Here is a 56,237-nt window from a genome sequence, read left to right as displayed (position 1 = left end):
GGCCATGAGCTGAGCGGCGAAGGCCAGGTACGGGTTGCTCGAGGCATCCGGAACGCGGAACTCGATGCGCTTCGCCTTCGGGTTGGATCCCGTGAGCGGGATGCGGATGGCGGCGGAGCGGTTGCCGGCCGAGTAGGCCAGGTTCACCGGAGCCTCGAAGCCCTTCACCAGGCGGTGGTAGCTGTTCAGCGACGGGTTCGTGAAGGCGAGAACGGCGTTGGCGTGCTTGAGCAGACCGCCGATGTACCAGCGGGCGATGTCGCTCAGCTGGCCATAGCCGGCCTCATCGTAGAACAGGGGCTTGCCCTCGCTCCACAGAGACTGGTGCGTGTGCATCCCCGAGCCGTTGTCGCCGTAGAGCGGCTTCGGCATGAAAGTGACGGTCTTGCCCCACTGCTCGGCCGTGTTCTTGATGATGTACTTGAACTTCAGGATGTCGTCGGCCGCGTGCACCATGGTGTCGAAGCGGTAGTTGATCTCCTGCTGACCACCCGTGCCGACCTCGTGGTGCGAGCGCTCGAGAGCGAAGCCCGCGTCGATGAGGTTGAGGGTCATGTCATCGCGGAGATCCGCGGTCTTGTCGACCGGGGCGACGGGGAAGTATCCGCCCTTGAACGGCGTCTTGTTGCCGAGGTTGCCGCCCTCCTCCTCGCGTGCCGTGTTCCATGCGCCCTCTTCGGAGTCGACGCTGTAGAAGCTCTGGTTCGCCGTGGTCGAGTAACGCACATCATCGAAGATGTAGAACTCCGCCTCGGGGGCGAAGAACGCGGTGTCGGCGATGCCGGTCGAGGCGAGGTACTTCTCCGCCTTCTTCGCGACCTGGCGCGGGTCCTTCGAATAGATCTCGCCCGTGCGCGGGTTGTAGATGTCGAAGATCATGACGAGCGTCGTGGCTTCGCGGAACTGATCGATGTAGGCGGTCGTCACATCGGGGATCAGCTGCATGTCCGACTCGTGGATGCTGGCGAACCCGCGGATGGAGGAGCCGTCGAACAGCTGCCCTTCCGTGAAGAAGTCCTCGTCGACCGTGGAAGCCGGGATGTTGAAGTGCTGCTGCACGCCGGGCAGATCGGTGAACCGGATGTCAAGGAACTTGACGTCGTTCTCCTTGATGTAGCTCAGCACTTCGGACGAATCGGTGAACATGTATCACTCCTGGATGATTCGGGATCGCGGCCTTGAGGCCTTCATGAAGACTAGGCACGCGGGATTACTCGGCCGTGTCCTCTTTGTTTCAGCCATGTTACAGAGCCTCGGTAGGATAGAGGCGTGACGGATGCTGAAAACTCATACCCTGGCGAACGTCTCGGTCTCCCCGAAACCGGCCCCGGAAGCATCGGCCGGGCCGGTCGTCGCATCGGCGCTCTGCTCATCGACTACGCCGCTGCGACCATCATCGCCACCGGATTCTTCGGCTACGACCAGTTCGCACTGCCGGGAGAAGCGGGCGCGTCGCTGTTCACGCCGATGCTCGTCTTCGCCGCACTTCAGATCATCTTCATCCCCACGATCGGCGGCAGCCCCGGGCACCGCATCCTCGGAATGCGCATCGTGCTGCTGAACGGCCGATGGGTGGGGCTGTGGCGGCCGATCATCCGCACGGCTCTGCTCGTCTTCGTCATTCCCGCGGTCATCTGGGACCCGGACCAGCGCGGTCTGCACGACAAGATCGTCGGCACCGTGCTCATCCGCGCCTGAGGGCCGGATCAGTCGCGTCCGCGGTTGCGCCGTCGCGCATCTTTCGGGGCTCGCCCGCCGAGGAAGGAGCGCGCCGGATCCACGATGAAGCCGCGTCGGAGCGCCTCACGGCCGATCAGCATGCGGAAGCCCATCTCATCGCGATTGCTCAGGGTGACCTCCGACACCACGAGGCGCCCGACGAGCCGGATCGCCAGCAGCACCACGATGCGCTCCTCGGAGTGGCCCGAGGAGCTGCGAATGCTGCGCCGGTCGTGCACCGGGCACTCGACGATGCGGGAATCAGCATCCGAGTTCTGCCAGGGATTGACTCGGAAACGGACCCAGTCCTCGCCCTCGCGCTCGAAGGCCTCGATGTCGAAGGCGTGCAGAGACGAAGTGCGCGCGCCCGTGTCGATCTTGGCCTTGATCCAATCGATACCGGCATCGGGCAGGGACACCCACTCACGCCACCCCGTAAGAGTGTTTGAATGAGATGTCATAACCACGAAATCCATTTTGGCAGGAGAATCCCGTGAAGCTCGCCGTGCTCTCCCGTGCGCCCCACGCCTACTCCACCCAGCGCCTCCGCGCCGCAGCCATCCAACGCGGCCACGACGTCAAAGTGCTCAATACGCTGAAGTTCGCCATCGACCTCACCGGTGATGAACCCGATCTGCACTTCCGGGGCAAGCAGTTGAGCGACTACGACGCGATCCTGCCTCGGATCGGCAGCTCGATCACCTACTTCGGCACGGCCGTGGTCCGCCAGTTCGAGCAGATGGACGTATACACGCCCAATACCGCCAACGGCATCTCCAGCGCGCGAGACAAGCTCCGGGCGAACCAGATCCTCTCGCGCCATAACATCGCGATGCCGCCCACCGCGTTCGTGCGCAACCGTGCCGACGTGCGCCCGGCCATCGAGCGCGTCGGCGGGGCACCCGTCGTCATCAAACTCCTCGAGGGCACGCAGGGGATCGGCGTGATCCTCGCCCCGCAGGTCAAAGTGGCCGAGGCCATCATCGAGACTCTGCACTCGACGAAGCAGAACGTGCTCATCCAGAAGTTCATCTCGGAGAGCCGAGGACGCGACATCCGCGCACTGGTCGTCGGAGACCGGGTCGTCGCAGCGATGCGCCGCTCCGCGGCCGGCGACGAATTCCGCTCCAACGTGCATCGCGGCGGCAGCGTCGAGGGCGTGCAACTGGACCCCGCCTATGAGCGAGCGGCTGTGCGGTCCGCTCAGATCATGGGCCTGCGCGTGGCCGGCGTCGACATGCTCGAAGGCGATGACGGCCCGCTCGTCATGGAGGTGAACTCCTCGCCGGGACTGCAGGGGATCGAGCAGGCGACCAATCTCGACGTCGCCGGCGCGATCATCGACTACATCGCCGGACAGGTCGGATTCCCGGAGATCGACGTGCGTCAACGCCTGACGGTGTCGACGGGATACGGCGTCGCTGAATTGCTCGTTCACAACGCGGCCGAGCTCGTCGGTCGGTCCCTGGGGGAGTCCGGGCTCTGGGAACGGGACATCACTGTGCTCACGCTGCACCGCGGCACGATGGTCATCCCCAACCCCCGTAAGCACGTCGTCCTCGAAGCGGATGACCGCCTGCTGTGCTTCGGCAAGCTGGAGGAGATGCGCTCGATGATCCCCGAACGCCGACGTCGACGCGCCAAGGTCCGCCGCCTCCCGAAGGAGCCGCTCAGCTGATGACGAAGGCCGGTCCCCGCGGGGGAACCGGCCTTCGTCTTTCGTGAGGCTTTCGATCAACGCGGTCGCTGTGCGCGCACGCGGTTCGGATCGATTCCCTTCGGGATCGGAAGCGAGGTGACGGACTGCGAGACGGAGTCCACACGGCGGATGACAGCGGCCATCGTCGTCTTGTCGATCGCCTTGGGAAGCTTCTTGATGGTCTTCGCGAGCTCGGAGATGTGGACCTCGTCGTCGCCGTGGCCGACGTAGTACACATTGACCGGAACGCCGTGGGCGACGCGCTGCGCCTTGGTGCGCTCCTCGTTGACCAGACGCGTGAGACGGCCCCGCGCGCCCTCGCCCACGATCACGATCCCGCCGCGGCCGATGGCGCGGTAGACGGCCTCCTGGGTCTTCGGGTTGATTCCGACGGGAGTGTCGGATGCCTGCCACGAGCGTCCGAGGCTGGAGCTCATGACGTGACCTGCGGCACCGGGCATGCCGTCGATCTTGATGTACATCGCGCGCGTCGACAGACGCGTCATGAGGAAGAGTGAGCCGAGCACGCCGACCATGAGACCCGTGATGCCCCAGAGGACCAGCGTCCATACCTGGAACGGCGGGATGAGATAGCCGATGATGAGCCCGATGAGGATCGCGCCGACGAGTATCGCGATCTGGGCCCAGGGCAACCAGGGGTACTGCTCACGCGTGAACCGGAACAGGGACTTGATCTGGGAGAAGAACCCCTGACGCTTTTCGGGTTCTGGAGCACGCTTAGCCATAGGTATAAGACTACCGAGTCGGAGAGGGGAGGATGTGCGCGTTCGCGTGGGGCGCACTCGCTCTGCACCGTCACCGCGTCGGCGTCGTTCGTCCCCAGCCGGCGGAAGAGCGTTCTCGGTGATATCGCGGATGACCTCAGATGGAGGACATGGCAGAATCGCAGACCGCATCGGAACGTGCAGCACTCGTGCCGGGGGCGCACCGTGTGATCAGGGCGCTGGAGGGCTCTGAAGGGCCATTTCGTGGGAGGCTCCTGACCTCCGGGGATGCTGTGGTCGTCGGCGTCGCCGCAGAGGAGCTCGAAGCGTGGCCGGGCTGGGAGTTCTCCGGCGAGGACCATGTGTGCGGCGTATCGGATGTGCTGCGCCGTCCAGATGGGCACGATGCGCTGGTGCCGTGGTGCGTACACCGGGTGGAGACGTTCCTCGGGAAGCGTCGCGTCGCCCAGTGCCTGCTCGCGCCGGGGGAGATGGGGACGCTCGTGGTCAGCCTGCTGCGCGGCCTCCGGGCGCTGGGGGCCGCGGATGCGACGGCCGTGGGGGACTGGTGGATCACGGCCGAGGGGCGTCCGGTTTTCGCCCATGGGGACGGAGCCGGGGCACGGATGCGCACGGGCCAGCTCATGGTGAAGATCGCGGAGCATACGACGGATCGTTCGAGTCAGCGGATCCTCGAGGAGATCATCACGGCGCTGGGCGGGAGCCGTCACCGCATCGATGACGATTCCCGCTGGGAATCCGAACTGTTCTCGACCGCGGCGCCGCGCCCGCTGCGCCTCGACGTCTTCGGCCCCGAACGAGCCGCGGATCTGGGGGTCCCCGGGTGGGGTGATCTCGTCGTCACGGACAACGCCCGGGCGTCACGGCAAGCTCTTCGGCAAGAGCGGTCCAGAGACGATGGGGCCAGGGGCTCGCGCGCCCTGTGGGCGGCTGCTCGAGGGCGTGCGATGGCGCTGACAGCAGTCCTGGCGCGTTCGCGCGACCAGCGCCGAGAGGCGCAGCCGAACCGCTCAGAACGCGCATCTGTGGGCCATGGCAGACGGCGTTCGTTGATTCTTGCGGGGGTTCTCGCCGTCGGAGTCCTGACGGTGGGGCTGGCGTGGCCGCAGGCTGACCCCGATGATCCGAATACGCGCATATCGGCACCGGAAAAGCTGCTCCCAGCCGTCGACGAGGACGAGTCCCTTGAGATCGGCGAGAGCGGCGCGCAGGAACAGGAGAAGAGCCCGGCACCCGTCGGGAAGCCGGGCGCGACGGAGGGACACGGAGAGCTCATGACGACACTGCCCGCTCTTCTCTCTGCGCTCCACGAGTGCCGGGAGACGGGGGAGACCTCATGTTCAGCGGCCATCGCGGAGGGCTCGACGATGCCGATGCAGGGACTCGCGACGCGGGGGCCGGCAGCGAGCAGCCCGAGTCTCGTCGACGATTACGGAGATGTCGCCGTCGTGCGGCTGACTCCCCTCGATCCGGGATCAGCGGAAACGGATGCCGTGGCGGAGGTGGCCGAACAGATGCTCGTTCTCGAGCGCAGAGACGAGAAATGGCTGGTGCGCGACGTCTATGACGTCGCGCACCAGCCAGAATGACTCGTCGGAGATCAGGCTCCGAGGTCGGCGGCGAAGTTCGCCGCCTCGAGACGAGCCTTGACCGCGCCCAGGAAGCGGGCGGCATCCGCACCATCGATGATGCGGTGGTCGTAGGACAGCGCCAGGTAGACGTACGAACGGACGGCGATCGCGTCCACGCCATCGACCTTGACCAGGCCCGGACGCTTGACGACCGTTCCTGTGCCGAGGATCGCGGACTGCGGCAGGAATACCACCGGCGTGTCGAACAGCGCGCCGCGCGAGCCGGTGTTCGTCAGCGTGAAGGTTCCGCCGGCGAGCTCGTCGGGCTTCAGCTTGTTGTCGCGGGTGCGGGCGGCGAGGTCGGCGATCTCGTGAGCGATCTCGGCGATGTTCTTCGATGCCGCGTCGCGCAGGACCGGTGTGAGAAGGCCGCGCTCGGTGTCAACCGCGATCGACACGTTCTCGGTGGCCGGGTAGACGATGTTCTCGCCCTCGACCGTCGAGTTGATGATCGGGAACGCGCGCAACGCCTCGGCCGCGGCCAGGGCGAAGAACGGCAGGAAGGACAGCTTGTCACCGGTCTTCTGCAGGAACTCTGCCTTGACGCTGTCGCGGTAGGCGGCGAGCGTCGTGACGTCGACCTCGACGACCGTCGTCAGCTGAGCGGTCTGCTGCATGGACTCGACCGCACGCTTGGCGAGGACCTTGCGCAGGCGCGACATCGGCTGGGTCGTGCCGCGCAGCGGCGAGACCTCGAGCGGAGCCGGCGCGGGAGCGGCCGCTGCGGCGGGTGCGGAGGCGCCTGCGGAGGCAGCGGCGAGGACGTCTTCCTTGCGGATGCGTCCCCCGACACCCGAGCCGTTCACCGTGGCGAGGTCGACGCCCTGCTGAGCAGCGAGGCGGCGCACGAGCGGGGTGACGTAGATGCTGTCGTTGCTCTCGGCGGCCTGAGCCTCAGCCGCGGCAGGTGCGGCCGGAGCGGGAGCCGGTGCAGCTGCGGGAGCCTGTGCCGGAGCCGGAGCCGGAGCCGGAGCGGCAGGAGCGGGAGCAGGAGCCGGAGCGGCAGGTGCCGGGGCTGCCGCGGGAGCGCCGGAGCCGACACGTGCGAGCACGCTGCCGACCTCGATGGTCTCGTCTTCAGCGGCCAGGATCTCCTGCAGAATGCCGGCGACCGGCGAGGGGATCTCGGTGTCGACCTTGTCGGTCGAGATCTCCAGGAGGGGCTCGTCGACGGCGATCTCGTCGCCGATGGCCTTCAGCCAGCGGGTGACGGTGCCCTCGGTCACGCTCTCGCCCAGCTCGGGGAGGACGATGTCGGTGGCGTCGCCGGCCGGCGCAGCGGCTGCGGGAGCAGCAGCGGGAGCCGGGGCAGCCTCAGGCGCGGCGGGCGCAGCTGCGGGCGCGGGGGCCGCAGCGGGCTCCTCCGCAGCGGGAGCGGCGGCGGAGCCGTCGCCGATCCGGGCCAGGAGAGCGCCGACCTCGACGGTCTCGTCCTCGGCGACCAGGATCTCTTCGATAACGCCGCTGACCGGCGAGGGGATCTCGGTATCGACCTTGTCGGTCGAGATCTCGAGCAGGCCCTCGTCCGCCTGAACGGTGTCTCCCACCTGCTTCAGCCAGCGGGTGACCGTACCCTCTGTGACGCTCTCACCGAGAGCGGGGAGGACCACGGATGTGCTCATGACGGAGTCTCCTTCAAGAATGTTTATGACTAGTTCAGCTTACTGACACTGACACCGGTTGGTGGTCAGAGTGCGTGCAATGGTTTTCCTGCAAGGGCGAGAAAAGCCTCGCCCAGCGCTTCGCTCTGCGTGGGATGCGCATGTATGAGCGGAGCGATGTCTTCCGGATGGGCTTCCCATGCCACGGCGAGTTGCCCCTCGGTGATGAGTTCACCGACGCGGTCGCCGAGGAGGTGCACCCCGATGATCGGACCGTTCTTGAGTCGCACGACCTTCACGACGCCGCTCGTTCCGATGATTTCGCTCTTGCCGTTGCCGGCGAGGCTGTACTCGTAGGAGTCGACCGCTTCAGCACCGTGCTCGGCGCGGGCTGCTTTCTCCGTGAGACCGACCGAGGCGACCTCCGGATTGGAGTACGTGATCTTGGGAATCTGCGATTCGGGCACCGGTACGGGGGAGAGCCCGGCGATTCTCTCGGCAACGGCGATTCCCTGAAGGAATCCCCGGTGGGCGAGCTGCAGCCCGGGGACGATGTCGCCGACGGCCCAGACGCCGGGGGCGCTCGTGCGCAACATGTCGTCGACAGCGACGAATCCTCGCTCGACGGCGACTCCGGCCTCTTCGAGGCCGAGATCCGCCGTCGCGGGGCCGCGTCCGACGGCGACGAGGAGGTAATCCCCCGTGTGAGTCGTGCCGTTCTCCAGCGTGACGGTTACGCTCGTGTCGTCCTGAACGGCGGTTTGGAAACGGGTTCCGAGCTCGTAGCGGATGCCGCGACGACGGAAAGCCCGCTCGAGGCCCTTGCTCAGGGTCTCATCCTCATTGGGGACGAGATGGTCGAGGCCTTCGATGATCGTGACCTCGGCGCCGAAGGAGCGCCAGACGCTGGCGAACTCGACGCCGATGACGCCTCCCCCCAGGATGAGGACGCGTTCGGGGATCTCGTCGAGCGCCAGGGCCTGTTCACTCGTGATGATCCGGCCGTTGATCTCCAGGTCGGGCAGCGAACGGCTGTATGACCCGGTCGCGAGGATGACGTCTGGTGCAGTGTACGTTTCGTTGCCGACCTGCACAGCGTGGTCGGCGGTGAGAGTTCCGCTGCCGCTGACCACAGTGATGCCTCGGGCCTTGATCAGGCCTTCGAGCCCCGCGAACTTCTTCGCGACGATCTTTTCGCGGTAGGTGCGAACCCCCGCAGCGTCCACGCCCTCCAGCGAGGCGAGGACCCCGACGGACGCGGCCGATCGCACGTGGTCTGCGACCTCCGCCGCATGCAGCAGAGCCTTCGTCGGGATGCAGCCTCGATGCAGGCATGTGCCGCCGAGTTTGTCCTTCTCGATTAGCGCGACCGACTTGCCGAGCTCGGCGGCGCGCAGCGCTGCGGCGTAGCCGCCGCTGCCGCCGCCGAGGATGACGATGTCGAACGTGTGCGCTGCCATCATGCGCCCGGGATGCTCGCCTCGGCGAGGGCGACCAGGGAGCGGACCGTCGCTCCGGTGGGCCCCTTGTCGGTGTAGCCGTACGGTGCGCTGCCGTGCTCGGCGGAGCCGGCGACGTCGAGGTGCACCCAGGGGATGCGCGGTGCGTCATCGCCATCGCCGGTGCGGCCGATGAAGCGCTGCAGGAACAGGCCCGCGTACATCGAGCCACCGGCGCGATCGCCCATATTGGCGTTCTGCATGTCGGCGATCGGCGAGTCGAGCGTGTCTTCCATGTACTCCGGGAGCGGGAGAGCCCAGGCCGGCTCGCCGGCGGTCCGTGCGGCCTCGAGATACTCGGCGACCGTTGCGTCGTCACCCATGACACCGGTGTGGCGGTGGCCGAGGGCGACGAGGATCGCACCCGTGAGAGTTGCGACATCGACGATCACATCGGGGTTCTCACGGCTCGCGGCGACCAGGCCATCCGCCAGGACGAGGCGGCCTTCGGCGTCGGTGTTGAGGACTTCCACGGTGGTGCCGTCGAGCATGCGCAGGACGTCGCCAGGGCGCGTGGCCTTGCCCGAGGGCATGTTGTCGGTGATGCACATCCACGCGGTCACGCGGACGGGCAACTGCAGCGCGGCGATCGCACGGATCGCGGCGAGCACGGTGGCCGAACCGGCCATGTCGAACTTCATGCCGACCATTGATGCCGCGGGCTTCAGGGAGAGCCCGCCGGTGTCGAACGTGATGCCCTTGCCCACGAGGGCGATGTGACGGCCGGATCCGGCCGGGGCGTATTCGAGACGCACCACGCGCGGTGCGCGGTCGGAGCCCTGTGCGACGCCGAGGACGCCGCCGAAGCCCTGCTCCGCGAGGTCCTTCTCATCCAGCACTTCGACGCTGATGTCTGTGCCGGACACGGCGTCCACGGCGCTCTGAGCGAGGTCTGCGGGGCTCTGCCACTCGGCGGGGGTGTTGACGAGGTCCTTGACGAGGGCGAGCGCATCGCCGAGCACGCGGGCGCGATCGGTCGCGGCATCCGTCAACGAATCGCTGTGAACGGTGACCTGCGCGGCGCGGGGCTTACCCGGCTTCGCCCGGTACCCCTCGAAGCGGTATCCGCCGAAGACGGCTCCTTCAGCAGCGGCCGCCGCGTGCTCGTCCAGGCCCGCGGCCAGCGCGAGGGAGACGTGCTCGAAGCCGGTCAGCGTGCGCAACGCCGTGCCGGCCGCTTCGCGGACAGCACCGGCATCCGGCGCGGAACCGACCCCGACGACGGCGAATGCTCCGGTCGCGACGGCGGGCAGATGCACGCGGGCGAACGCGGAGGCGGCGCCGGTGAAGCCGATGGAGTCGAGGATCTCCGCGAGTCCGGGATAGGCCTGGAGCGCCTCGGGGAACACGGTCGTGTCCGGAACGATGAGCACTGCTGCGTCGGCAGCGCTAGCGGGGAAGTTTTCAGTGCTGTGCGAGAGCGCGGGAAGCGTCATGCCTCCATCCTAGGTGCGTCGTGGCTCTCGCCGGCCCGTTGTGTTCGCTGTCAGCATGTCGGCGCCGCGTCCCCGACTGCCACAGGCTCGTAGCATGGATGTATGCCCGAACACGGAAATCTTCATGAGCGCGTCGCCAATGCACCCGACGTTCCCTCGGGGCTGCCGCTGGTCATTCTGTTGACCGGTTTCACTGACGCGGGCTCTGCGGTGTCCGGCCTGATCGAGCACTTGCGCGAGGTCACCGACCCCCAGCCGATCGTCGTGTTCGACAACGACCGGCTTCTGGACTACCGGGCGCGCCGTCCGATCTTCACCTTCGAGCACGATCATCTGAGCGAGTACCGCCCGGCCCGGCTGGAGCTGTCCCTCGCACACGACGCTCTCGGCCAGCAGTTCCTCCTGCTCTCCGGGTACGAGCCGGATTTCTCCTGGGAGGCCTTCACCGCCGCCGTCCTCGATCTTTCGACGGAGCTCGGCACATCCGGCGTCACCTGGGTCCATTCGATCGCGATGCCTGTCCCGCACACCCGCCCCATCAGCACCACGGTCAGCGGCAACCGCAAGGAGATCGCGGCATCCGTTTCGGTGTGGCGTCCGCGCACGCAGCTCCCGGCGACGGCCGGCCATCTCCTCGAGTACCGATTCTCCGAACGGGGCGATCGAGTGGTCGGGTTCGTCCTCCTCGTGCCGCATTATCTGGCCGAGACCGAGAATCCCGAGGCCGTCATCGCCGCAGCCGATCGGATCATGGGCTCTACGGGAATCGTCCTCGGTCTCGATGAATTGCGCGAACAGCGCTTGGAGTTCCTCGCGAAGGTGAATGAACAGGTCGACAGCAACGATGAGCTGCGTCAGATGATCCAGACGCTGGAAGGGCGATACGACGCCTATATGGCGGGGCGCGATCCGGACGCCGGTGATGATGGCGGCTTCGATGAGCGCGATCTGCCGAGCGCTGACGAGCTCGCAGCGGAGTTGGAGCGCTATCTCGCGACGCGTCCCCGGGGCGACGAGGACAAGCGTCCGCACTCATGACGTCACAGGATGCGCCCTTCCGGCCCATCCTGTGACATACTGGGTGTCTGACCCGTTGTCAATGACCCCGCCGCAAGGCTGGAGACTTGACAAGGGTCTTACTAGTGTCCGAAATGTCCCGGAGCGGCGTGCCGCTCCGTGAAAGGCGAAACGTGACTCCTGCCGCGACCAAGAACACCCGGACGACGAAGGCGAAAACCGACCCCGAGGCCGTAGAGACCGAGGCTGCTGACGCAGAGAAGCCCGCCGCGGCGAAGAAGCCTGCGGCGAAGAAGGCGACGACCGCGAAGAAGCCTGCTGCGAAGAAGGCTCCGGCGAAGCGCAAGAAGGCTTCCGACGACGATCTGCTCGAGGGCGACTCCGCAGATGCGGAAGCAGCTCCCGAGGAGACCGAAGAGGAGGAAGCGAAGAAGCCCGAGTTCACCGAGCCTCTTCCCACCGGCGCCATCGTCCTCACCTCCAAGGATGAGGACGACGTCCCCGTCTACTCGACCCAAATCACCGGCGCGACCGCCGACCCGGTCAAGGACTACCTGAAGCAGATCGGAAAGGTCGCGCTGCTGAACGCGGCCGAAGAGGTCGAGCTCGCCATGCGCATCGAGGCCGGTCTGTTCGCCGAGGAGAAGCTCTCAGCGATGTCCGCCGCTGAGAAGACCAGTCAGCTCGGGCTCGACCTGCAGTGGGTGGCCCGTGACGGACAGCGTGCGAAGAGCCACCTGCTCGGCGCGAACCTCCGTCTCGTCGTCTCGCTCGCCAAGCGCTACACCGGCCGCGGCATGCAGTTCCTGGACCTGATCCAGGAGGGCAACCTCGGCCTCATCCGCGCGGTCGAGAAATTCGACTACACCAAGGGCTTCAAGTTCTCGACCTACGCCACTTGGTGGATCCGTCAGGCCATCACGCGCGCCATGGCCGACCAGGCCCGCACGATCCGTATTCCCGTGCACATGGTCGAGGTCATCAACAAGCTCGCCCGCGTTCAGCGCCAGATGCTCCAGGACCTGGGCCGCGAGCCCACCCCCGAAGAGCTCAGCCGCGAGCTCGACATGACGCCCGAGAAGGTCGTCGAAGTGCAGAAGTACGGCCGTGAGCCCATCTCGCTGCACACGCCCCTCGGCGAGGACGGCGACAGCGAGTTCGGTGACCTCATCGAGGACACCGAGGCGGTCGTCCCGGCGGATGCCGTCGGCTTCACGATGCTGCAGCGCCAGCTCGAGCAGCTGCTCGACTCGCTCTCCGAGCGCGAGGCGGGCGTGATCCGTATGCGCTTCGGTCTGGGCGATGGACAGCCGAAGACGCTCGACCAGATCGGTGACACGTTCGGCGTGACGCGTGAGCGCATCCGTCAGATCGAGTCGAAGACGATGGCGAAGCTGCGCCACCCGAGCCGTTCGCAGTCGCTGCGGGACTACCTCGAATGATGCAGGCGAATGACGGAAAGGCGCTCGAGACGCGCGTCGACGGCACTCGTTATGCCCGCCTTCCGCTGCGCACGCGCGTGGTGATGCCCGGTGACGATCTCGACGAGATCATCACCGAGTACGCGTCCGGCTCGGTACAAGCCGGAGACCTGCTCTTCGTGACCGAGAAGATCGTCGCGATCACCCAGGGGCGCTCGTACCGTCTCGATGAGATCCAGCCTCGCAAGCTCGCGCTGTTCCTGTCGAAGTACGTCACACGCACCCCGTACGGGATCGGCCTCGGCATGCCCGAGACGATGGAGATGGCTCTGCGCGAGTGCGGCACGCCGCGGATCCTGTTCGCCGCGGCCGTCGCCGCTGTGACGAAGGCATTCGGTCGCAAGGGCGACTTCTACCGCATCGCGGGGGACAAGGCCCGAGCGATCGACGGCCCGACCTCGGGCACCATCCCGCCGTACAACCAGGCTGTCGTGCTGGGGCCGGAGCGACCGAACGAAGTCGCCGCTCATGTCAAGGAGATCATCGGCGGGATCGCCGATGTGGCGGTCGTCGACATCAACGATCTCGGCGGCAACATCCTGGGCTCGACCCTCGACAAGCCCGGCGAGGAGCGCCTTCTGAAGGTCCTCGGCGACAACCCGCTGGGCCAGGGCCACCAGTCGACCCCGATGGGGATCGTCCGCGCGGTCTGAGAGATCTATGAGAAAGGGTCCGGATGCTGAGCATCCGGACCCTTTCTCGTCGCCTCGCAAGAGGCGGCGTGATCGGCTCAGAAGCCGATGACCTCCTGATAACGGGGCTTGTGCCCGGTGCGGATGCCGCTGACGCTCGGCTTGTTCTCGTAGACGCCGCAGCCCCAGTTGCCCTCGACGAGAACCGGCCCGTCGGGGGAGACGACGATGTCCCATCCCACGTACTGAACCTGGGGCACTACGCGGGCGATGTCGTCGATGAAGGCGCGAACCTTTTCCATGTGCGGCAGCTGGAACTCGGCGATCGGGAAATCGGTGTCGGGGTGCTTCTCGTAGACATGGCCGTGCGAGTCGTAGCCGGCGCTCTTCGCGCGCCCGTTCTCGTCGAGCATCGTGTAGAAGCCGCCGAAACTCATCTGGTCGCTGACCTCACCGCGCCCGAACTTCTGAGCCATGGCGAGGATATGGGCCTTCTCTCCATCGAAGAATGCGGTGATGCGGGTGGTGTTGACCGTGCCCGGGCAGACCGCCGCAAGATCCTCATGCTGGCGGATGACCTCTTCGATGAGGAACTCTCCGCGGGAGAGGAGACCGGCGTGGAACTCGTCCCAGTCGGTGACATCGGCGGCGTGATAACGGTGGACGCCGAGACCGGCGACGCCGATAGGCTCCTTCGTGACGATCGTTCCCTGTCGCTCGGTGAAGGCGCGGACCTCATCGGCGTTGCCCTCATCGACGATCATCCATTCGCGGTTGAGGAACGTCGAGAAGCGCTTGTCGAATTCGATCTTGTCCTGGAAGATCCCTCGGTAATCGGGGTGGTCGTACTTCTGCGAAAGCTCGTTGGAGACCGGGTGCGTCATGAATGTCGACCGCTCTTCGCGGGTGAGCATGGCGAAGTCGTAGTCGATGTAGTCCTGGAAGCCCACGTTGCGCCGTGCGGCGGACCAGAGCATGTCGACGACGACGGCCGGAACGGCCTTGCCGTGCTGCTCAGAGGCTTCTTTCGCGCGCTCGACGACCGAGGCGACATCGATGCGGCGAGCACGGGCGAGAAGGTACTTGACGCGCGGGACGAGAGAAAGACGTGACATTGTGCTCCGGAGGTTGGGGACACCTCCAGTCTACGGGGCGGCGGCCTCGCGGAGCCGGGAGCGGCGATAGTGTGGAGAACGTGCACCAGATCCCATCCAGCGCCGCTCCTCGGGCGGTGCTGTCACGGTCGGCGCTGCGGGCCTCGGCTTCGACGGCCCTCGCCGGGGGAGGTCGAATCGCCGATCTTCGCCGCGACGCGCACGGCCACGGACTCCTGCCGGTAGCACGCGCGGTGATCGATGCGGGCGCCGAGCGCGTCCTCGTCGACGGGCCCGCCGAGATCGCTCAGCTCGCGCAGCATGCACTCCCGGCGACGGATGTCGGGACGGTCGACATCGACTCCCACCTCCTCTACGGGATCCCCGGGCAGGGAGCATCCGTCCCTCTGCCTCCGCTGCGTCTTCTCGGCCGCGTCATGTCGACCAAGCAGCTGCGCGCCGGCGACGGCGTCTCCTACGGGTACACCTACCGCGCGGTCTCCCCCCACCGCATCGCACTCGTCACAGGCGGCTACGCCCAGGGCATCGTCCGCGCGCTGGGGAACCGAGCCGCCGTCGAGATCGGCGGCGTCATGCGCCCCATCATCGGCCGTGTCGCAATGGACGTGTGCGTCGTCGATCTCGGAGAGAGTCGGGCCGAGGTCGGGCAGCCGGCGACCTTCTTCGGAGGATCGGGCCCTGCCCGAAGCGCTCTAGCGGAGTGGGCCGACGTCACCGGTCTCACTGCGGCAGAGCTGATGACGGTCGCCGCCAGCCACGCGATCCACGAGGAGGAGGACTGATGGGCCCGGCCCTGCACCTGTCGACGCGGACCTTCGCCGCGAACATCGAGGCGGTCCGTGCGCGGATCGCCCCATCACAGCTACTCCTCGTGATGAAGGACGATGCTTATGGGCACGGGCTGAGCTGGGCGGTCCCCGCGGCTCTCACCGCCGGGGTCAGCTGGTTCGGCTCCTACGACATCGCTGCAGGCCTGCGGATCCGCGAGCTGTCGAGCGATGCGCCCGCCCGCATCTTCTCCTGGGCGACCTCCACCCCAGACGAGGTCGAGCACGCGCTCGAGGCCTCACTCGACCTCGGTGTCGGCACCGTCGACTATCTGGCGCTCATCGTCGAAGCCTCGCGCCGCACGGGATCGGTCGCCCGGGTGCACCTCAAGATCGACACCGGTTTGAACCGCAACGGGGTCCGCCGCGAGGACTGGGGCGAGTTCGTCTCCGCCGCCAGAGCCGCCGAGCGCAGCGGCGCGATCCGCATCAGCGGAGTCTGGAGCCACCTCTCCGAGGCGAGCGATGACGAGGACGACGCTTCACAGCAGATCTTCCTGGACTCCATCGATGCGATCGAGTCCAGCGGGCCGGCTCTCGAGCACCGGCACCTCACGGCATCGGCCGCCTCCTGGTGGCGGCCGGAGCTGCGCGGCACGCTCAGCCGGATCGGCGCCTTCTGCTACGGCATCCGCTCCGCCGACGGCCCGGACCTCGACGGTATCCGCCCGGCCGCCCGGCTGAGCGCCTCCGTCCTGGAGATCCGCGCCGACCACGTCGTCATCGATCTGGGTTCCTTCGACGGCGTCCCCTCATCTCTCGCCGGCAGCAAGGTCGGTACGCCCGCAGGTCCTCGTGCCATGAGCGCACTCGGGCCCATGACATCGCAGGTGGAGGCCTGGCCGGGAGCGGAGATCGGGGACGAGGTCTGGATCTTCGGCTCCGGCGAGAACGGCGAGGACACAGCCACGGCTCTCGCCGAGAGCATCGATACCGTCGGCGAAGAAATGATCACCCGCCTCACCTCACGGGTGAGACGGGTGATCGAAGACTGATCCGGTGCGGTCAGACGGCGTCGACGAGACGGGCCGTCTCATCGTGCCAACTCGTGGCCACGCTGCGCAGCTTCTCTTCGTACTTGCGGCCGTGGTGGGCGCAGAACAGAAGCTCCGAGCCATTCACCTCGGTGGCGATGTAGGCCTGGGCGCCGCAGGAATCGCAGCGATCCACCGCGGTCAGACGGTACTCGACTGCGGAGGTCTCACGTTCGGTCGTGGCGTTCATCTCGGTGCCTCCTCGGGTATCGGCGTCCGGTCGTAATGTGCTCAATACAACCATGATCCCGGGTGAGTCATGCCCGGAAAGCGGTGTGTTTCGCTCACGGCTTACCCCGGTTCGCTCTGCGGCGCGCTCTCGGGGAGTGTCTGAGCCGTTCGACGTTCGCCGACGAATAGAATCGAGGATTGTGACCGCCGAGTATTCCGCCCATCATCTGCAGGTCCTTGAAGGACTCGAAGCAGTCCGCAAGCGTCCCGGCATGTACATCGGCTCGAACGGGTCGCCGGGCCTCATGCACTGCCTCTGGGAGATCATCGACAACTCCGTCGACGAGGCGGTCGCCGGCAATGGATCGAAGATCATCATCATCCTGCATGCCGACGGCAGCGTCGAGGTGCACGACCGCGGTCGCGGCATCCCCGTCGATGTCGAGCCGCGCACGGGTCTGACGGGCGTCGAGGTGGTCTTTACGAAGCTGCACGCCGGCGGCAAGTTCGGCGGTGGCTCCTATGCCGCTTCCGGTGGCCTGCACGGCGTCGGCGCATCCGTCGTCAACGCGCTCTCGGAACGTCTCGACGTCGAGGTCGACCGCGGTGGCAAGACCTATGCCATGTCCTTCCACCGGGGCGAGCCCGGCACTTTCCAGGACTCGGGCGAGAAGCGTCCGGATGCCCCGTTCTCGCCCTTCGAGAAGAGCAGCGCGCTGTCCGTGGTCGGCAAGGCGAAGCGCGGCGTCACCGGTACCCGCGTGCGCTACTGGGCCGACCGCCAGATCTTCACGAAGGATGCGTCCTTCCAGCTGAACGAGCTCGAGACGCGCGCACGGCAGACGGCGTTCCTCGTCCCGGGGCTGGAGATCGTCATCCGCGATGAGCGCGGTGAGGAACCGGTGGAGACCTCGTATCACTACGAGGGCGGCATCTCGGAGTTCGTCGAGTTCCTCGCCTCGGACGCTCCGATCACCGACACGTGGCGGATCCAGGGGGAGGGCACCTTTCGCGAGACGGTTCCCGTGCTCCAGGCGGACGGCACGATGGCATCGACCGAGGTCGAGCGGCGCTGCGCCGTCGATCTCGCTCTGCGCTGGGGGACCGGGTACGAAACCACCATCCGCTCCTTCGTCAACATCATCGCCACACCCAAGGGCGGAACGCACCAGCAGGGGTTCGAGCAGGAGCTGCTGAAGGTCCTCCGCTCGCAGATCGATCAGAACGCGCGCCGACTCAAAGTCGGCGCGAACGACAAGATCGAGAAGGACGATGTCCTCGCCGGGCTGACGGCTGTCCTCACCGTCGAAGTCCCCGAGCCGCAGTTCGAAGGACAGACCAAGGAAGTGCTCGGCACGCCGGCTGTGCGCCAGATCGTCGCCCAGGTGCTGCGCAAGGAGCTCGGCGCACGATTCTCTTCGACCAAGCGCGACGATAAGAATCAGGCCGCGCAGCTCATGGAGAAGGTCGTCTCCGAGATGAAGGCGCGAGTCTCGGCGCGGGCCCACAAGGAGACCCAGCGCCGCAAGAACGCGCTCGAGTCGTCGTCGCTTCCGGTCAAGCTCGTGGATTGCCGTGCGCACGACGTCGAGCGCAGCGAGCTGTTCATCGTCGAGGGAGACTCGGCGCTGGGAACAGCGCGGCGCGCGCGCGACAGCGAGATCCAGGCGCTGCTGCCGATCCGAGGCAAAATCCTCAACGTGCAGCGCGCCTCGATCGGAGACATGCTCTCCAATGCTGAGTGCGCGGCGATCATCCAGACGATCGGCGCCGGTTCCGGCCGAACCTTCGACATCTCCGCGGCCCGTTACGGGAAGATCATCCTGATGAGCGATGCCGACGTCGACGGCGCGCACATCCGTACGCTTTTGCTCACGCTCTTCTTCCGCTACATGCGCCCTCTGATCGAAGCGGGTCGCGTCTACGCCGCTGTACCGCCGCTGCACCGGGTGATCGTGATGAATCCGGGCTCGAAGCCGAACGAGACGATCTACACCTATTCCGAGCAGGAGCTGCATGCCCTGCTGGCGAAGCTTCGCAAATCGAATAAGCGCTGGCATGAGCCGATCCAGCGGTACAAGGGCCTGGGCGAGATGGACGCCGATCAGCTGGCTTCGACCACCATGGACCGCTCCGGTCGTCTTCTGCGCCGCGTGCGCATGGAGGATGCTGAGGAAGCCGGCCGCGTATTCGAGCTGCTGATGGGCAACGAAGTCGCTCCGCGACGAGAATTCATCGTGGAGTCTTCCGATCAGCTCTCGCGTGAGGCGATCGACGCCTGACCACGGCGCAGACGACGATGGCCCGCACCGTTCCCGGTGCGGGCCATCGCTGTTCGTGCGGGTCAGACGATAGGCCGTCCAATGGATCCGATGACGCTGTCGACGGGGACCCCTGACGCATCTCGTTTGACGAGAGCATCGGGAAGCTTCCGGACGGCTCCGTCCGGGCCGACCGCATAGGCGGGGGACGGACCGACCCATGCCGCGATCAGCCGGTCCTCGCCCTTCAGGAAGGCGTGCGCGCGCACACCACCCGTCGCTCGCCCCTTGGCAGGGAAATCGGAGTACGCGGATGTCTTGGCGCGCCCCGGATCAGTGCCCGCGATCGCGCCCTCCGTGCCGGAGACCGTCACGACGACCGTCTCCTGGGCCGGGTCGACGACGGTGAAGGACAAGACCGTGGCGCCGGCAGAGAGCTTGACTCCCGCCATGCCTCCTGCCGGGGCGCCCTGCGGACGCACCATCGCGGAGGAGTAGTGCAGGAGTTGGGCGTCGGAAGTGACGAAAACGATATCGGTGACATCCGGCGCGGGAGCCGCGCCCACGAGGGAATCGCCGGTCTTGAGAGCGATGATCTCCGTCTCAGGGCGGACGGGGAGCGTCGCCGGGACGATGCGCTTGACGATGCCCTGCTGGGTGCCCAGTGCGATCGGAACCTTGGAGGCGAGATCCACGAGGGCGAGGATCTTCTCGGACCGGGCGGTGATCCCCAGATACTCGCGCAACGATGTTCCCGCGGCGAGCTGCACCGAGCTGGCGGGCACGGACGGCAGATCAACGGGGGAGAAGCGCAGGAGCCGCCCCGTGCTCGTGACGGCACCGACATCGCCGCGGACCGTGGCGCCGACCGTCGAGAGGATCGCATCATGCTTGCTGCGGCGCGCGGGTCGGTTCAGCTCCTGCCCCTCGGCCGTCTCCACGCGCACGGCCCGACCGGTCGTGGAGAGTACGAGCAGCGTCGGCGCGTCCGCGATCTGGAGGTCGACATCTCCCGGCTTCGCACGCTTGGGCGTTGCCGGCTTCGCATTCAGCAGCAGCGTGCGCCGTGGCGTGCCGTACTGCTCGGCGGCAGCATCCAACTCCTTCGCGACCTGCGCGCGCAGAAGCGCCGGCGATCCCAGCAGCTCGCGCAGCTGATCGATCTCGGCCTGCAACGCATCGCGCTCGGTCTCGAGCTCGATCCGTGAGAACTTGGTGAGCCGGCGCAGGCGCAGCTCGAGGATGTATTCCGCCTGCACGTCCGACAGCTCGAAGACCTGGCGGAGCTTGGCTCGGGCCTGCTCCGAATCCTCGGAGGAGCGGATGACCTGGATGACCTCGTCGATGTCGAGGATCGCGATGAGCAGCCCCTCGACCAGGTGCAGACGCTCTTCGCGCCGCGCCAGTCGGTAGCGGCTGCGCCGCGTGATGACCTCGAGGCGGTGGCCGACGTAGACGCTGAGCATTTCCTTCAGGCCCAACGTGCGCGGCTGCCCCTCGACGAGCGCGACGTTGTTGATGCTGAAGGAGTCCTCCAGCGGAGTGAGGCGGTACAGCTGTTCGAGGACGGCATTCGGGTCGAAACCGGTCTTGACGCCGATCTGCACGCGCAGGCCGTTCTGACGATCCGTCAGATCGTTGACGTCACTGATCCCCTGCAGCTTCTTCGCCTGCACGGCATCGCGGATCTTCTCGATCAGACGCTCGGGACCCACCATGTAGGGCAGCTCGGTGACGACGATTCCGGTGCGGCGCGGGCCGATCTGCTCGACGGACACCTTGCCGCGCACCTTGAACGCGCCGCGACCGTTCTCGTAGGCGTCGCGGATGCCGTCGAGTCCCATGATGATTCCACCGGTCGGGAAGTCCGGGCCGGGGACGAAGTCCATGAGCTCATCGAGCGTCGCATCCGGGTTCTCGAGGAGGTGGATCGCCGCCGCGATGACCTCGATGAGGTTGTGCGGTGCCATGTTCGTAGCCATGCCGACCGCGATGCCGCTGGCCCCGTTCACGAGCAGGTTGGGGAAGGCCGCCGGAAGAACTGCGGGCTGCTGGAACTGGCCGTCGTAGTTGGGGACGAAGTCGACGACGTCCTCGTCGAGGTTCTCGGTCAGCGCGAGGGCCGATGGCGCCAGGCGGGCCTCGGTGTAGCGGGAGGCAGCGGGGCCGTCATCGAGGGAGCCGAAGTTGCCGTGGCCGTCGACGAGCGGCATGCGCAGCGCGAAATCCTGAGACAGGCGCACCAGGGCGTCGTAGATGGCCGAGTCGCCGTGAGGATGCAGCTTTCCCATGACTTCGCCGACGACGCGCGCGCTCTTGACATGGCCCTTCTCGGGTCTGAGCCCCATCTCCGCCATCTGGTATAGGATGCGGCGCTGCACGGGCTTGAGCCCGTCACGCGCATCGGGCAGGGCTCGTGAGTAGATGACCGAGTACGCGTACTCGAGGAACGAACCCTGCATCTCGTTCGACAGATCGATGTCTTGGATGCGCTCTTCGACGGGCTCGCTGGCAGAGGTGCGGGGCATGTGTTTCCTGGATGCTGTGGGGCCTGTGAAAGACTGGCTCGGATGCCTCCCATTCTAGTGTCGAGACCCCCTGCGGCCCGGATTCTCAGCGGGGTGGCGGACGAGCTGCTCGCCGCCGTCGACGGTGGTGGATCCCTCGGCCCCGCGCAGTCGGTGGTCATGGTCCTCATCGATGGGCTCGGAGCGATCCCGCTGCGGGCGCACGCGGGGCATGCGCGCCATCTGACAGCCGGGATGGCGAAGAAGGACATCGCCCACTCGGTCTTCCCCACGACCACCGCGGCGGCTCTCACGAGCCTCGTCACGGGCGCTGAGCCGGGGGAGCACGGGCTCGTCGGATACGAGGTCCTCGATTCCGGACGCGACCGGATCGTCAATCAGCTCTCCGGCTGGGAGGAGGGCGGCCTCGACCCCGTGCTCTGGCAGCCTCGCCCCACGGTCTTCGAGCGCTTCGTCGCCATGCAGCGGCCGGCGTTCGCCGTCGGGCTCGCCGCCTATGCGCACAGCGGCTTCACCCGGGCAACGCTGCGCGGCGCGACCTTCGTCGCCGAACGCACGCCGGCGGATCGCGTGGCCGTCGCTTACGCGCTGGCGGCCGACAACCCCGGCTCCGTCGTCTACTGCTACCTCCCGGAGATCGATAAGGCCGGTCACCGCCATGGCATCGATTCCGCGGAGTGGATCGCCGCTCTCGAGGAGATCGACGGGGCGCTCGCGTTGCGCGTTCCCCGTGACGTCGGCGTCGTGATCACCGCCGATCACGGCATGATCGATGTTCCGCGTCATCGCCAGATCGTCCTCGAGCCCGGCGATGCGCGCTTCGACGGCGTTCGTCACATCGGGGGAGAGCCGCGGATGCTGCACGTGTACCGCGAGCCGGACGCCGAGGCCTCGGCGCTCGCGGAGCGCTGGCGCGTTCTCAGCGCGGGCCACGCCGATGTCGTCACCCGTTCCGAAGCCATCGACGGCGGACTGTTCGGGCCGCGCGTCACGCCCGCCGCAGCGGAGCGCATCGGAGATGTTCTCGTGATCGCGCGGGGAAACCGGGCGTTCTACGACGGTCGGGACGGAGAACAGCGGTCGCAGGGGATGATCGGACAGCACGGGGCGCTCACTCCCGAGGAGTACCATGTCCCGTTCCTGCGCCGCGGCGCTTTCGCCCGCTGACGCGTCGCGGCTCAGTCGTCCGTGCGGGCGCCGAAGACGATTTCGTCCCACGAGGGCATGGCGTTGCGGCGGCGCTTGCGGCCGGCGCCCTCGTTCTGCGTCTCCGGGCGAGCGGGCGCCTCCTTCTCGGGCTCGCTCTTCTCCTCGGCCGGAGCCTCGAACAACGAGATGGGGCTCACCGACGGGACATCCTCGGCGGGGGGCGCCGGATCCTCGTCGATGAGAGGCGCGTTCTCGCGCTGTCCTCGACGCCGACGCAGGGCTTCGAGGAGGTCGGCGGTCTCGGCGCTGGTCGTCGATCGATCGGGAGCTCGTTTGATCGCGGCGTACTGCACGGCGGGGTCGGAGCGCTCCGGGAGGAACGGTTCGTCGAACGCGGCTTCCGCCGTGGGCTGGGGGAGCAGGCGCGGGCCGAATGCGCCGGAGTCGAAGCGACTGACATCCTTGTAGGGCGACTCGGTTCGTTCGCTGTCTACCGCGCGCAGGCGCGGGATCAATCCGTCGGGCAGCGAACCCTGTCGTGAGAGCTGCGTGGCGTCGCCGTTGATCGGCGAAAGCGCGCTGCGCCGGGGGTCGAAGCTCCATCGGGCGTCATGGGTGACGTCGTTCGCCACGAACTCGACCTTGACGATCCAGCCGGACTCATCCTTCCAACTGGCCCAGCGCTCGTCATGAGCGCTCAGATCGGCGAGTTTGGCGCGGATGGCGACGCCGAAGGTCGGCTGGGCATCCGGCTCGACTTCACTTCCGATGAGCACCGGAACCGCCAGAGCCTGTCCGATGATGTGCTCACGCTCTGCGAGGACCGGGCCTTCGAAGCGGGTGACGTCTTCGACGCCGATGCCGAGGAGTTCAGCGGTCTCGGCGGCGGAGAGCCCGGATCGGATGTGCGCCTGAATCTCGCGAGGACTCGCCGTGACGCGGGGTGCGTCCTGATCGTTGCGACGACGAGCGCGACGGATCTCGCGCTGCAGGACGTCGTCGATGGCGAGCGCGAAGCGCTCACCGCTGCCGGTGGCGAGGATCAGCAGGTCGTCTTCGGTGCCGACTATTGTGACGTTTTCCATGCGAATGCCCCTCTGATGGGTGTTGGTCAATGGTGTCACGGACTGGTGTCAACCGGCGGGAATACTCTGGGCGTGCCGCGGGTTTGGATGATGACGCACGCGCGGCATTTGCTTATCGCTCCGACTTCGTGCAAACTATGCCCGCCGCTTACCCGACGGCACACCCGACCACTAGCACCAGGAAAGTGGAGATTCACCGAATGGCAACCGACTACGACGCCCCGCGCAAGAGCGAAGACGACTCCTCCGAGTCGATCGAAGCCCTCAAGGAGCGTGTGCCCGACAAACTGTCTGGCGCGACCGGAGACGAGGACTCGGACAACCCGACGAGCTTCGATCTTCCCGGTGCAGACCTTTCCGACCTCGAACTCGACGTCGTCGTGCTGCCCGCACAGCAGGACGAGTTCACCTGCATGAGCTGCTTCCTGGTTAAGCACCGCTCGCAGCTCGACCACGAGGGCGCAGAGGGTCTCATCTGCAAGGAGTGCGCTGCCTGATCGCAGACGCTTCACCTATGCGCGCCCCAGCCGTCTCGGCTCGGGGCGCGTTGTCGTTCTCGGATCAGCGATCGGCCGCTGCGCGGGCGTCGCGGATCGCAGCCGCGAGCCGATCGGGCGTGCGGGTCGAGATCGACCAACTGGTCACGGGGTCATCCGGGTCGGTGTTCTCCACACGCACGAGACCATCGATGCCTCCGCGGATGAGATTCCACCCCCGCGCGGGCAGGCCCGGACCGCGCGCCTGTCGCGCCGCGTCTCCGGTGAACTCGGTCACCTCGCCCAGCCATCGGGCATCGATGTGGGCACGGCCGGCGTGAAGGACGGTCCCCTCCACGCGGATACGCGCCGAGGTGATGATCAGCAGTGCCACGATCAGGACAGCGGCGCCTATTCCGATCAACAGCGCAGGGAATGACCCCAGAGGGGTGAAGGTCAGCGTGATCATCGGGCCCGCGAGTGCCGCGGTGACCAGGAGCCACAGGCTCGGAGAAAGTCGCTCGCGGTATCGAGCGCGCGTGTCAGCAATGGGGTTCTGCATTAGCCTCAGGGGGTGAGTGATTCCGTCGATCTCCCCATCATTGCATCCGTTGTGCCGCACTACGCCCATCCGGGCGATGCGGGCGCGGACCTCGTCGCGGCCGAGGCCGTGCGCCTCGAGCCCGGAGAACGTGCGCTCGTGCCGACGGGCGTTCGCATCGCGCTCCCGGACGGCTATGCGGCATTCGTCGTTCCCCGCAGCGGCCTCGCTGCGAAGCACGGCATCACGATCGTCAACTCTCCGGGCACCGTCGATGCAGGCTATCGCGGTGAGATCAAGGTGAGCCTGCTGAACACAGACAGCTCCACCGCGTACGATGTGGCCGTCGGGGATCGCATCGCACAGCTGATCATCATGCCCGTGACCCGCGCGAACTTCATTCCGGTCGACGCACTTCCGGACAGCGCGCGCGGTGCGGACGGATTCGGGTCCACCGGCTACCAGAACCCGGCGACTGAGCCCGGGCAGGCAGGAAACAGGAAATGACTGAAGAGATCACCCAGCCGACATCGAAGTCCGCACCCGCGAATCGCGCCACGGACGGCCCCTTCGACGAATCCGAGGCGAATCCGGTTCGCCCGTACATCGACCTCGGCGGCATCAAGATCCTCCCGCGCGAGGGCCTCAATCTCCGCCTCGAAGTGGAAGAGCAGTCCAAGCGCATCGTGGCGGTCGGGCTGGACTACGAGGGCTCGTCGCTCCAGGTGCAGCCCTTTGCTGCTCCGCGAACGCTGGGACTGTGGCACGAGACGCGCATGCAGCTCATCGACCAGGTCCGCCAGCAGGGCGGGCGCGTCCAGGAACGCGAAGGCGCGCTCGGGCAGGAGCTGCTCGCCGAGGTCCCCGGACCGGCATCCGAAGGCTCCCAGCTCCGTCTGGCGCGTTTCATCGGCGTGGACGGCCCGCGCTGGTTCCTCCGCGGTGTGATCAACGGCGCTGCGGCGTCGGATCCTGCGGCCGCGGAGAAGGTCGAAGACCTCTTCCGCTCGATCGTCGTCGTCCGAGGCGGGACTCCGATGCCCCCGCGCGACCTCATTCCGCTGAAGATGCCCGCGACTCCGGGAACCGCGTGACCGAGGAGCGCCCTCAGAGCGAGGCTTCCGAGCCGAGCGCCTCGGAAACAATCGGCGCCGCGCTCGGCGCCGCGGCGCGTCGCGCCGGGCTCGACCCGTCCGACAGCGCCTCCACGCAGAAGGTCGTCTGGTCTGCGATGGGTGGCTGGCGCGGCATCCTCGAATCGGTTCTGCCGACGCTGGCCTTCGTCATCGTCTTCACGCTTCGGCCCGAGCCGCTACTGCTGTCGCTCGGCGTCTCCGTCGGCCTCGCGGCTGTCTTCACGATCGTTCGGCTCGTGCAGAAGTCTCCTCCCTCGGCGGCGATCGGCGGGCTGCTCGCCGCGGCCGCCGCCGCGGCGCTGGCTCTGCTCACCGGCAAGGGCGCCGATAATTTTGTACCCGGCTTCCTCACGAACACCCTGTACGGCGCGGCGCTGCTCGTCTCGGCATTCGTCGGCTGGTCGCTGATCGGCCTCGCCGTCGGATTCCTCATGGGGGAGGGGACGGCCTGGCGGCAGCACCGCCGCAAGCGTCGAGCGTTCTTCTGGTTGGCGATCTCCTGGGCCGGACTCTTCATCGCCCGACTGGCCGTCCAGGTGCCGCTGTACTTCCGTTCGGTGGATGATCCGTCGATCACGGCCATGCTCGGCACGGCGAAGCTCGTCATGGGGCTTCCGCTCTTCGCGCCGATGATCGCCGTGACCTGGCTCGTCGTCCGGGCCCTGTACCCCCGCGCGTCGGACGCGGACACCGCGGATAACGCGTGATAGATTTATCTTGACGTCAAGATAAATTTTCGACTTCCGCTGGGTGCCCACTCGGAGGACACTGTTAGGTGTGCCTTGCTGGCAGCCAGCTCCCCAGGCGAGCAAGATGGATTCGCCTGTCGCTCCCACAGACTAGAAGGAGACGGATTCGTGTCCACGGTGAACAGCTTCGGTGCCAAGAGCACCCTGACAGTCGGCAGTACCGACTATGAGATCTTCCGGATTGACACGGTCCCGGGCTTCGACAAGCTCCCGTTCAGCCTGAAGGTGCTCCTCGAGAACCTTCTTCGCACCGAGGACGGCGCGAACGTCACGAAGGCGCAGATCGAGGCCCTCGGATCGTGGGATGCCACGGCCGAGCCCAACACCGAGATCCAGTTCTCGCCGGCCCGCGTGGTCATGCAGGACTTCACCGGTGTTCCCTGCATCGTCGACCTCGCCACCATGCGCGAGGCCGTCACCGCCCTCGGCGGCGACGCCAACAAGATCAACCCGCTCTCCCCGGCAGAGATGGTCATCGACCACTCGGTCATCGCCGATCTCTTCGGCTCTGACAATGCCCTCGAGCGCAACGTTGAGATCGAGTACGAGCGCAACGGTGAGCGCTACCAGTTCCTGCGCTGGGGTCAGACCGCTTTCCAGGACTTCAAGGTCGTCCCCCCGGGAACCGGAATCGTCCACCAGGTCAACATCGAGCACCTGGCGAAGGTCATCTACGACCGCACGAACTCCGGCGTGCTGCAGGCGTACCCCGACACCTGTGTCGGCACCGACTCGCACACCACGATGGTCAACGGCCTGGGCGTGCTCGGCTGGGGCGTCGGCGGCATCGAGGCAGAGGCTGCCATGCTCGGCCAGCCCGTCTCCATGCTCATCCCGCGCGTCGTCGGCTTCAAGCTGACCGGTGAGATCCCCGCGGGCGTCACGGCGACCGACGTCGTCCTCACGATCACCGACATGCTCCGCCAGCACGGCGTCGTCGGCAAGTTCGTCGAGTTCTACGGCGCGGGCGTCGCATCCGTGCCGCTGGCCAACCGCGCCACCATCGGAAACATGAGCCCGGAGTTCGGCTCGACCGCCGCGATGTTCCCGATCGATTCCGTCACCACCGACTACCTGCGCCTGACCGGTCGCGATGAGCAGGCCATCGCCCTCGTCGAGGCGTACGCCAAGCAGCAGGGCCTCTGGCACGACGCCGACAACGAGCCCGTCTTCAGCGAGTACATGGAGCTCGATCTCGGCACCGTCGTGCCCTCGATCGCCGGTCCGAAGCGCCCGCAGGACCGCATCCTCCTCTCCGAGGCGAAGACCCAGTTCGAGCAGGACATCGTCAACTACGCGACGCCGTCCGTCTCCGACTCGATGGTCGACCTCGAGTCGAAGCACTCCTTCCCGGCCTCCGACCCGGGCGCCGTGCCCGGCGAGGAAGACGAGGACACCCGTCCCGTGCACATCTCCAGCGGTGTCAACGGTTCCTCGAAGCCCGTTCCGGTGACGACCCCGGAGGGTGAGAAGTACATCCTCGACAACGGTGCGGTCACGCTCGCCGCGATCACCTCGTGCACCAACACGTCGAACCCGTCGGTCATGATCGCTGCCGGTCTTCTCGCCCGCAAGGCGCGGGAGAAGGGCCTGAAGCAGAAGCCGTGGGTCAAGACCACGCTGGGCCCGGGCTCGAAGGTCGTCACCGACTACTACGAGAAGTCCGGACTCGACAAGGACCTCGAGGGCCTCGGCTTCTACACCGTCGGCTACGGCTGCACCATCTGCATCGGCAACTCGGGCCCGCTGATCGAAGAGGTTTCGGCAGCGATCAACGAAAACGACCTCGCCGTCACCGCGGTCCTCTCGGGAAACCGCAACTTCGAGGGTCGCATCAGCCCCGACGTGAAGATGAACTACCTGGCTTCGCCGCCGCTGGTCGTCGCCTACGCTCTCGCCGGTTCCATGCACTTCGACTTCGAGACCGATGCGCTCGGTCAGGATGCCGACGGCAACGACGTCTTCCTCAAGGACATCTGGCCGGCACCCGACGAGATCCAGACGATCATCGACTCGTCGATCTCGCGTGAACAGTTCATCAAGCAGTACGCCACCGTCTTCGACGGCGACGAGCGCTGGACGAGCCTGCCCACCCCGACCGGACCGGTCTTCGAGTGGGACGCGGATTCGACCTACGTGCGCAAGGCGCCGTACTTCGACGGCATGACGATGGACCTCACCCCGGTGAAGGACATCACGGGCGCCCGCGTCATGGCGACTCTGGGCGACTCGGTCACCACCGACCACATCAGCCCGGCCGGAAACATCAAGATCGGCACGCCGGCGGCGAAGTACCTGGAGGAGCACGGTGTGCGCCAGAAGGACTTCAACTCCTTCGGCTCGCGTCGCGGCAACCACGAGGTGATGATCCGCGGCACGTTCGCGAACATCCGCCTGAAGAACCAGCTCGTGCGGGCGGTCAACGACGGCGTCGAGGTCGAGGGCGGCTTCACCCGTGACTTCACCCAGGCCGGTGGCCCGCAGTCGTATATCTTCGACGCCTGCCAGAACTACGCCGAGCAGGGCACCCCGCTCGTCGTGTTCGGCGGCAAGGAATACGGGTCCGGTTCCTCCCGCGACTGGGCGGCCAAGGGCACGAGCCTGCTGGGCGTCAAGGCGGTCATCACCGAGAGCTTCGAGCGCATCCACCGCTCCAACCTCATCGGCATGGGCGTCGTCCCGTTGCAGTTCCCCGCCGGTGAGAGCTGGGATTCGCTGGGTCTGGACGGCACCGAGATCATCTCGATCACGGGCCTGGAAGAGCTGAACAACGGCACGACGCCGAAGACGGTCCGCGTCACCGCGACGCCGAGCGAGTTCTCCGCCGAGGGCAAGCAGACGGTCGAATTCGACGCGGTCGTCCGCATCGACACCCCCGGTGAGGCCGACTACTACCGCAACGGCGGAATCCTGCAGTACGTGCTGCGTTCGCTGGTCTGAGAGCGATAACCACGCACGAGATGGGCTCGGATGCTTCGGCATCCGGGCCCTTCCGGCTTTTCACCGCCAGGCTTCCCGGGCGCACGGCGGTAGGATCGTTCTGTCGGCGTCGATCCATCGAGACGAAGACGTACAGGAGGTTTCGATGCCCATTCTCCCCGGCATCACCGGCCCGCGTGATCTCGACCGCCTGAGCTCGGACGAGCTCGTCACGCTGTCAGAGGAGATCCGCGCATTCCTCATCGAGAACGTCTCGCGCACGGGCGGCCACCTCGGCCCGAACCTCGGCGTCGTCGAGCTCACGATCGCTCTGCACCGTGTCTTCGAGTCTCCGGATGACCCCATCATCTTCGATACCGGGCATCAGTCCTATGTGCACAAGCTCCTCACCGGTCGGCAGGACTTCTCAGCGCTGCGTCTGCGCGGGGGACTTGCCGGCTATCCGCAGCGCTCGGAGAGCGCTCATGATGTCGTCGAGTCATCGCACGCCTCCAGTTCTTTGAGCTGGGCAGATGGAATCTCCCGGGCTTTCTCCGCGACGGGACGCGACGACCGTCATGTCGTGGCTGTGGTCGGCGACGGATCCCTCACCGGAGGCATGACCTGGGAGGCGCTCAACAACATCACCGATGACAACGAGCGCAATCTCGTGATCGTCGTGAACGATAACGGGCGTTCTTACGCGCCGACGATCGGCGGAATGTCGCGATACCTCAACCGGGTGCGCACAGCCGGGGCCTATCGCCACTGGCATCGCCGCTCAGATCGCTTCTTCCACGCTTTCGGTCCTGTCGGGCGTGCGGTATTCCGCGGCGTTCGCGGCGGCACCCGTGGGTTCCTCTCCCGGTTCGTCAACAACGAGGCGCTCTACTCGAATCTCGACATCAAGTACCTCGGTCCGATCGATGGGCATGACATCGAGGCGCTGACGGAGGCTCTTCAGCTGGCGAAGTCATATGGGGCTCCCGTCATCGTCCATGCCATCACCGAGAAGGGGAGGGGCTACCAGCCCGCCCGCGACAATGACGCCGACCAGTTCCATGCGGTGAACCAAATCGATCCGGCGACGGGGGCATCACTGGGAAGCAGCGCGCGCGGGTGGACGGATGTCTTCTCGGATGCCCTCGTGGCCGCCGGTGAGCGCGATGAGAAGATCATCGCGATGACGGCCGCCATGCTGCGTCCGACCGGTCTCGCACCCTTCGCCGAGCGATTCCCCGACCGCGTCTACGATGTCGGCATCGCGGAGCAGCATGCGGTGGCCTCGGCGGCCGGTCTGGCCTATGGAGGCCTGCATCCGGTTGTGGCCCTATACGCCACCTTCATGGGCCGGGCCTTCGACCAGGTGCTGATGGATGTCGCCCTGCACCGCGCCGGTGTGACCTTCGTGCTCGACCGCGCGGGTGTGACCGGCCCGGACGGGGCCAGCCATCACGGCATGTGGGATCTTGCGATGCTCCAGATCGTCCCGCACATCCGCATTGCAGCTCCGCGAGACGGGACGCGCCTCGTCGAGGCTCTCGACGAGGCCGTGGCGATCGATGATGCTCCCACCGTCATCCGGTTCCCGAAGGGTCCCGTCGCCGAGGAGCTTCCCGCTATCGAACGCTTCGACGACGGCGTCGATCTGCTCTCGCGCGGAGAGAACGAAGATGTGCTGATCGTGGCGATCGGCGCGTTCGCCCCGCTCGCGATCGACGTCGCCGGCAGACTTCGCGCCCAGGGCATCGGCGCTACGGTGATCGATCCTCGTTGGGTCGTTCCCGTGCAGAGCTCCGTCGTTGACCTCGCGCGCGCCCATCGCCTCGTTATCACCCTGGAGGACGGTATCCGCGTCGGAGGCATCGGGACACGGATCCGTCAGGTTCTCCGCGAATCCGGAGTCGATACGGCTGTGGACGAGTTGGGGCTCCCCGACGAGTTCATCGATCACGCGACCCGCGATGAGATCCTCGTCGATGCGGGCCTGACCGCCTCGAAGATCGCGCAGGACATCGTCGCGCAGGTGCTGGGAACACGCATCCCCGTTGCACGCAGCGCGGATGGCATCGGCATCCTGAGCCTACCCATCTCCGACCGCGGCTGATTCGCTCAGCCTGAGACGGGTGCGGTTGCTTCAGCACGACGCCGATGCAGAAGCCTGAGGGTCGTCCGCGCCGCCCAGGCCCAGCCAGCCGCGACCGAGACGGCGCAGGCCAGCATCACGAGCCACGTCACCGGACTCTGGAACACCGTCACGACGTCTCCGGAACCGTTGGAGAGCGCGTTCAGCGCACACACGGCGAAGCCCAGAAGCCCGCCGAGGAGCAGATAGGCGACGATATGCACCGTGACGCTTTCGGACCGTCGCAGCAGACGACTCAGCGGCCAGACGATCGGCAGGGAGAGGAGCGTCACGATGGCGGCGACGATACCCCCGAACGGGAACCCGTACAGGAGGTACAGGAGAAGCGTTGACCCGAGTGAGCCCCACGGCATTCCAGCGGTGGCGATCGCGCTGATCATCAGCGTCGCCGTGAGGATGATCATGAAAGCGCACCATGCGGCTATCGCGCCGGACCAGAATTCCCGACGTGTGAAAGACAGCGGTGTGGTGTCATGGGACATCACCAAAACCTATCACCGGCACGTCGACTGCTGAAGAAGACGTGGGGCAGGCCGCTGCTCAAGCAACGGCCTGCCCCACATCAGGATCGGCGATCGATCAGCCGCCGATGCCGCGGATCGGCGGGTTGTGGAACGTCGCGCCGAACACGCGCTCACTCGCGCCCTCGCGGTCCAGGTACGGCGAGGCACCACCATCGATGAACGGCCAGCCGGCGCCGAGGATCAGGCAGAGGTCGATGTCCTCGACCTCAGGGACGACCTTCTCATCGAGCATGAGACGGATCTCCTGCGCGAGGCCGTCCTGCACGCGGGTGAGGATCGTCTCGGCCGAAGCCGGCGATGAGCCGACGTTGCCCTTGAGGACCTTCTCCGCGGCCTTCGTCCAGCCAATCACACGGCCCCCCTTGTCCTTCGTGACGACCTCGTCGAGCTCTGCCAGCGCGTGGAAGTTCTCGTTCGCGTAGAAGCGCTCGGGGAAGTGGCGCACCATCGTGTCCTGCACGTGGGCTGCGACCTTCCAACCGACGAGGTCGATGAGCTGGAAGGGGCCCATAGGCAGGCCGAGCGGTCCGAACGCCTTCTCGACCTCGGCGATCGGCGTGCCCTCGTAGACCGCACGCGCGGCCTCGCCCATGACCTTCGCCAGCAGACGGTTGACGACGAAGCCGGGGGCGTCGGCTGTGAGCACCGCGTTCTTCCCGAGTCCCTTCGCGACGACGAATGCCGTCGAGAGGGTCTGCTCGCTCGTCACCGGCGTCTTCACCACCTCGATCAGCGGCATGACCGCAACCGGGTTGAAGAAGTGGAAACCGACGAGGCGCTCGGGGTGAGCGAGGTTCGCGCCGATCTCCTCGACCGACAGCGACGAGGTGTTCGTCGCGAGGATCGCGTCATCCGCGATGATCTTCTCGATCTCGCCGAACACCTGCTGCTTGACGCCGACCTCTTCGAACACGGCCTCGATGACGAAGTCGCAGTCGGCGAACAGCGACTTGTCGGTCGTGCCCGTGACGAGTCCGCGCAGCTTGTTGGCGGCGTCGGCGTCGAGCCGGCCCTTCGCCTCGAGCTTGCCGATCTCCTCATGGATGTAAGCGACGCCCTTATCGACGCGTGCCTGATCGAGGTCGGTGATGAGCACCGGAACCTGCAGTCTGCGAACGAACAGCAGCGCGAACTGGCTGGCCATGAGACCCGCACCGATGATGCCGACCTTGGTCACCTTCTTCGCAAGCGCCTTGTCGGGGGCGCCGACAGGGCGCTTGGCACGCTTCTGCACGAGGTCGAACGCATACATGGATGCCGCGAACTGATCACCCGCGACGAGCTCGGTCAGCGCCTCGTCCTCGCGCGCGAAGCCCTCTGCCTTCGTTCCGCTCTTCGCCTTGTCGAGCAGCTCGAGGGCGAGGTACGGCGAACGAGGCATCGTTCCGATCTTCGACTCGAGCATGCCGCGGGCCATCTTGATGGCGATCGGCCACTTCGTGAGTCGCTCGATCTTGCCGGGGACGTTCTTGCGCTCGACCGAGATCTTTCCCGAAAGGACCCCGTCGGCCCAGGCGAGCGAACGCTCGAGGTACGTCGATGCCGGGAAGATGGCATCGAAGATTCCCAGCTCGAACGCCTGCTGGGGCTTGAGAACGCGGTTCTGCTTGAGCGGGTTGGAGATGACGACCTCGAGGGCGTTCTCGATGCCGATCAGGTTCGGCATCAGGTAAGCCCCGCCCCAACCGGGGATGAGCCCGAGGAAGACCTCCGGGAGCGCGACCGCGGCAGCAGAGGCATCCACCGTGCGGTAATCGGAGTTCAACGCGATCTCGAGGCCACCGCCGAGCGCGAGCCCGTTCACGAAGGCGAACGAGGGCACGCCCAGATCGCCGAGCGAGCCGATGACCTTGTGCCCGAGCTGCGCGATGAGGCGCGCGTGATCCTTCGACGTCACCTTGGAGATGTCGGAGAGGTCGGCTCCGGCCGCCAGGATGTACTGCTTGCCGGTGATGCCGACCGCCTGGATCTCACCGGCCGCAGCGCGCTTCTTGAGACCGTCGAGAGTCTCTCCGAGCTCGGTGAGGGTCGCCGGGCCCAGCGTGTTCGGTCGGGTGTGGTCGCGGCCGTTGTCGAGGGTGATCAGGGCGAGAGTCTTGCCCGACGCGAGGCGCACGTCGCGCACCGTCGAGTGGGTGATGACCTCATCGTCACCCGCGAGGGCGAGGATGGGCGAGAAGTCGATGGTGGAGTAATCGGTCATTGCTTCATGCCTCACTTGCGCTTCTTGCCGTCGTAGAACGGGTTCTCCCAGATGACCGAGCCGCCCTGGCCCAGTCCGACGCACATCGCCGTCAGTCCGTAGCGGACGTCGGGGCGCTCGGCGAACTGAGCGGCCAGCTGGATCATCAGACGGACGCCGGATGCGGCGAGCGGATGGCCGAGGGCGATCGCACCGCCCCAGGCGTTGACGCGCGGGTCGTCATCGGCGATGCCGAAGTGGTCGAGCAAGGAGATGACCTGGATCGCGAAGGCCTCGTTGAGCTCGAAGAGCCCAATGTCGGAGATCGTGAGTCCGGCCTTCTTCAGCGCCTTCTCGGTCGAGGGGATCGGTCCGATGCCCATGATCTCCGGCTGCACGCCGGCGAATGCGAACGAGACCATCTTCATCTTCGGTGCCAGGCCGAACTCCTTGACGGCGCCGCCACCGGCCAGCAACGACATCGTCGCACCATCGGTGAGCGGCGAGGAGGTCCCGGCCGTGACCCGGCCATGCGGACGGAACGGCGTCTTCAGGCCCGCGAGGTCTTCCATGGTCGTCTGCGGGCGACGCCCCTCGTCCTCAGTGGCGAGGCCCCATGCGCCGTCGGCGCCCTTGACGGCGACGGAGACGAGGTCGGGCTGGATCTTGCCGGCGTCGTACGCGGCCTGCACCTTGTGCTGGCTGAGCATGCCGTAGCGGTCGGAGCGCTCCTTCGTGAGGTGCGGGAAACGATCGAAGATGCGCTCTGCGGTCACGCCCATGTTCAGCGCGCCCGGGTCGACCATCTTCTCGGCGACGAAGCGCGGGTTCGGATCGGCGTTGCCGCCGATGGGGTGGTGGCCCATGTGCTCGACACCGCCGGCGAGGGCGAAATCGTACATGCCGATGCCGATGGACGCGGCCATCGTCGTGACGCTCGTCATGGCGCCTGCGCACATGCGCTCGACGGCGAGTCCGGGAACCGTGTTCGGAAGACCCGCGAGGATCGCGACCGAACGGCCGAGCGTCAGCCCCTGGTCTCCGGTCTGACTGGTCGCGGCGATCGCGACGTCGTCAATACGATCGGCGGGGACGGCGCTGTTGCGCTCCATCAGCCCGATCGTCGCTTTCACCGCGAGATCGTCTGCGCGTGTGTTCCAGTACATGCCCTTTTCGCCGGCGCGCCCGAACGGGGTGCGCATTCCATCGACGAAGTAGACGTCCGAGATCTCGGCCACTCTGCCTCCAAGGTTAGGGATGGCTTCAGCCTAGGAGGAGCCCCGGACCCAGCGGAATCGCTTGGATCGAACCTACGAATCCGAAGCGGGGGCCTGATCGGCCGATTGAGCAGCATCTACAAAAGCATCTGCGATCTTCTGTGCAGTCTGCTCAATCTGCCAGGGGCGGGCGCCCTGCGCGGCGAGAGCCGCTCCAACGGTCTCGGCCGATGTGCCCGCATCTGCCCAGGCGATGCGGCGCAGCGATTCGGGCTTCAGAAGATTCTCCGTCGGTATGCTCAACTCTTCGGCGAGGGCCTCGACGACAGGACGCGCCGCCTTGAGACGCGCGTCGGCTTCAGGATTGCGCTCGGCCCAGCTGCGTGCCGGGGGGAGAGCATCGCTGGAGACACGGGCACGGGGCAAATCGGTGCTCTCGCGTCCGCGGACGATCGCTTCCCACCAGCGATCCAGCTGCGAGCGGCTGGCACGCCCGGTGAAGCCGGAGACGGCGGCGAGCCGGCTCTTACTGTCGGGATTCGCCATCACGGCGGCGACGAGCGAGCGATCCGGGACCAGGCGTCCCGGGGACGTGTCCTGCTGCTGCGCGTACTCCTCCCGCGCCTGCCACAGAGCACGGGCGATCGCCAGGTTCTTCGAACCCTTGACCTGATGCAGACCGCTCAGTCGACGCCAGGGCTCATCGCGCGGCGGACGCGGAGGCTGTGCGAGAGTAGCGGCGAACTCCTGTGCGGCGAACTCCGTCTTGCCCTGCTCCTCGAGCTCACGGGCTATCTCGTCGCGCACGTCGACGAGGTGCAGCACGTCCAGAGCCGCATATTCGAGCCAGGTGTCGGGCAGCGGACGCGTGGACCAGTCGGCGGCCGAGTGCTCCTTCTTGAGGACGATGCCGAGGGTGTCCTCCACGACGGCGGCCAGGCCGACCTTGTCGTGTCCGAGCAGGCGCGAGGCGAGCTCGGTGTCGAAGATCGTCTCCGGCACGAGATCGAGCTCCCGCAGCGAGGGAAGGTCCTGGCTCGCGGCGTGGAAGACCCATTCCACGGAGCCGATCGCAGCCTGCAGCGGCGAGAAGTCGCCCAGCGCCGGGGGATCGAACAGGAAGACACCGGCGTCGCGGCGGAAGACCTGAACGAGGTAGGCCCGCTGCGAGTATCGGAATCCCGAAGCCCGCTCGACGTCGACGGCCACCGGGCCGGTTCCCGCGGCGAGCGCTGCGCACGCCTCTTCGAATGCGATCGTGTCGTCGATGACGGCGTACTCAGTCACGACTAGCCTTTCGTGCGCCGAACACGGCGATGTTCTCTGAACCGGGCGGGAGCCCGGCGAGCATGCCGACGAGTTCGGTCCATGCTTCAACGTGCGGCCGGAACGGTTCTTCCGGCGTCCAAGACGATCGTAGTTCGATCTGGGCGCCATCGCCTTCGTCGCCGAGCGAGCCGAAGCCCGTCGACAGCGTCTTGGTCGAGGTTCCGGATGCCGAGTGGTAGGAAGCGCCGTGGGAGGCGAGGGCATCGATCAGCCACGACCAGGTGACGTCGGCGAGGAGCGGGTCGGTACCGATCTCCGGTTCGAGCGGTGCCTGAGCGAACGCGATGATGCGCCACGCGCCGCCCCAGGCCTCGGGGGTCTCCGGATCGTGCAGGAGGACGAAACGCCCTGTTCCGTAGATCGAGTCGCCATGGTCGTCCGGACGGACGTCTGCGGCGAACGCGATCGAGTAGGGGGCGAGTCCCTGGGGAGAGGGGATCTCGCGTATGACGATGTCGTCGCGGAATACCGTGTCGCGCAGCTCTGCTGCGGCACGGGCGAATAGCGATCCGGCGTCGGGAAGTCCGCTCACGGTGACAGGCTAGAGTCAGGAAGCGATGAAGAGTCTCAGGCACGCCGTCGCAATCCTCGTCCCTGCCGCCGTCGCGCTGGCGTCCGCGATCCTGTTCGTGGTCTTCCAGATCGCACGCAGGGTGGTCACTCCCGGGCCTCGGGACATGGACACGCAGATCCTGGCGGTCGACACGGGGGCGCAGACGATCGAGCTGGCGCGAACGCCCGACACGGAGCTGCCCGGCCGATACGGTCTGTTCACCACCGGTAGCCACGACTATGTGAAGCTGGGCGCCGTGCTGAGCGCGGATGCGGAGCGCGTGCGCAGAAAGCTGCTGACGCAGATCGAGCCGGGCTCGCAGATCGATCGGGCGGCGGGTTTCAGCGGCTGGTACTACTCGTCTCCGGCGGAGCTCCATCTCCCGTGGGAGTCGGCCCTGATCGGTGCTCCGGCGGGGCCCTGCCCGGCATGGGTCTTCCCTGCGCCGCTTCCTGCCCTCGTCTCACCGACCTGGGTGATCCAGGTGCATGGCCGGGGCGTCACTCGCGCGGAGTGCCTGCGTGCTGTGCCCGTCTTCCATTCGGCGGGGATGACGAACCTCGTCGTGTCGTATCGGAATGATGGCGAGGCCCCGCGCAGCCGCAACGGCGCGTATTCCCTCGGCGCCGCCGAGTGGCGGGATGTCGATGCTGCGATCGCCTATGCGCTGCGCCACGGCGCTGAGCGGGTGATCCTGATGGGCTGGTCGATGGGAGGGGCGATCGCCCTGCAGACGGCGGTCTCGTCGGGATACCGCGATGCGATCGCCGGCCTCGTGCTGGAGTCTCCGGTGGTCGACTGGCGTACGGTGCTGCGTTTTCAGGCGCGGGAGTCGGGGATCGGCGGCCCGCTGCCCACACTCGCGATGAATGCACTCTCGACGCCGCTCACGGCGCGACTGAGCGGCGCGGAGGACGCGATCCAGTTCGACAGCCTCGACATGGTGGCGCGTGCCGAAGAGCTCGTCGCACCGATCCTCATCCTGCACAGCGAGGATGACGGCTTCGTCCCCGCCGACGCATCGCATGCGCTGGCCGAGGCGCGCCCGGACATCGTGACGATGCCGCGGTTCGGAGGCGCGCGTCACACGAAGCTGTGGAATTACGATCAGACAGGCTGGACGTCGGCGATCGACGCGTGGCTGGTCGAGAACGGGTTCAGCGCTTCAGTGCGACCTGACGCTTGACCCGCATGAGCATGCCGGTCATACCGGCGATGCGCAGCGGCGAGACGGCACGCGTGAGCCCGATCGACTGAGGGTAGTCGTCCGGGATCGCGAGGACCTCGTCGGGGCTGAGCCCCTGGACGCCCTGCGCCAGGATGCTGGCGAACCCGCGCGTCGTCGGCGCCTCCGGCGGCGCGGTGGCGTGCATGGTGACCGCGTCGTCGACGATCTCGACGTAGATGTAGACGGGGGATTGGCATTCTGCCACCCGCTCCGTCATCTCGGGGTGAGCGGCGACCTCGTCGGATACCGGTGGGAGCCCGTTGGAGAACTCCAGCAGCAGCTGGAGCCGCTCCGCTTCGGGCAGCTCAAGGAAATCCTCGCGGATCGAGGCCAGGGCATCGGGGACGTTCGTCGTGCTCACCCCGTCATTCTCACACGGTCACAGCGTGCCCGGCTCGTCGCCGGTGACGATCGGCACGCGCACGGCGCTGCCCCATTCGGTCCAGGATCCGTCGTAGTTGCGGACCTTGTCGAACCCGAGCAGGTGCTTCAGCACGAACCAGGTGTGGCTCGAGCGTTCGCCGATACGGCAGTAGGCCACGATGTCATCGCCATCCTGAAGCCCCGCACCGGCCCGGTAGATCTCATCGAGCTCGGCGCGCGAACGGAAGCCGCCGTCCTCCGCGACGGCACGACCCCACGGAATGCTCTGCGCCGTCGGGATGTGTCCGGCGCGCAGCGAGCCCTCCTCGGGGTAGGCGGGAGCGGTGGTGCGGGTGCCGTTGTACTCCTCGGGGGACCGAACGTCGATGAGCGGGTTTCCGAGATGCGCCAGCACGTCGTCCTTGTAAGCACGCAGAATCGTGTCATCACGCTCGACGATCGGGTACTCCGTCGCCGGGCGCACGGTCGCGTTGGTGGTCGTCCCGCGCCCCTCGGCGATCCAGCGGTCCCGGCCGCCGTCGAGCAGGCGCACGTCCTCATGCCCGAACAGGGAGAAGACCCAGAGCGCGTATGCAGCCCACCAGTTGTTCTTGTCGCCGTAGATCACGATGGTGTCTTCGCGGGCGATGCCCTTGCGGCTCATGAGCCGGGCGAATCCCTCGCCATCGAGGTAATCGCGGACCACCGGGTCGTTCAACTCGGTGTGCCAGTCGACCTTGACCGCGCCGGGGATGTGCCCGGTCTCGTAAAGCAGCACGTCCTCATCGGATTCGACGACGACGAGTCCGGGCTCCTCGAGACGCGTCGCCAACCATTCGGTGCTGACGAGCCGGCCGGGTTCGGCGTACTCGGAGAACTTGTCGACGGAAGAATCGAAGTCGATGGTCACGGGGCGCTCCTCGAGGTGTGTGCGAGCGAAGGCTCTAGTGCTGGCGCGACGGCGTAGTCTTGATCCGTCCCCTTCGACGATAGAGCTGTTCGGCGCGTCCGGCATCGTTCTGTCAGACTTCGACACAGGAAACGCATGACCGACACGATGAACCCGAACGCTGTGCACCTCACCGATCGCCAGCCGGTCGTCACCGGTCCCGAAATGCTGGCGAGCCTGGTCCCGCCGCCGCAGTTCGACACGGCGACCTTCGACAGCTACCGCTCGGATGACGCCTACCCGTCCCAGTCCGAGGCCAAGGATCTCCTCCAGCGCTTCGCGGGCAAATCCGTCGCTGTCAAGCGCGGCGGATTCTTCAGCCGGGCGAAGAAAGAGCCCGAGATGAAACCGGGCGTCTACCTCGACGGCGGATTCGGCGTCGGCAAGACGCACCTGCTCGCCTCGATCTACCACGCGATGCCGGCACGGCGGAAGTACTTCGGTTCCTTCATCGAGTACACGGCGCTGGTGGGCGCTCTCGGATACAAGAACACCGTCGAGCTGCTCCGCGGCGCGGATCTGCTGTGCATCGACGAGTTCGAGCTCGACGATCCCGGCGACACGATGGTCATGACCCGTCTGCTGGGGGAGCTCGTCGGCACCGGCACGCGCCTCGCCGCGACATCAAACACGCCGCCGAACGCCCTCGGCGAGGGGCGGTTCGCCGCTCAGGACTTCCTGCGTGAGATCCACGCGATGTCCGACAGCTTCCAGACGTTGCGCATCGACGGCGTCGACTTCCGTCAGCGAGCCCTCGACGGTCAGGCGATCGTCCACGACGACGCAGCATACGCGGCGCGCATCGCCGCCGCCGGCCCGACGGCATCCGATGATCTCTTCGCCGACGTCATCCGCCATCTCGCCACGGTGCACCCGTCGCGGTACATCCGTCTGATCGACGGGCTCTCTCTCGTCGGCCTGCGCGATGTCGACCAGCTCACCGACCAGTCCGAGGCCCTCCGGTTCGTCGCCTTCATCGACCGTGTGTACGACGCGCAGATCCCGATCGCGGCGACGGGCGTGAGCCTGGACCAGGTCTTCTCCGAGGAGATGCTCGGTGGCGGATACCGCAAGAAGTATCTGCGGGCGATCTCGCGCCTCAACGCTCTCACCCACTCCATCGAGGATCCCGCGGCGCCGTAACGCGATGTTCACATCACGACGCCTCCTGTAACGCAGGAGAAACATCGCGCGCGCATTCCGGTAATCGGGGCTCAACATACTGAAGCCCTCGATCACTTCGAATGTGAGGTTTACGCATGGATTCTCCCGGAAACATCTCATGGGGGATCACCGCTACGGCGCTGGTCCTGCTCATGACCCCCGGTGTCGCCTTCTTCTACGGCGGGCTCGTCAAGGCGAAGAGCGTCGTCAGCATGATGATGATGAGCTTCGGCTCGATCGGCCTCGTCGCCGTGCTGTGGATCCTCTTCGGCTTCTCGATGAGCGCCGTCGAGAGGCCCGGACAGTTCGCGGGCAACCCGTTCGCGGACTTCGGCCTGAGCGGCCTCGCCACGGGTGAGGGCTCGAACGTCGCACTCCTCGGCGTTGCATACGGCGCGACCTTCGCGATCATCACGGTCGCGCTGATCTCGGGTGCCATCGCCGATCGAGCGAAGTTCGGCAGCTGGTTGATCTTCGCGGGCGTGTTCGCCACGGTCGGATACTTCCCGATCTCCGCATGGGTGTGGGGCGGCGGCTGGGTCATGGAGCTCGGCACGACCCTCTTCGGCGCCGACAGCGGCATCGAAGTGATCGACTACGCCGGCGGTACCGCCGTGCACATCACCGCCGGCGCGGCGGCGCTGGCCCTGGCTCTGGTGCTCGGCAAGCGAGTGGGCTTCCAGAAGGGCATCCTCAAGCCGCACAACGTGCCGCTGACCCTGCTGGGTGCAGCACTGCTGTGGTTCGGCTGGTTCGGCTTCAACGCCGGCGCCGAGTGGAACGCCGAGGACATGGGCGGCGTCGGACTCATCGGCCTCAACACGCTCGGGGCCACCGCCGCCGCGATCCTCGGCTGGATCCTCGTGGAGCGCATCAAGGACGGCAAGCCGACCTCGGTCGGCGCCGCATCCGGTGCCGTGGCCGGTCTCGTCGCCATCACGCCCGCCTGCGCCAACCTGACCCCGGGATGGTCCCTGCTGCTGGGCGCGCTGTCCGGCATCGCCTGCGCGCTGGCCGTCGAGCTGAAGTTCCGCCTCGGCTTCGACGACTCGCTCGATGTCGTCGGCATCCACCTCGTCGGTGGACTCCTGGGCACCGTCTACCTCGGATTCTTCGCCATGGACCAGGGTCTCTTCGTCGGCGGAGACGCACGCCTGCTGGTGGTCCAGGTGCTCGCAGCCCTCGGTGTTCTGCTCTACTCCTTCGTCGTGGCCTTCGTCATCGGCACGGCGATCCAGAAGACCATCGGGTTCCGGATCACGAATGAGGACGAGATCGCCGGCGTCGACGTGGTCGTCCACGGCGAGGAGGGGTACGCACTGGTCGACGCCTGAGATCGATAGGGTGTCGAGGTGAGTTCTTCTCAGAGCATTCTCGGCCGACTCCTCGGCCTCGCCATCGACACCCTGACCAACCGGACGTCCCGACCTTCAACGACGAAGGCGGGACGTCCTCGTGCAACCCTGCGGGTGGATGCCCCATCCGCCGCTCCCACGGTGGAAGCCGGGCGCGCGCGGGGGAGCGACACCGTGCGGATCGACCCCGAGCGCATCACGGATCTCCTGGTCGACTACGCACCCGAGAAGGACGGTGCTCCGGACTCCGGAGAGGTCATCTGGACCTGGGTGCCGTATGAGGAGAACGATGGGCGCGGCAAGGACCGCCCGGTGCTCGTCATCGGCCGTCAGTCCTCGGATCGGGTCTACGCGGTCCGCATGACGAGCAAGGCGCATGAGCGCGACCGCGACTACCTCTCGATCGGCAGTGGTGCGTGGGATTCCCAGGGGCGCGAGTCCTGGGTCGACATCGAGCAGCTCTACAGCGTGCACGATCGGGGTATGCGGCGCGAGGCGGCGATCCTCGACCGCGGACGCTACGACCGCGTCGCCTCCGCGCTCATCGCCCGCTACGGATGGGCGCGCACCGCCTGATGGGACTCATCTCATGGGTGCGTCGCAGGCTCGGGATCAAAAGCCCGCTGCAGCGCCGCATCGAGCTGCAGGAACTCATCACCCGCGCATGGGAGGTCACCGACCCCGCCTCGCGCGACGTGCTCATCACATACGCGCCGCAGCGCCTCAACGGCATCCCCGATACGGGTGAGATCGTCTGGGCCTGGGTGCCGTACGCCGAGGATCCCGAGCAGGGCAAGGACCGCCCGATGCTCGTCATCGCCCGCCATGACACGCTGCGCGTCTATGCGTTGAAGCTCACGACGAAGGCGCGTCCCGGTGCCCAGAACCTCATGCTGCTCGGACCGGGAACCTGGGACAACCACAAGCGCGACTCCTGGATCGAGATGGACAAGCTCTACAGCATCCACCATCAGGGGATCCGTCGTGAGGCGTCACCGCTGGATCGGCATCGCTTCATGTACATCGCCCAGGCTCTCGCCGATCGGCACGGGTGGCGCGTCCAGATCTGAGGCCGCCCCGCGGAACGGATGTCAAGCCCATCGGAGGTGCGAGCGCTGAACACTATCGTGGGCACCCTCACTGAGGAGGACACGATGACGAGCACCGAGCAGACACCCGAGGAGAAGCGGCGCGATCAGCTCACGGCCGCTCCGGCGGCGACCGAGGCGGACGCCGCCCCGCGCATCGAGGTGACGAGGAGCGGCACGGCGACCCGCGTGGATATCCGGAACGATGCGACCGTGCGTCCCGGCCCCGGGCCGGGGATGCCGGAAGCGGACGCGGGACAGGACCTCAGCGCGCCGGACGCTGAGAGCTCTTGACCGCTTCATAGGCGTTGAGCGCCGCCTGACGCGTCGCACGCAGATCGACGATGGGCTCTCTGCTCGTCGCCCCGCCCCACCGGCGGATGTACTCGCCGTGCGGGTCGAATTTCTCGGCCTGCAGGATCGGGTTGAAGACGCGGAAGTAGGGTGCCGCATCGGCTCCGGATCCGGCGACCCACTGCCAGTTGAACGGGTTGCTGGCGGCATCCGCGTCGACGAGCGTGTCCCAGAACCATTCCTCCCCGATCCGCCAGTCGATGAGCAGGTTCTTGATGAGGAAGGATGCCGTCACCATGCGCACACGGTTGTGCATGTGCCCGGTCTCCCAGAGCTCCCGCATGCCGGCGTCGACGAGCGGGATGCCCGTCTCGCCGCGCTGCCAGGAGACGAGCATGTCGGGGTCGAGGGGCGGCCAGGGGAACGCGTCGAATTCGGGACGAAGATTATCGTCGGCGAGGGCGGGGAAGTGGAAGAGCGTGTGCCAGGCGAACTCCCGCCAGCCGAGCTCTGCGAGGAACCGGGCGGAACCGCCTACCTCGACTGCGGCGTGCCAGGCCGTATGGGGGCTGATCTCGCCCCAGCGCAGGCGGGGTGAGATCATCGACGTCGCGCCCGATGCCGGCTCATCACGAGCCCGGTCATAGTCGGAGAGGTCATCCTCGAGGAATTCGTGCAGGCGTGCGACCGCTGAGGGCTCGCCGGGTGTCCAGGCGGTGCGGAGCCCCGCGGCCCAGTCCGGCGCTGTCGGCAGAAGTTCCCAGTCGGTGAGCGCATCGGAGGCGATGTCGACCGCGGCCGGCGTCATTCGGGGCGGTTCGGGCAACGGCAGCCGCGGAGCGGGGAGAGCCTGACAGGCACGCCAGAAGGGGGTGAAGACCGAATAGTGCGTCCCGGCCCCGGTCTGCGCGGTCCATGGTTCGTGGAGGAGATTTCCGGCGTGAGAGTGCGCGTCGACACCCTCGTCGCGGAGGCCGCTCTTGAGCTCCGCATCAATATCGCGCTCCGGCTTGCCGTAGCGCCTATTCCAGTGGATGCCGCGCGCCCCGGTCTCCGTCACGAGCTGCCGGATCACGCGGACCGCAGGCCCCCGCCGCAGGACGAGGCGCACGCCGCGCTCGGCGAGTCGCTCACCCAGCGAGGTGAGCGAATGATGCAGCCACCATCGCGCGGCGCCGCCGAGCGCGCGAACGCCGGCGGATCCCTCGTCGAGAACATAGATCCCGATGATCGGCGCGCCGGTGGCGGCGGCCGTGTGCAATGCCGGGTGGTCCGCGATACGCAGGTCATCGCGGAACCACACCAGCACCGGGGCTGTCACGGTGCGACGCCCGCCGCAGCCGGTTTGAACCCGGCGCGCACGTTCTCACAGCATCCGGGGCGGCACACATCGAACCACGGGCCCAGCGACGTGCCGGTGATGCGATCGGCGGGGGCGACCGCCGCGATCCGCTCCTCGATCAGGTCCACGAGACCGCGCACGAAGATCGGATCGGCCCCCGGCGTGGCCGTGCGCGCCGCGCGAAGACCGGCTTCCTCAGCGGCTTCGAGCGCCTCGTTGTCGAGATCCCACATCACCTCCATGTGGTCGCTGACGAACCCGATGGGGGAGATGGCGAGCGCCGAAATCCCTTCGGCGGGCAGCTCGGAGATCCGGTCGCAGATGTCGGGCTCGAGCCAGGGCTGCGAGGCCGGGCCGGAGCGAGACTGGTACACCAGCTCCCAGGCGACATCCGCCAGACGTGAGTCCTGGGAGGCTGCGCGCTCCATCACGGCTGCGGCCACGGCGCGGTGCTGGGCCTCATAAGCTCCGCCGGAGCCGAAGTCCTGATCGCGGGGGCCGGAGCGCTGAGCGTCGGCGGTCGGGATCGAGTGCGTGGTGAACAGCACCCGGAGGGCCTGGGCGACGATGCCATCGTCGAGGAAACGTCCCAGCTCGTCGACGATCGACGCGACGAAGGAATCGATGAAGCCCGGGTGATCGAAGAACTGGCGGATCTTGTCGATCGTCACGGTACCGACGAGCTCGGTCTCTTCGAGGACGCGCGCGAAGTCCTCCCGATACTGACGGCAGCTCGAGAACGAGCTGTATGCACTGGTCGCAAGACCGAGCAGGCGCGTGTGTCCGTTGCCGGCTGCCTCGCGAACCGACTCGTCGAGATAGGGAGCCCAGTTGCGGTTGCCCCAGTAGACCGGCAGGGTCAGGCCGCGGTGCGCGATCTCCGCCTCGAGCGCCGCTTTCAGGAGGCGGTTCTGCGCGTTGATCGGGCTGACGCCGCCGAAGTGGCGGTAGTGGTGCGCGACCTCTTCGAGGCGTTCATCCGGGATGCCGCGGCCGCGCGTGACGTTGCGCAAGAACGGGATCACGTCATTCTGCCCTTCGGGGCCGCCGAAACCGGCCAGGAGGATTGCATCGTACGGCTGGGGCTGCGCCGCGAATGGCGCGCCGCAGACCGTCGCGGGTGAGGCATGGGGGACAGCAGTGGTGTCGTTCATCGGGATCTCCGAGGTCGAGGGACGGTTCATTACGCGGAGGTGATCGCGGTGATGATGAGGAGCATCGTGACGACGAAGCCGCACGCGTAGTTGATCCAGAGGAAGTGCTTCCAGCCGCGGTTCGCGGTTGCGGAATCGGCGTCGTCGACGCGCCAGAACGGGCCGGCGGCGATCAGGTAGGGGATCGCGAGCACAGCGGCCCATGCCGCGGGCGGCCCGGTCGTCAGCATCAGGACTCCTGCCGCGGTCCAGAACAGCTGGGCGACGCGGACGGTCCAGGCGGCGCCCAGCACGGTGGCTATCGAGGCGATGCCTCCGTCGCGGTCGGGGACCACGTCCTGCACGGCTCCGAAGGCGTGGCTGGCCATGCCCCAGAGGAAGAAGGCCACGAGGATCGTGATCGATCCGGCATCCGGAGTGCCGCCGGCGAGCAGGAGCCCGAACAGCGCCGGGCTCACGAAGTGCGTGCTCGAGGTGATCGAGTCGAGGAACGGGATCTCCTTGAAGCGGAACGGCGGCGCCGAGTAGGCGTAGACGGCGAACATGCTGATCGCGAGGACGAGCCACGAGACCGGGTCGCCCACGATCACGAGATACATGAGGAACGGCAGGCACGACAGCCCCGCCGCGATGAGCACTCCGCGGTGGCGGCGTGGGTCGAGAAGTGCGCCCTCGACACCGCCCTTACGTGGATTCTTCAAATCCGAGGCGTAGTCGAAGACATCGTTGATGCCGTACATCGCCAGGTTGTAGGGGATCAGGAAGAAGACGGTTCCGATCACCAGCGTCAGGTCGACCTCTCCCGATACCAGCAGATAGGCGGCTGCGAACGGGAAAGCGGTGTTGATCCAGCTGATGGGGCGGGATGCGGCGATGAGATCAGTGATCATGACGGCTCCGGAGGAAAGCCCACAGTGCGGGCAGAAGGATCAGGGCGGCGAGGGGGTAGGCGAAGTCTTCGAGTGGAGCGAGTCCGATCCGCAGACCGATGATGTGCTCATCGGCGTACGTGAACAGCCCGACGGCGATCATGACGGTGTCGAAGACCGCCGTGAGGATGAGGAGGGCTGCCCCTCCGAGGAGAAGAGCAGGCAGCCGCACGCCCGCTCGGCGCGGGTGCCGGGTGCGTGCGCGCAGGATGAGCGCGCTGACCCCGGCTATCGCGAGGAAGATGCCGGCAAGAAGCAGATAGGTCATCGCTCCGCCTCGCCGTGCCCGCTCGCGCGTCGGCTCTCGAGCAGACGCTGAGTTCCCAGCACGAGCACCATCGTCACCTCGCAGAGGAACAGCAGGAAGATCGGCTCCTCGAGCGGGAGTTCCGGGGCGAGCATGATGCCCAGCAGGAAAGGGCTGTCACCGCGGGCGAAGATCGACAGGCCGATTCCCGCGGCATCCCAGGCGAGGAAGAAGGCCAGCCCCACCCCGAGCACGAGAAGCGCCGAGGGGAGCGACCGCCCGAGGAAGAGACGGAAGCGAATATCGACCGCGACGACGCAGCCGAAGCTCACGAGCAGCGCGAGGAGATATCCGTAGGTCACGCCGCTGTCTCCGTGGGGCCTGCGCTCTGATCGTCGCGCATGCGCTTGAGCACCAGTTCGGCGCTGATCAGGCACATCGGCAGCCCCACACCGGGCACCGTGGTCGCCCCGGCGTACAAGAGCCCGTCGACCTTGCGAGAGCGTGTGCTGCCTCGGAAGAACGCGCTCTGTTGAAGGGTGTGCGCGGGACCGATCGCGCCGCCCCGCCAAGAGCCGTACTCGCGCTCGAAGTCGGCCGGTCCGATCGAGTGGCGGACGACGATCCGATCCGCGAGGTCGGGGATTCCGGCCCACTCGGAGATCTGCGCGATCGCCGCGTCGACCGTGCGCTCGACCCGCTCGTGCCCCGCTCCATCGTCGCCACCCGAACCGATGCCCGGGTCAGCCGGGACGGGCACGAGCACGAACAGGTTCTCGTGCCCGACCGGGGCGACCGTGTCATCCGTCGCGCTCGGACGGCAGATGTACAGCGAGGCCGGGTCGGGGATGTGCGGCTCGTCCCCATAGATCGCGTCGAAGCCCTCTTCCCAGCGGTCGGCGAACAGCAGCGTGTGGTGGGCGAGCTGGGGGAGTTCTCCCTCGACGCCGAGAAGTGCGAGGACCGCACCGGGGCCGGGGTTTCTCTTCTTCCACCAGCGGGTCGATGTGCTGCGGTGCTCGGGCTTGTCGAGCAGCGTGTTCTCCGTGATGTCGAGATCCGCGGTGGAGACGACGACATCCGCATCGAAATGCACGGATGCCCCGTCGCGAACCGCGTCGACGCCCGTCGCGCGATTGTTCTCCACCGTGATCCGCGTCGCGCGCGTGCCGGTGAGGATCTCAACGCCATGCGCGCGTGCGAGCCGTTCGATCGCGAATATCACGGTCGAGAACCCGCCCTGCGGATACAGGACGCCCTGATCCACGTCGAGATGGCTCATGAGGTGGTACATGCTCGGTGCAGCGGCCGGTGATGTGCCGAGGAACACCGACAGGTATCCGAGCACCTGCTGAACGCGCTTGGAGGGTGAATGCGCGGCGATGAAACGGTCGAGCGGCTGTGCCAGCAGACGCAGGAGACGCGGGAGGCGCTTCACCGTATCCGCATCGACGAGCCCGGTGAGCGAGGAGAAGTTCGTGTACAGGAACTGCTTCGTGGCGATGTCGTACGTCTCGGCGGCCGAGTCGAAGTAGCGGGTGAGTCCCTCGCGGGATGCGGGATCGAGATCGATGATCGCCTCGCGCGCACCTTCTGCGGGCAGGTCGAATCGCTCAGCATCCCCTTCGAAGTAGACCCGGTACCCCGGGTCGAGGCGCACCAGATCGAGCTCCTGCTCGGAGGAGGAGCCGAGCATGCGGAAGAAGTGGTCGAACACCTCGGGCATGAGATACCACGACGGACCGGTGTCGAAGGTGAAGCCGTCGCGCTGGTAGCGGCCGGCTCGTCCGCCGAGCTCGTCGCGCGACTCGATGAGCGAGACGGAGTGACCGTCGGCTGCGAGCAGTGCTGCTGTGGCGAGACCGGAGATACCGCCGCCGATGACGACGATGCGCTGGGGCGCGGAGGGTGCGGGGGTCACGAAGAGTTCCGTCCAGATAGGGCGCGGGCGAGAATGCGAAGCTTGACGGATGTCGGAACCGAGACGCGGCGCGTGCGCAACTCCGTGGCTGGAGTCGCACGGATCTCCGTATTGAGCCGTCCGAAGAGATCGGCGGCGGCGGTCGTCGCCCGCCGGGACCGGCGGGGCAGGCGGCTGATGGCGAGGCGCGCGACGCGGAGGTCCTCTTCGATCTCGTCGGCGACGGCATCCTTGTCGGCATCGCTGAAGGAATCCGGATCGAATGCCGGCAGATAGGTCCGGCCCAGTCGGTCGCAGTCGTCGCCGAGGTCGCGGAGGAAGTTCACCTTCTGGAAGGCGGCGCCGAGCCGGCGGGCGCCCTCGTCGAGGCCATCGTCGATGCGGATGCCGCGACCTTCCTGAGCGAAGACGCGCAGGCACATGGACCCGACGACCTCGGCAGAGCCGTGGATGTATCGACGGTAAGCGGCGTCGTCATAGACGGCATCCTCATCGAGATCCATCCGCATGGAGGCGAAGAACGGGATGACGATGTCGCTCTGGATGCCGGTCTCCCGTGCAGTCGCGGCGAAAGCGTGCACGACCATGTTCGCGCTGAACCCGCGGGCCATCGCCCGCAGCGTCTCCGCCTCGAGCTCATCGAGCATCTCCGCCTTCTCCGCGGGGGAGAGGCCGGCTTCGGCCGCCGGCCCGTCGACGATCTCATCCGCGATGCGGACCAGGGCGTAGATATCGGCGATCTGTCCGCGCGACCTCGGAGTCAGCAGTCTGCTGGCGAGTCCGAAGGATGTCGAGTACGCCGTGATCACCTGCGCGGATGCGGATCGAGCTGTACGGGTGAAGAGATCGAGACCGGTGAGGGTCATGACTCCCTCTCCGCACAGCGACGCGCGATCGCGCGCAGTTCCTGGCGCAACGGCAACGGCAGGGAGGAAGCATCGATGCGAGCGGCGACCTGGTCGCCCTCGTGGGTCAGCAGTCGCTCGATCTCCGCGGCCGCACCGGAATCGACGATGGCCTGGCGCAGAAGAGCCACATCGCCCGCATCGATGCCCCGGCGTCCGAAGAGATGGCTCACCCGAGCCCACTCGGCCGAATGCTCGGCATGGGCGATCAGCAGTGTTCTCTTGCCCTCGCGCAGGTCGCCGTCGATCGACTTGCCCAGTGTGTCCGGGTCGCCGAAGACGCCGAGAACGTCATCGCGCAGCTGATAGATGAATCCGAGCGCTGCACCGATCTGGGAGAGCTCGGCGGATGCTTCGGCAGAGGCCCCGGCGAGAGCGGCGCCAATGCGCAGCGGTGCGGAGAACGTGTAGTGGGCCGTCTTTTCGGCCATCATCCGACCGATCTCCGCCGCGTCGGGGCGCATGGCTCCGACCCCGTAGCCGACATCGGCGAGTTCGCCGGCGGCGGTGACGAACATGCTCTCATCGAGGATCTCGTGGATCTCGACACGAGCGGGGCTGTTGATCCGGGCGGCGAAGGCATGCACCGCGCTGATGAGCAGATCTCCGCCGAGCACGCCGGCCGTGTCTCCCCAGGTGCGGCTGTGCTCTCCGCCCAGGCCCGACTCCAACGCATCGGCGACGAAGCGCCCCTGAAGGTTCGGCTCGCCGCGACGGACGAGGTCTGCGTCGAGGACGTCGTCATGGAACAGGAGGGCCGTGTGCATCAGCTCGGTCGCGGCGGCAGCGGTCAGAGCATCCTCCGGCGCATTGCCGCCCAGCGCCGTGTGCGCGAGCAGAACAAGGCCAGGGCGCAGCCTCTTGCCACCGCGGGAGGCATCTCGCATGCGTCGCCACAGCAACTCGTACTGGCTGCCCGAGGCGCCTGCTCGCGCGATCCTTTCGGCATAGAAGGTGTCGAGAACGGCGTCGACGGCGACGCGGGCGTCGGTGCTCGTGAGCATCATCGGGCGACCTCCAGCCCCCATGAGATCATCGACGAGCTCGGCAGGGCAACCATTTCGCGGATCTGGTCGACCATCCACGGGCTGAAGGCCCAGGGCGTCGACTCGATCCCCTGGAGCAGGTGCTCCGGTCGCGACCACTGCGTCTGCATGACCTCGGCGGGATCGGGGGTGACTTCGGAATCGATGACGGCGGCGTAGACCGGGCAGATCTCGTTCTCGACGATTCCCGATGCATCGACGGCCCGGTAGCGGAAGTCCGGGAGAACGAGCTGCAGATCGCGGATCTGCAGTCCGAGCTCTTGCTCTGCCCGCCGGTGGACGGCTTCGGGGATCGGCTCGAAGGGCTCGGGGTGCCCGCAGAACGTATTCGTCCACGTCCCCGGCCAGGTCTTCTTCGTCAGAGCCCGCCGCGTGAGCAGCAGGCGATCGCGCTGCGCGTCGACCACGTAGCAGGAGAAGGCGAGGTGAAGGGGTGTGGCCTCGCCATGCACCTCAGACTTCAGCGCAGCGCCGAGGGGGGACCCGTCGTCGTCGAGGAGAATGACGCGTTCTTCTGGTCCGCTCATGCTTGCTCCCTCAGTAGATCCGTTTATTTCTTATCTCAGTAAACATTAAACCTAGTTTAAGTTCAACCCGGTTAGGATGATCATGTGAGTGATGACGCGACAGCTTTCTCGATGCTCGACCCACGGATCATGGACCCCGATGGGGAGATCGTCGACCGCTCTGGCCTCAGCGCGGAGGACGTCGATGAGGTAGTGGCCGTGCTCGAGGCGATGAACGAGTGGCGAGACACGGAGCGCAGCATGAGCGAGGCGTCCCGCCGCTACATGCGCCTCGGCGACACAGACATGCGGGCTCTGCGCTTCCTCATCGCACAAGAGCGCAATGGTCAGGCCTCCACGCCCGGATCGATCGCAGCCCACCTGGGCGTGACGGCCGCCGCGACGACAAAGCTCCTGGATCGGCTGGCCGCCGGCGGGCACGTGACGCGCGCGCCCCACCCCGATGACCGCCGAAGCACATCGATTCACGTGACAGCCGAAACGCGGCAGTCGGCGCGCGCCAGTGTTGGACGCAGCCACGCTCGACGCTTCGATGCGATCGCCCAGCTGAGCTCCGCAGACCGCGCAGCCGTCCTGCGGTTCTTCCGCGGCCTGATCGACACCGCCGAATGGGTTCAGCACGACGAAGAGTGAACCCATTCGACAGGAGAACGAAAAAGCCCCGCATGTCTCAGACGTGCGGGGCTTTGCTGTGGGCGATGCCGGACTCGAACCGACGACCTCTTCCGTGTGAAGGACTCGGAACCTGCTGTGCAGCGGGTTCCACGCGGTGATTTCGTTGCATCTGCTGCGGTGATCGGTCGTCGTCTGCACGGTGGGGGTGCGCCGGGGGTGCGCACGATATGACCTCCACGGGCACATCTGGCCTACCGTCCGATGATGTCCTCGCCGCGATCCGCTCGCACATCTGCGCCCGTCCGTACGAAGTTGAGCCTGGCCGGTTCATTCGGTGCCAGTCTCGTCGTACAGCGGTGTGTCCGTCGTGCGCCGGTCTATATCGCGGCGATTGGCAGCGCATTGCACGGTCGGGCATCTATGACGCAGACGGGCATCCGCTCGTCGGGTATCGGTACTTCTTCATAACCCTGTCCGCTCCCTCGTTCGGCTCGGTGCACCTGGTGCCGAAATGGGAGCGTGACGCGGGCAAGCGTTGCAAGTGCGGGCAGACTCACGGACACGACGACGTGCACCTACGCGGACTGCCGATTGACCAGGACTCGTACCGGTATGAGGATCAGGTGCGGTGGCACGGGGCGCTCGGGCGGCTGTGGAAGTCGGCGGCTACGGCGATGCGGCGGCTCTGCCCGGGCGCCGAGTACTACGCCGTCCGAGAGTTGCAATCACGTATGGCGCTGCACGTTCATGCCGTTGTACGAGTGCCGGCCAGGACTGCGGTCGATGCTGAGGCGATGGGACATGCTGCGCGTATGGCGACGGCGACGCATCCGGTAACGGGCGAGGTTGTCGAGTGGGGCAAGCGGGGTGTGCAGGATCGCGAGATTCGAGCGCGGATCACGGAGTCGGACGACGTTACGCCGGACATGTCGCGAGCTGCTGCACGCATCATCTCGTACGTCTCGAAGTGCCTTGCGTATTCGACCAAGGACATCACGCCGGGGGAACGTGACGAAACGGCGACGCCTGAGCGGGTCGAGTTCGTCAAGCGGATGCGGCAGGCCGCGCGGCTCGGGGTGCGTTGCGTGGACTGCCCTCGTGGTGGCCCATCGGATTGCCCTCGACGGGCGCACGACAACCTCGGCTATGGCGGTCACGTCGTGACTGTTTCGCGTCCGACTGATCAGCGTGAAGGGTGGTCGCTGTCGCACCTGACTCGGAAACGACTGCGGGAAGAACGCGCGGCATGGATGGAGGCGAACCGGCCTGCTGACGTGGGCGGCGGGCTGAGCGATGGTGATGTGAGGTTGGCGGAGTGGCTGGCCGAGCAAGCAGCGCGGCGTGCTCGGGAGGCTTGGAGCACTCGGGAACATGCGCGAGCACCATAGGGTCACCGGCAGCCGGTACCCAATCGAGACCTGGTGAGGAGCCGCTCGTCAGGAAATGGGCTTCATGTCATACGTCACCCAGGGCGTCGCGACTGCGTGCGAGTCATACACTGACCGAGCCGACGTATTGTCGGCAGCCGTGATCCATCGCACGACGCTGCCCCCGCCCGCACCTGCACGCTCTGCCGCATACGTGAGCAGCGCGCTAGCTGCTCCAGTCCCTCGCGCCGTTGGTGCAGTGAAGAGGTCGTCGAGATACAGACCCATCGTCGCCGAAGATGGACGAGCAAACCATCGCAGATTTGCCAGCGCGACGGGACGGTCGGCGTCATCAACGGCCACCAGCCCCAGCAGCCCATGCTCGCCATCGCGAACCCACTGCCACGTTGTTGACACCGCGCGCGGATCCTCGGGAAGCCGATAAAACGCTCGATACCCCGCGTAAAGCTCCGCCCATGCGCGCTCGTCACCGGACTTCACCATTCGAACTGTCACACTCACCCGGCCACCCTACCGCGCAAGAGTTGACGACTGCGGCGGTCAGCCCTAGTCGGCGTGCTCGCGAGGGCATGATCTCGAAGGCAAGGGCCGCTTGCGGCGCGCGGCAGCGCTCTTGCGGACGGATTGGCGTCGAGAGCGCCACAGGCGGGGCGGCGTGACCGGTGCGAGGGTGGTTCGGGCGCGGCGTGACCGGCGAAGCCGCACGCGCGCCGCGCCCGAACCACCCTCGCGGGCGCGTCAGCGCCCGCTCTTGTCCATGTAGAGCGTTTTGGCACGGAACGGCCGAACTCGCGCCAGCGCTCCCGCATCGCGGCAACAAAAAGCCCCTGACCTGCGAACAGGCCAGGGGCGGAGAACGCGCCGATTAGTCGGGCAGATCATCGTAGGTCAGCGGGTCATGTGCCCACCGACCGATGGATGCTTGCCCGATCGTGCCGATGGGGGGTGCTGTCTGGTCGTCAAGGGTGCCATTGAGGGCGCGTGCACATTCTCGCTGTGAGAGGTGGCCTCCCAACAGTGCGACCTCGACTGTGAGGCGCTGCGCAATCTCAGCATCCCGCCTAACGATAGCCAGGCTCGACAACGCATCACCCAGGCGGTCGCGCGGGGTGCGGCCCTTCGCTGTGACCACTTCGCCCATCGCTTGCCTCGCAGTCGCGATGATGCGCTCGAAGTATGGCGCGAGGTTGCTGGGATCGTCGGCCAGTCCGGGGGCGACGTAGTTGCGTGTTGGTTGATATGTAGGCGGAAGCTCGTTGGCGCTCATGTGGGCAACGTTAGCAGAGTGCTCCAAGTTGGCGCAGTTGCACGTAGGTAGACCTTGCAAACACAAAGATTCGGGACGATTATGTGAACCAGCGTGGTTCGGCGTGATACGTTGCCGGTGTGAACCAAACTGGTTCACTTCAACGAGAGGAACACCATGTTCAAGATTGACGAGTCCGAAGATATCCGCGCACTGTCGTTTCAGCCGAAGATCGCAGATCGCAAGACGGGTGAGCAGAAGATCGACCGGGTGAGCAATCTGCCCGTGTGGTCTGTGACTGCGCTGAAGATGAGCGATGACCCACTGGAGAAGCCTGAGTTGATCACGGTCTCCATAACGTCCCGTACGGAGCCGGAGATTCTGCCGCTGGCGACGGGCTTCGAGGGCTTGGAGGTCGGCAACTACGCGATCCCCGGCGACGGTGGCGGCATTCAGGCTGCTGGCCTGTTCTTCCGGGCATCCGCTCTCGTGTCGCTGGAGGCCTGATTATGTCCAAGCTCATTCAGGTCGCGCGTCGCGTGACGCTCGGTGCGTTCGCTGCTGCTGCGGTGGTCGTGGTGCTGGCAGCGTGTTCGGCGGCTGCGCCCGTTGAGGTGGCTACTCCGGTGCGGGAGGGCGCAGAGGTGCAGATTCGCACACTTCCTGGGGAGGAGTACGGAATTCGTCTCGGTGAGGTGATCGAAGGCAGCGAACCGGGAACGGCAAAGGCTGAGGTGTGGCTGCCGTCCTATGGGGGCGGCGGGGTTTGGTTCCGTGTCTCAACTATCGAAGGAAATTCGCCGTTTCTGAGCACTCTGTGCGAGGGGGCGGTGCTGTTCTGGGGCGAGATTCGTCTTGATGGTAGCGACTCCTGCGGATTCTCCGTCGCGATGAAGGGCGATCTACGAGAGGGAGTGACGGTCTCATTGACCGATGTACCGGCGAACTCGTCGGTTCACTACGAGGTTGAGGTCCGCTCGCTCGGAGATGGGGAAGGAGTTGAGTCCCGCATAGTGGTGTAGCGCACGGTGGTCCGGTACGTCGTTCCCGACGTAGACGCGGTCACCGTGTGA

At 66.6% G+C, this 56,237-nt stretch carries 55 protein-coding genes (1 of these 55 running past the window's edge); 26 read left to right on the top strand and 29 right to left on the bottom strand.

The genetic code is table 11. The annotated features are described in order from the left end of the window. Window positions 1-1,146 carry the 5' portion of a type I glutamate--ammonia ligase gene (gene glnA / locus ACWAUG_RS09410; RefSeq protein WP_298036457.1) on the bottom strand. Its footprint begins 279 nt before the window's first position, so the window shows 1,146 of its 1,425 coding nt (coding positions 1-1,146); its start codon is at window positions 1,144-1,146; the stop codon falls past the left edge of the window. A gap of 123 nt (window positions 1,147-1,269) precedes the next feature. On the opposite strand from glnA, the gene ACWAUG_RS09405 reads away from it, so the two are divergent. After that, on the top strand, window positions 1,270-1,698 hold the full coding sequence (locus tag ACWAUG_RS09405; protein WP_298036455.1) for an RDD family protein: 429 nt from the start codon (window positions 1,270-1,272) through the stop codon (window positions 1,696-1,698). 8 nt (window positions 1,699-1,706) lie between these two features. Here the strand turns inward: ACWAUG_RS09405 and ACWAUG_RS09400 are convergent, their stop codons facing one another. After that, window positions 1,707-2,180, bottom strand: coding sequence for an ATP-dependent zinc protease family protein (locus ACWAUG_RS09400; protein ID WP_298036452.1), 474 nt, complete (start codon window positions 2,178-2,180; stop codon window positions 1,707-1,709). Window positions 2,181-2,212: 32 nt separating this feature from the next. Here ACWAUG_RS09400 and ACWAUG_RS09395 point away from each other — a divergent pair, with 32 nt between their 5' ends. Continuing rightward, window positions 2,213-3,397, top strand: coding sequence for a RimK family alpha-L-glutamate ligase (locus tag ACWAUG_RS09395; protein ID WP_298036450.1), 1,185 nt, complete (start codon window positions 2,213-2,215; stop codon window positions 3,395-3,397). A gap of 56 nt (window positions 3,398-3,453) precedes the next feature. On the opposite strand, the gene ACWAUG_RS09390 is transcribed toward ACWAUG_RS09395, so the two are convergent. Continuing rightward, a complete protein-coding gene (locus ACWAUG_RS09390) occupies window positions 3,454-4,164 on the bottom strand; it encodes a DUF4191 domain-containing protein (RefSeq protein ID WP_298036448.1) in 711 nt (236 codons plus the stop codon). A gap of 149 nt (window positions 4,165-4,313) precedes the next feature. On the opposite strand from ACWAUG_RS09390, the gene ACWAUG_RS09385 reads away from it, so the two are divergent. Continuing rightward, window positions 4,314-5,753 carry a hypothetical protein gene (locus ACWAUG_RS09385; protein ID WP_298036446.1) on the top strand — a complete coding sequence of 480 codons (1,440 nt, stop codon included), beginning with the start codon at window positions 4,314-4,316 and terminating at the stop codon, window positions 5,751-5,753. A gap of 11 nt (window positions 5,754-5,764) precedes the next feature. Here ACWAUG_RS09385 and sucB read toward each other — a convergent pair whose 3' ends face one another. The 3 genes from sucB to ACWAUG_RS09370 form a co-directional block, all read right to left on the bottom strand. Further along, a complete protein-coding gene (gene sucB / locus ACWAUG_RS09380) occupies window positions 5,765-7,417 on the bottom strand; it encodes a 2-oxoglutarate dehydrogenase, E2 component, dihydrolipoamide succinyltransferase (RefSeq protein WP_298036445.1) in 1,653 nt (550 codons plus the stop codon). A 65-nt stretch (window positions 7,418-7,482) separates the two neighbouring features. After that, on the bottom strand, window positions 7,483-8,856 hold the full coding sequence (gene lpdA / locus ACWAUG_RS09375; RefSeq protein WP_298036716.1) for a dihydrolipoyl dehydrogenase: 1,374 nt from the start codon (window positions 8,854-8,856) through the stop codon (window positions 7,483-7,485). Further along, window positions 8,856-10,331, bottom strand: a complete 1,476-nt coding sequence (locus ACWAUG_RS09370; RefSeq protein WP_298036442.1) for a leucyl aminopeptidase — start codon at window positions 10,329-10,331, stop codon at window positions 8,856-8,858. Before ACWAUG_RS09370 ends, lpdA begins: the two co-directional genes overlap by 1 nt. 102 nt (window positions 10,332-10,433) lie before the next feature. Between ACWAUG_RS09370 and ACWAUG_RS09365 the strand changes: the two genes are divergently transcribed. The 3 genes from ACWAUG_RS09365 to ACWAUG_RS09355 all read left to right on the top strand — a co-directional run bounded on the left by ACWAUG_RS09365 (window position 10,434) and on the right by ACWAUG_RS09355 (window position 13,482). After that, the gene (locus ACWAUG_RS09365; RefSeq protein ID WP_460802246.1) at window positions 10,434-11,369 is read left to right on the top strand and encodes a proteasome assembly chaperone family protein; all 936 of its coding nucleotides are present in this window, start codon (window positions 10,434-10,436) and stop codon (window positions 11,367-11,369) included. 152 nt (window positions 11,370-11,521) lie between these two features. After that, complete coding sequence (locus ACWAUG_RS09360; RefSeq protein ID WP_298036439.1) at window positions 11,522-12,790, top strand: RNA polymerase sigma factor; 1,269 nt, start codon at window positions 11,522-11,524, stop codon at window positions 12,788-12,790. Beyond that, complete coding sequence (locus ACWAUG_RS09355; RefSeq protein ID WP_298036437.1) at window positions 12,787-13,482, top strand: coenzyme F420-0:L-glutamate ligase; 696 nt, start codon at window positions 12,787-12,789, stop codon at window positions 13,480-13,482. Before ACWAUG_RS09360 ends, ACWAUG_RS09355 begins: the two co-directional genes overlap by 4 nt. Window positions 13,483-13,559: 77 nt before the next feature. On the opposite strand, the gene ACWAUG_RS09350 is transcribed toward ACWAUG_RS09355, so the two are convergent. Continuing rightward, window positions 13,560-14,576 carry a sugar-transfer associated ATP-grasp domain-containing protein gene (locus ACWAUG_RS09350; protein WP_298036434.1) on the bottom strand — a complete coding sequence of 339 codons (1,017 nt, stop codon included), beginning with the start codon at window positions 14,574-14,576 and terminating at the stop codon, window positions 13,560-13,562. An 80-nt stretch (window positions 14,577-14,656) separates the two neighbouring features. Between ACWAUG_RS09350 and ACWAUG_RS09345 the strand changes: the two genes are divergently transcribed. Both ACWAUG_RS09345 and ACWAUG_RS09340 read left to right on the top strand, forming a co-directional pair. Continuing rightward, the gene (locus ACWAUG_RS09345) at window positions 14,657-15,358 is read left to right on the top strand and encodes an alanine racemase C-terminal domain-containing protein (RefSeq protein ID WP_298036431.1); all 702 of its coding nucleotides are present in this window, start codon (window positions 14,657-14,659) and stop codon (window positions 15,356-15,358) included. Further along, a complete protein-coding gene (locus ACWAUG_RS09340; protein ID WP_298036428.1) occupies window positions 15,358-16,398 on the top strand; it encodes an alanine racemase in 1,041 nt (346 codons plus the stop codon). Before ACWAUG_RS09345 ends, ACWAUG_RS09340 begins: the two co-directional genes overlap by 1 nt. Before the next feature lie 10 nt (window positions 16,399-16,408). Here the strand turns inward: ACWAUG_RS09340 and ACWAUG_RS09335 are convergent, their stop codons facing one another. After that, window positions 16,409-16,627, bottom strand: coding sequence for a DUF7455 domain-containing protein (locus tag ACWAUG_RS09335; RefSeq protein ID WP_460802245.1), 219 nt, complete (start codon window positions 16,625-16,627; stop codon window positions 16,409-16,411). Window positions 16,628-16,808: 181 nt separating this feature from the next. Between ACWAUG_RS09335 and ACWAUG_RS09330 the strand changes: the two genes are divergently transcribed. After that, window positions 16,809-18,890 (top strand): DNA gyrase/topoisomerase IV subunit B, encoded by a 2,082-nt coding sequence (locus ACWAUG_RS09330; RefSeq protein WP_460802244.1) that lies wholly within the window; start codon window positions 16,809-16,811, stop codon window positions 18,888-18,890. Window positions 18,891-18,952: 62 nt separating this feature from the next. On the opposite strand, the gene ACWAUG_RS09325 is transcribed toward ACWAUG_RS09330, so the two are convergent. Beyond that, window positions 18,953-21,397, bottom strand: coding sequence for a DNA gyrase/topoisomerase IV subunit A (locus ACWAUG_RS09325; RefSeq protein ID WP_460802243.1), 2,445 nt, complete (start codon window positions 21,395-21,397; stop codon window positions 18,953-18,955). Between the two features lie 93 nt (window positions 21,398-21,490). Between ACWAUG_RS09325 and ACWAUG_RS09320 the strand changes: the two genes are divergently transcribed. After that, window positions 21,491-22,564: an alkaline phosphatase family protein gene (locus tag ACWAUG_RS09320; RefSeq protein WP_460802242.1), complete on the top strand. Its 1,074-nt coding sequence runs from the start codon at window positions 21,491-21,493 to the stop codon at window positions 22,562-22,564. A gap of 11 nt (window positions 22,565-22,575) precedes the next feature. Here the strand turns inward: ACWAUG_RS09320 and sepH are convergent, their stop codons facing one another. Beyond that, window positions 22,576-23,631 carry a septation protein SepH gene (sepH, locus tag ACWAUG_RS09315; RefSeq protein ID WP_298036419.1) on the bottom strand — a complete coding sequence of 352 codons (1,056 nt, stop codon included), beginning with the start codon at window positions 23,629-23,631 and terminating at the stop codon, window positions 22,576-22,578. A gap of 200 nt (window positions 23,632-23,831) precedes the next feature. Here sepH and ACWAUG_RS09310 point away from each other — a divergent pair, with 200 nt between their 5' ends. After that, window positions 23,832-24,128: a DUF4193 domain-containing protein gene (locus ACWAUG_RS09310; protein WP_298036416.1), complete on the top strand. Its 297-nt coding sequence runs from the start codon at window positions 23,832-23,834 to the stop codon at window positions 24,126-24,128. A gap of 64 nt (window positions 24,129-24,192) precedes the next feature. On the opposite strand, the gene ACWAUG_RS09305 is transcribed toward ACWAUG_RS09310, so the two are convergent. Further along, window positions 24,193-24,669, bottom strand: coding sequence for a DUF3093 domain-containing protein (locus ACWAUG_RS09305; RefSeq protein ID WP_298036415.1), 477 nt, complete (start codon window positions 24,667-24,669; stop codon window positions 24,193-24,195). 12 nt (window positions 24,670-24,681) lie between these two features. Here ACWAUG_RS09305 and dut point away from each other — a divergent pair, with 12 nt between their 5' ends. The 5 genes from dut to dxs all read left to right on the top strand — a co-directional run bounded on the left by dut (window position 24,682) and on the right by dxs (window position 31,559). Then, on the top strand, window positions 24,682-25,155 hold the full coding sequence (gene dut / locus ACWAUG_RS09300; protein ID WP_298036413.1) for a dUTP diphosphatase: 474 nt from the start codon (window positions 24,682-24,684) through the stop codon (window positions 25,153-25,155). Continuing rightward, on the top strand, window positions 25,152-25,742 hold the full coding sequence (locus ACWAUG_RS09295) for a DUF3710 domain-containing protein (protein ID WP_298036411.1): 591 nt from the start codon (window positions 25,152-25,154) through the stop codon (window positions 25,740-25,742). Before dut ends, ACWAUG_RS09295 begins: the two co-directional genes overlap by 4 nt. After that, window positions 25,739-26,491: a DUF3159 domain-containing protein gene (locus tag ACWAUG_RS09290; protein WP_460802241.1), complete on the top strand. Its 753-nt coding sequence runs from the start codon at window positions 25,739-25,741 to the stop codon at window positions 26,489-26,491. The genes ACWAUG_RS09295 and ACWAUG_RS09290 overlap by 4 nt, the downstream gene beginning before the upstream one ends. 150 nt (window positions 26,492-26,641) lie before the next feature. After that, window positions 26,642-29,473 (top strand): aconitate hydratase, encoded by a 2,832-nt coding sequence (locus ACWAUG_RS09285; protein WP_298036407.1) that lies wholly within the window; start codon window positions 26,642-26,644, stop codon window positions 29,471-29,473. 145 nt (window positions 29,474-29,618) lie between these two features. Continuing rightward, a complete protein-coding gene (gene dxs / locus ACWAUG_RS09280; protein WP_460802240.1) occupies window positions 29,619-31,559 on the top strand; it encodes a 1-deoxy-D-xylulose-5-phosphate synthase in 1,941 nt (646 codons plus the stop codon). 5 nt (window positions 31,560-31,564) lie between these two features. Here dxs and ACWAUG_RS09275 read toward each other — a convergent pair whose 3' ends face one another. From ACWAUG_RS09275 to ACWAUG_RS09255, 5 genes are all read right to left on the bottom strand, one after another. After that, window positions 31,565-32,002: a hypothetical protein gene (locus ACWAUG_RS09275; protein ID WP_460802239.1), complete on the bottom strand. Its 438-nt coding sequence runs from the start codon at window positions 32,000-32,002 to the stop codon at window positions 31,565-31,567. A 175-nt stretch (window positions 32,003-32,177) separates the two neighbouring features. Continuing rightward, window positions 32,178-34,325 carry a 3-hydroxyacyl-CoA dehydrogenase NAD-binding domain-containing protein gene (locus tag ACWAUG_RS09270; protein WP_460802237.1) on the bottom strand — a complete coding sequence of 716 codons (2,148 nt, stop codon included), beginning with the start codon at window positions 34,323-34,325 and terminating at the stop codon, window positions 32,178-32,180. 11 nt (window positions 34,326-34,336) lie between these two features. Beyond that, a complete protein-coding gene (locus ACWAUG_RS09265; protein ID WP_298036396.1) occupies window positions 34,337-35,542 on the bottom strand; it encodes a thiolase family protein in 1,206 nt (401 codons plus the stop codon). Between the two features lie 72 nt (window positions 35,543-35,614). Beyond that, complete coding sequence (locus ACWAUG_RS09260) at window positions 35,615-36,808, bottom strand: ribonuclease D (RefSeq protein WP_460802236.1); 1,194 nt, start codon at window positions 36,806-36,808, stop codon at window positions 35,615-35,617. Continuing rightward, a complete protein-coding gene (locus ACWAUG_RS09255) occupies window positions 36,801-37,382 on the bottom strand; it encodes a DUF3000 domain-containing protein (RefSeq protein ID WP_460802235.1) in 582 nt (193 codons plus the stop codon). The genes ACWAUG_RS09260 and ACWAUG_RS09255 overlap by 8 nt, the downstream gene beginning before the upstream one ends. A 25-nt stretch (window positions 37,383-37,407) precedes the next feature. Between ACWAUG_RS09255 and ACWAUG_RS09250 the strand changes: the two genes are divergently transcribed. Further along, a complete protein-coding gene (locus ACWAUG_RS09250; RefSeq protein ID WP_298036389.1) occupies window positions 37,408-38,589 on the top strand; it encodes an alpha/beta hydrolase family protein in 1,182 nt (393 codons plus the stop codon). On the opposite strand, the gene ACWAUG_RS09245 is transcribed toward ACWAUG_RS09250, so the two are convergent. Both ACWAUG_RS09245 and ACWAUG_RS09240 read right to left on the bottom strand, forming a co-directional pair. Further along, window positions 38,561-38,992, bottom strand: coding sequence for a SufE family protein (locus ACWAUG_RS09245; protein ID WP_298036386.1), 432 nt, complete (start codon window positions 38,990-38,992; stop codon window positions 38,561-38,563). The genes ACWAUG_RS09250 and ACWAUG_RS09245 overlap by 29 nt on opposite strands. A gap of 18 nt (window positions 38,993-39,010) precedes the next feature. Further along, window positions 39,011-39,904, bottom strand: a complete 894-nt coding sequence (locus ACWAUG_RS09240; RefSeq protein ID WP_298036385.1) for a sulfurtransferase — start codon at window positions 39,902-39,904, stop codon at window positions 39,011-39,013. A gap of 135 nt (window positions 39,905-40,039) precedes the next feature. On the opposite strand from ACWAUG_RS09240, the gene zapE reads away from it, so the two are divergent. The 5 genes from zapE (at window position 40,040) to ACWAUG_RS09215 (ending at window position 43,844) form a co-directional block, all read left to right on the top strand. Further along, window positions 40,040-41,086 carry a cell division protein ZapE gene (gene zapE, locus ACWAUG_RS09235; RefSeq protein WP_460802233.1) on the top strand — a complete coding sequence of 349 codons (1,047 nt, stop codon included), beginning with the start codon at window positions 40,040-40,042 and terminating at the stop codon, window positions 41,084-41,086. A 116-nt stretch (window positions 41,087-41,202) separates the two neighbouring features. After that, window positions 41,203-42,441, top strand: coding sequence for an ammonium transporter (locus tag ACWAUG_RS09230; protein ID WP_460802231.1), 1,239 nt, complete (start codon window positions 41,203-41,205; stop codon window positions 42,439-42,441). 18 nt (window positions 42,442-42,459) lie between these two features. After that, the gene (locus ACWAUG_RS09225; protein WP_298036378.1) at window positions 42,460-43,038 is read left to right on the top strand and encodes a type II toxin-antitoxin system PemK/MazF family toxin; all 579 of its coding nucleotides are present in this window, start codon (window positions 42,460-42,462) and stop codon (window positions 43,036-43,038) included. Continuing rightward, window positions 43,038-43,532, top strand: a complete 495-nt coding sequence (locus ACWAUG_RS09220; protein WP_460802230.1) for a type II toxin-antitoxin system PemK/MazF family toxin — start codon at window positions 43,038-43,040, stop codon at window positions 43,530-43,532. Before ACWAUG_RS09225 ends, ACWAUG_RS09220 begins: the two co-directional genes overlap by 1 nt. An 84-nt stretch (window positions 43,533-43,616) precedes the next feature. After that, entirely contained in the window at window positions 43,617-43,844 is a 228-nt protein-coding gene (locus ACWAUG_RS09215) for a multidrug transporter (RefSeq protein WP_298036374.1), read from the top strand. Here ACWAUG_RS09215 and ACWAUG_RS09210 read toward each other — a convergent pair. From ACWAUG_RS09210 to idi, 9 genes are read right to left on the bottom strand one after another with little or no spacing between them, the layout of a single operon-like run. Further along, window positions 43,816-45,165, bottom strand: coding sequence for a cryptochrome/photolyase family protein (locus ACWAUG_RS09210; RefSeq protein WP_460802229.1), 1,350 nt, complete (start codon window positions 45,163-45,165; stop codon window positions 43,816-43,818). The two genes, ACWAUG_RS09215 and ACWAUG_RS09210, sit on opposite strands and share 29 nt — an antisense overlap. Next, a complete protein-coding gene (locus ACWAUG_RS09205) occupies window positions 45,162-46,340 on the bottom strand; it encodes a ferrochelatase (RefSeq protein ID WP_460802228.1) in 1,179 nt (392 codons plus the stop codon). Before ACWAUG_RS09205 ends, ACWAUG_RS09210 begins: the two co-directional genes overlap by 4 nt. A gap of 29 nt (window positions 46,341-46,369) precedes the next feature. Further along, complete coding sequence (locus tag ACWAUG_RS09200) at window positions 46,370-47,230, bottom strand: prenyltransferase (protein WP_460802227.1); 861 nt, start codon at window positions 47,228-47,230, stop codon at window positions 46,370-46,372. Then, window positions 47,220-47,537, bottom strand: coding sequence for a lycopene cyclase domain-containing protein (locus tag ACWAUG_RS09195; RefSeq protein WP_298036365.1), 318 nt, complete (start codon window positions 47,535-47,537; stop codon window positions 47,220-47,222). The genes ACWAUG_RS09200 and ACWAUG_RS09195 overlap by 11 nt, the downstream gene beginning before the upstream one ends. Further along, the gene (locus ACWAUG_RS09190) at window positions 47,534-47,878 is read right to left on the bottom strand and encodes a lycopene cyclase domain-containing protein (protein WP_298036363.1); all 345 of its coding nucleotides are present in this window, start codon (window positions 47,876-47,878) and stop codon (window positions 47,534-47,536) included. Before ACWAUG_RS09190 ends, ACWAUG_RS09195 begins: the two co-directional genes overlap by 4 nt. Next, a complete protein-coding gene (gene crtI / locus ACWAUG_RS09185) occupies window positions 47,875-49,437 on the bottom strand; it encodes a phytoene desaturase family protein (protein ID WP_460802226.1) in 1,563 nt (520 codons plus the stop codon). Before crtI ends, ACWAUG_RS09190 begins: the two co-directional genes overlap by 4 nt. Beyond that, window positions 49,434-50,303 carry a phytoene/squalene synthase family protein gene (locus ACWAUG_RS09180; RefSeq protein ID WP_460802225.1) on the bottom strand — a complete coding sequence of 290 codons (870 nt, stop codon included), beginning with the start codon at window positions 50,301-50,303 and terminating at the stop codon, window positions 49,434-49,436. The genes crtI and ACWAUG_RS09180 overlap by 4 nt, the downstream gene beginning before the upstream one ends. Beyond that, on the bottom strand, window positions 50,300-51,349 hold the full coding sequence (locus ACWAUG_RS09175) for a polyprenyl synthetase family protein (protein WP_460802224.1): 1,050 nt from the start codon (window positions 51,347-51,349) through the stop codon (window positions 50,300-50,302). The genes ACWAUG_RS09180 and ACWAUG_RS09175 overlap by 4 nt, the downstream gene beginning before the upstream one ends. Then, window positions 51,346-51,915 carry an isopentenyl-diphosphate Delta-isomerase gene (gene idi / locus ACWAUG_RS09170; protein WP_460802223.1) on the bottom strand — a complete coding sequence of 190 codons (570 nt, stop codon included), beginning with the start codon at window positions 51,913-51,915 and terminating at the stop codon, window positions 51,346-51,348. The genes ACWAUG_RS09175 and idi overlap by 4 nt, the downstream gene beginning before the upstream one ends. Before the next feature lie 84 nt (window positions 51,916-51,999). Here idi and ACWAUG_RS09165 point away from each other — a divergent pair, with 84 nt between their 5' ends. Then, window positions 52,000-52,548 (top strand): MarR family winged helix-turn-helix transcriptional regulator, encoded by a 549-nt coding sequence (locus ACWAUG_RS09165; RefSeq protein WP_460802222.1) that lies wholly within the window; start codon window positions 52,000-52,002, stop codon window positions 52,546-52,548. A gap of 209 nt (window positions 52,549-52,757) precedes the next feature. Then, complete coding sequence (locus ACWAUG_RS09160) at window positions 52,758-53,918, top strand: replication initiator (RefSeq protein ID WP_460802221.1); 1,161 nt, start codon at window positions 52,758-52,760, stop codon at window positions 53,916-53,918. A 48-nt stretch (window positions 53,919-53,966) separates the two neighbouring features. On the opposite strand, the gene ACWAUG_RS09155 is transcribed toward ACWAUG_RS09160, so the two are convergent. Beyond that, window positions 53,967-54,419, bottom strand: coding sequence for a GNAT family N-acetyltransferase (locus ACWAUG_RS09155; protein WP_460802220.1), 453 nt, complete (start codon window positions 54,417-54,419; stop codon window positions 53,967-53,969). 364 nt (window positions 54,420-54,783) lie between these two features. Then, window positions 54,784-55,185 (bottom strand): hypothetical protein, encoded by a 402-nt coding sequence (locus ACWAUG_RS09150; protein WP_460802218.1) that lies wholly within the window; start codon window positions 55,183-55,185, stop codon window positions 54,784-54,786. Window positions 55,186-55,341: 156 nt separating this feature from the next. On the opposite strand from ACWAUG_RS09150, the gene ACWAUG_RS09145 reads away from it, so the two are divergent. Further along, window positions 55,342-55,671: a hypothetical protein gene (locus ACWAUG_RS09145; RefSeq protein WP_460802217.1), complete on the top strand. Its 330-nt coding sequence runs from the start codon at window positions 55,342-55,344 to the stop codon at window positions 55,669-55,671. A gap of 2 nt (window positions 55,672-55,673) precedes the next feature. Further along, a complete protein-coding gene (locus ACWAUG_RS09140; protein ID WP_460802216.1) occupies window positions 55,674-56,186 on the top strand; it encodes a hypothetical protein in 513 nt (170 codons plus the stop codon). Window positions 56,187-56,237: the final 51 nt, after the last annotated feature.

The sequence above is a fragment of the Microbacterium sp. GXF6406 genome (assembly GCF_054798215.1).
Note: the sequence above shows the minus strand (reverse complement) of the source record. Positions and strands in the feature narration are given on the sequence as shown.

Bases quoted from the DNA above. Each gene is read 5' to 3' on its own strand.
- ACWAUG_RS09270 (WP_460802237.1), bottom strand. From the start codon at position 34,325: ATGACCGATTACTCCACCATCGACTTCTCGCCCATCCTCGCCCTCGCG.
- ACWAUG_RS09220 (WP_460802230.1), top strand. From the start codon at position 43,038: ATGGGACTCATCTCATGGGTGCGTCGCAGGCTCGGGATCAAAAGCCCG.
- lpdA (WP_298036716.1), bottom strand. From the start codon at position 8,856: ATGGCAGCGCACACGTTCGACATCGTCATCCTCGGCGGCGGCAGCGGC.
- ACWAUG_RS09145 (WP_460802217.1), top strand. From the start codon at position 55,342: ATGTTCAAGATTGACGAGTCCGAAGATATCCGCGCACTGTCGTTTCAG.
- ACWAUG_RS09325 (WP_460802243.1), bottom strand. From the start codon at position 21,397: ATGCCCCGCACCTCTGCCAGCGAGCCCGTCGAAGAGCGCATCCAAGAC.
- sepH (WP_298036419.1), bottom strand. From the start codon at position 23,631: ATGGAAAACGTCACAATAGTCGGCACCGAAGACGACCTGCTGATCCTC.
- ACWAUG_RS09195 (WP_298036365.1), bottom strand. From the start codon at position 47,537: ATGACCTATCTGCTTCTTGCCGGCATCTTCCTCGCGATAGCCGGGGTC.
- ACWAUG_RS09370 (WP_298036442.1), bottom strand. From the start codon at position 10,331: ATGACGCTTCCCGCGCTCTCGCACAGCACTGAAAACTTCCCCGCTAGC.
- ACWAUG_RS09310 (WP_298036416.1), top strand. From the start codon at position 23,832: ATGGCAACCGACTACGACGCCCCGCGCAAGAGCGAAGACGACTCCTCC.
- ACWAUG_RS09295 (WP_298036411.1), top strand. From the start codon at position 25,152: ATGACTGAAGAGATCACCCAGCCGACATCGAAGTCCGCACCCGCGAAT.
- ACWAUG_RS09140 (WP_460802216.1), top strand. From the start codon at position 55,674: ATGTCCAAGCTCATTCAGGTCGCGCGTCGCGTGACGCTCGGTGCGTTC.
- zapE (WP_460802233.1), top strand. From the start codon at position 40,040: ATGACCGACACGATGAACCCGAACGCTGTGCACCTCACCGATCGCCAG.
- ACWAUG_RS09150 (WP_460802218.1), bottom strand. From the start codon at position 55,185: ATGAGCGCCAACGAGCTTCCGCCTACATATCAACCAACACGCAACTAC.
- ACWAUG_RS09305 (WP_298036415.1), bottom strand. From the start codon at position 24,669: ATGCAGAACCCCATTGCTGACACGCGCGCTCGATACCGCGAGCGACTT.
- ACWAUG_RS09230 (WP_460802231.1), top strand. From the start codon at position 41,203: ATGGATTCTCCCGGAAACATCTCATGGGGGATCACCGCTACGGCGCTG.
- ACWAUG_RS09160 (WP_460802221.1), top strand. From the start codon at position 52,758: ATGACCTCCACGGGCACATCTGGCCTACCGTCCGATGATGTCCTCGCC.
- ACWAUG_RS09400 (WP_298036452.1), bottom strand. From the start codon at position 2,180: ATGACATCTCATTCAAACACTCTTACGGGGTGGCGTGAGTGGGTGTCC.
- ACWAUG_RS09215 (WP_298036374.1), top strand. From the start codon at position 43,617: ATGACGAGCACCGAGCAGACACCCGAGGAGAAGCGGCGCGATCAGCTC.
- ACWAUG_RS09390 (WP_298036448.1), bottom strand. From the start codon at position 4,164: ATGGCTAAGCGTGCTCCAGAACCCGAAAAGCGTCAGGGGTTCTTCTCC.
- idi (WP_460802223.1), bottom strand. From the start codon at position 51,915: ATGAGCGGACCAGAAGAACGCGTCATTCTCCTCGACGACGACGGGTCC.
- sucB (WP_298036445.1), bottom strand. From the start codon at position 7,417: ATGAGCACATCCGTGGTCCTCCCCGCTCTCGGTGAGAGCGTCACAGAG.
- ACWAUG_RS09205 (WP_460802228.1), bottom strand. From the start codon at position 46,340: ATGAACGACACCACTGCTGTCCCCCATGCCTCACCCGCGACGGTCTGC.
- ACWAUG_RS09275 (WP_460802239.1), bottom strand. From the start codon at position 32,002: ATGATCATCCTCACGGCGACGCTGATGATCAGCGCGATCGCCACCGCT.
- ACWAUG_RS09385 (WP_298036446.1), top strand. From the start codon at position 4,314: ATGGCAGAATCGCAGACCGCATCGGAACGTGCAGCACTCGTGCCGGGG.
- ACWAUG_RS09180 (WP_460802225.1), bottom strand. From the start codon at position 50,303: ATGACCCTCACCGGTCTCGATCTCTTCACCCGTACAGCTCGATCCGCA.
- ACWAUG_RS09200 (WP_460802227.1), bottom strand. From the start codon at position 47,230: ATGATCACTGATCTCATCGCCGCATCCCGCCCCATCAGCTGGATCAAC.
- ACWAUG_RS09350 (WP_298036434.1), bottom strand. From the start codon at position 14,576: ATGTCACGTCTTTCTCTCGTCCCGCGCGTCAAGTACCTTCTCGCCCGT.
- ACWAUG_RS09340 (WP_298036428.1), top strand. From the start codon at position 15,358: ATGGGCCCGGCCCTGCACCTGTCGACGCGGACCTTCGCCGCGAACATC.
- ACWAUG_RS09175 (WP_460802224.1), bottom strand. From the start codon at position 51,349: ATGATGCTCACGAGCACCGACGCCCGCGTCGCCGTCGACGCCGTTCTC.
- ACWAUG_RS09335 (WP_460802245.1), bottom strand. From the start codon at position 16,627: ATGAACGCCACGACCGAACGTGAGACCTCCGCAGTCGAGTACCGTCTG.
- ACWAUG_RS09365 (WP_460802246.1), top strand. From the start codon at position 10,434: ATGCCCGAACACGGAAATCTTCATGAGCGCGTCGCCAATGCACCCGAC.
- ACWAUG_RS09250 (WP_298036389.1), top strand. From the start codon at position 37,408: ATGAAGAGTCTCAGGCACGCCGTCGCAATCCTCGTCCCTGCCGCCGTC.
- ACWAUG_RS09355 (WP_298036437.1), top strand. From the start codon at position 12,787: ATGATGCAGGCGAATGACGGAAAGGCGCTCGAGACGCGCGTCGACGGC.
- dxs (WP_460802240.1), top strand. From the start codon at position 29,619: ATGCCCATTCTCCCCGGCATCACCGGCCCGCGTGATCTCGACCGCCTG.